At 48.2% G+C, this 57671-nt stretch carries 48 protein-coding genes, 2 tRNA genes and 1 pseudogene (2 of these 51 cut by a window edge); 34 read left to right on the top strand and 17 right to left on the bottom strand.

Features of this window, described 5'->3' with window-relative positions; genetic code table 11:
* The 3 genes in view from dnaG to AWM72_RS09330 are tightly spaced (at most 27 nt apart) and all read left to right on the top strand, a layout consistent with a single transcriptional unit that may run on beyond the window.
* Window positions 1-665, top strand: partial view of a DNA primase gene (gene dnaG / locus AWM72_RS00570; protein WP_067971649.1) — the final stretch only. Its footprint begins 1210 nt before the window's first position; the window shows 665 of its 1875 coding nt (coding positions 1211-1875); its start codon lies beyond the left edge, outside the window; its stop codon occupies window positions 663-665.
* A gap of 18 nt (window positions 666-683) precedes the next feature.
* Window positions 684-1913 carry an RNA polymerase sigma factor RpoD gene (gene rpoD / locus AWM72_RS00565; RefSeq protein WP_067976472.1) on the top strand — a complete coding sequence of 410 codons (1230 nt, stop codon included), beginning with the start codon at window positions 684-686 and terminating at the stop codon, window positions 1911-1913.
* 27 nt (window positions 1914-1940) lie between these two features.
* On the top strand, window positions 1941-2090 hold the full coding sequence (locus AWM72_RS09330) for a hypothetical protein (protein WP_158444707.1): 150 nt from the start codon (window positions 1941-1943) through the stop codon (window positions 2088-2090).
* 227 nt (window positions 2091-2317) lie between these two features.
* On the opposite strand, the gene AWM72_RS00560 is transcribed toward AWM72_RS09330, so the two are convergent.
* Window positions 2318-2566: a hypothetical protein gene (locus AWM72_RS00560; RefSeq protein WP_067971647.1), complete on the bottom strand. Its 249-nt coding sequence runs from the start codon at window positions 2564-2566 to the stop codon at window positions 2318-2320.
* Window positions 2567-2717: 151 nt separating this feature from the next.
* Between AWM72_RS00560 and AWM72_RS00555 the strand changes: the two genes are divergently transcribed.
* The 3 genes from AWM72_RS00555 (at window position 2718) to AWM72_RS00545 (ending at window position 5136) form a co-directional block, all read left to right on the top strand.
* The gene (locus tag AWM72_RS00555) at window positions 2718-3593 is read left to right on the top strand and encodes a DegV family protein (RefSeq protein WP_067971644.1); all 876 of its coding nucleotides are present in this window, start codon (window positions 2718-2720) and stop codon (window positions 3591-3593) included.
* Window positions 3594-3662: 69 nt separating this feature from the next.
* A complete protein-coding gene (locus AWM72_RS00550; protein WP_067971641.1) occupies window positions 3663-4871 on the top strand; it encodes a beta-ketoacyl-[acyl-carrier-protein] synthase family protein in 1209 nt (402 codons plus the stop codon).
* A gap of 191 nt (window positions 4872-5062) precedes the next feature.
* Window positions 5063-5136: transfer RNA gene (locus AWM72_RS00545), tRNA-Arg, on the top strand.
* A 180-nt stretch (window positions 5137-5316) separates the two neighbouring features.
* Here the strand turns inward: AWM72_RS00545 and AWM72_RS00540 are convergent.
* On the bottom strand, window positions 5317-6501 hold the full coding sequence (locus AWM72_RS00540) for an oxidoreductase (RefSeq protein ID WP_101603474.1): 1185 nt from the start codon (window positions 6499-6501) through the stop codon (window positions 5317-5319).
* A 252-nt stretch (window positions 6502-6753) separates the two neighbouring features.
* Between AWM72_RS00540 and AWM72_RS00535 the strand changes: the two genes are divergently transcribed.
* The 5 genes from AWM72_RS00535 (at window position 6754) to AWM72_RS00515 (ending at window position 10950) form a co-directional block, all read left to right on the top strand.
* Window positions 6754-7569, top strand: a complete 816-nt coding sequence (locus tag AWM72_RS00535; RefSeq protein ID WP_067971636.1) for a MetQ/NlpA family ABC transporter substrate-binding protein — start codon at window positions 6754-6756, stop codon at window positions 7567-7569.
* Window positions 7570-7679: 110 nt separating this feature from the next.
* Complete coding sequence (locus AWM72_RS00530; protein WP_067971634.1) at window positions 7680-8243, top strand: hypothetical protein; 564 nt, start codon at window positions 7680-7682, stop codon at window positions 8241-8243.
* A 91-nt stretch (window positions 8244-8334) separates the two neighbouring features.
* Window positions 8335-9321: a YihY/virulence factor BrkB family protein gene (locus AWM72_RS00525; RefSeq protein ID WP_070486562.1), complete on the top strand. Its 987-nt coding sequence runs from the start codon at window positions 8335-8337 to the stop codon at window positions 9319-9321.
* A complete protein-coding gene (locus AWM72_RS00520) occupies window positions 9321-10625 on the top strand; it encodes an FtsW/RodA/SpoVE family cell cycle protein (RefSeq protein ID WP_306345458.1) in 1305 nt (434 codons plus the stop codon). Before AWM72_RS00525 ends, AWM72_RS00520 begins: the two co-directional genes overlap by 1 nt.
* Complete coding sequence (locus AWM72_RS00515) at window positions 10588-10950, top strand: ArsC/Spx/MgsR family protein (protein WP_070486539.1); 363 nt, start codon at window positions 10588-10590, stop codon at window positions 10948-10950. Before AWM72_RS00520 ends, AWM72_RS00515 begins: the two co-directional genes overlap by 38 nt.
* 84 nt (window positions 10951-11034) lie before the next feature.
* Here the strand turns inward: AWM72_RS00515 and AWM72_RS00510 are convergent, their stop codons facing one another.
* The 4 genes from AWM72_RS00510 to AWM72_RS00495 are packed head-to-tail and all read right to left on the bottom strand — an operon-like array spanning window position 11035 to window position 17032.
* Complete coding sequence (locus AWM72_RS00510; protein WP_067971628.1) at window positions 11035-11964, bottom strand: NAD(P)H-dependent flavin oxidoreductase; 930 nt, start codon at window positions 11962-11964, stop codon at window positions 11035-11037.
* 12 nt (window positions 11965-11976) lie between these two features.
* Window positions 11977-13146, bottom strand: coding sequence for a thiolase family protein (locus AWM72_RS00505; RefSeq protein WP_067971625.1), 1170 nt, complete (start codon window positions 13144-13146; stop codon window positions 11977-11979).
* 12 nt (window positions 13147-13158) lie between these two features.
* On the bottom strand, window positions 13159-15402 hold the full coding sequence (locus AWM72_RS00500; protein WP_067971622.1) for a 3-hydroxyacyl-CoA dehydrogenase/enoyl-CoA hydratase family protein: 2244 nt from the start codon (window positions 15400-15402) through the stop codon (window positions 13159-13161).
* Window positions 15392-17032, bottom strand: coding sequence for a class I adenylate-forming enzyme family protein (locus tag AWM72_RS00495; RefSeq protein ID WP_067971620.1), 1641 nt, complete (start codon window positions 17030-17032; stop codon window positions 15392-15394). The genes AWM72_RS00500 and AWM72_RS00495 overlap by 11 nt, the downstream gene beginning before the upstream one ends.
* 222 nt (window positions 17033-17254) lie before the next feature.
* On the opposite strand from AWM72_RS00495, the gene sufC reads away from it, so the two are divergent.
* Genes sufC through sufB form a run of 5 tightly spaced genes read left to right on the top strand, consistent with a single transcriptional unit; the run spans window position 17255 to window position 22431 of the window.
* Window positions 17255-18022: a Fe-S cluster assembly ATPase SufC gene (gene sufC, locus AWM72_RS00490; protein WP_067971615.1), complete on the top strand. Its 768-nt coding sequence runs from the start codon at window positions 17255-17257 to the stop codon at window positions 18020-18022.
* Between the two features lie 18 nt (window positions 18023-18040).
* Window positions 18041-19336: a Fe-S cluster assembly protein SufD gene (sufD, locus tag AWM72_RS00485; RefSeq protein WP_067971608.1), complete on the top strand. Its 1296-nt coding sequence runs from the start codon at window positions 18041-18043 to the stop codon at window positions 19334-19336.
* Window positions 19329-20558: an aminotransferase class V-fold PLP-dependent enzyme gene (locus tag AWM72_RS00480; RefSeq protein ID WP_067971605.1), complete on the top strand. Its 1230-nt coding sequence runs from the start codon at window positions 19329-19331 to the stop codon at window positions 20556-20558. Before sufD ends, AWM72_RS00480 begins: the two co-directional genes overlap by 8 nt.
* Entirely contained in the window at window positions 20545-21030 is a 486-nt protein-coding gene (sufU, locus tag AWM72_RS09450; RefSeq protein WP_067971603.1) for a Fe-S cluster assembly sulfur transfer protein SufU, read from the top strand. The genes AWM72_RS00480 and sufU overlap by 14 nt, the downstream gene beginning before the upstream one ends.
* Entirely contained in the window at window positions 21031-22431 is a 1401-nt protein-coding gene (gene sufB / locus AWM72_RS00470) for a Fe-S cluster assembly protein SufB (RefSeq protein WP_067971600.1), read from the top strand.
* 468 nt (window positions 22432-22899) lie between these two features.
* Here the strand turns inward: sufB and AWM72_RS09605 are convergent, their stop codons facing one another.
* Both AWM72_RS09605 and AWM72_RS00460 read right to left on the bottom strand, forming a co-directional pair.
* Window positions 22900-23034, bottom strand: a complete 135-nt coding sequence (locus AWM72_RS09605; protein ID WP_257721373.1) for a hypothetical protein — start codon at window positions 23032-23034, stop codon at window positions 22900-22902.
* 261 nt (window positions 23035-23295) lie between these two features.
* Window positions 23296-23868, bottom strand: coding sequence for a DUF4352 domain-containing protein (locus tag AWM72_RS00460; RefSeq protein WP_067971596.1), 573 nt, complete (start codon window positions 23866-23868; stop codon window positions 23296-23298).
* 498 nt (window positions 23869-24366) lie between these two features.
* Between AWM72_RS00460 and fsa the strand changes: the two genes are divergently transcribed.
* On the top strand, window positions 24367-25014 hold the full coding sequence (fsa, locus tag AWM72_RS00455; protein ID WP_067971595.1) for a fructose-6-phosphate aldolase: 648 nt from the start codon (window positions 24367-24369) through the stop codon (window positions 25012-25014).
* Window positions 25015-25755: 741 nt separating this feature from the next.
* Here fsa and AWM72_RS00450 read toward each other — a convergent pair.
* On the bottom strand, window positions 25756-26055 hold the full coding sequence (locus AWM72_RS00450; RefSeq protein ID WP_067971593.1) for a helix-turn-helix transcriptional regulator: 300 nt from the start codon (window positions 26053-26055) through the stop codon (window positions 25756-25758).
* A 180-nt stretch (window positions 26056-26235) separates the two neighbouring features.
* On the opposite strand from AWM72_RS00450, the gene AWM72_RS00445 reads away from it, so the two are divergent.
* A complete protein-coding gene (locus tag AWM72_RS00445; protein WP_067971590.1) occupies window positions 26236-26436 on the top strand; it encodes a helix-turn-helix domain-containing protein in 201 nt (66 codons plus the stop codon).
* Between the two features lie 41 nt (window positions 26437-26477).
* Here the strand turns inward: AWM72_RS00445 and AWM72_RS00440 are convergent, their stop codons facing one another.
* On the bottom strand, window positions 26478-26765 hold the full coding sequence (locus AWM72_RS00440) for a hypothetical protein (RefSeq protein ID WP_067971588.1): 288 nt from the start codon (window positions 26763-26765) through the stop codon (window positions 26478-26480).
* Window positions 26766-27004: 239 nt separating this feature from the next.
* Between AWM72_RS00440 and AWM72_RS00435 the strand changes: the two genes are divergently transcribed.
* Together AWM72_RS00435 and argS are read left to right on the top strand one after the other, a co-directional pair.
* Window positions 27005-28903, top strand: coding sequence for a M13 family metallopeptidase (locus AWM72_RS00435; protein ID WP_067971586.1), 1899 nt, complete (start codon window positions 27005-27007; stop codon window positions 28901-28903).
* Between the two features lie 88 nt (window positions 28904-28991).
* Complete coding sequence (gene argS, locus AWM72_RS00430) at window positions 28992-30683, top strand: arginine--tRNA ligase (RefSeq protein ID WP_067971584.1); 1692 nt, start codon at window positions 28992-28994, stop codon at window positions 30681-30683.
* A gap of 87 nt (window positions 30684-30770) precedes the next feature.
* Here argS and AWM72_RS00425 read toward each other — a convergent pair whose 3' ends face one another.
* Complete coding sequence (locus AWM72_RS00425) at window positions 30771-31967, bottom strand: O-antigen ligase family protein (RefSeq protein WP_067971581.1); 1197 nt, start codon at window positions 31965-31967, stop codon at window positions 30771-30773.
* 247 nt (window positions 31968-32214) lie between these two features.
* On the opposite strand from AWM72_RS00425, the gene AWM72_RS00420 reads away from it, so the two are divergent.
* Window positions 32215-32901 (top strand): hypothetical protein, encoded by a 687-nt coding sequence (locus AWM72_RS00420; RefSeq protein WP_067971578.1) that lies wholly within the window; start codon window positions 32215-32217, stop codon window positions 32899-32901.
* 88 nt (window positions 32902-32989) lie between these two features.
* Here AWM72_RS00420 and AWM72_RS00415 read toward each other — a convergent pair whose 3' ends face one another.
* On the bottom strand, window positions 32990-35659 hold the full coding sequence (locus AWM72_RS00415) for a cation-translocating P-type ATPase (RefSeq protein ID WP_067976465.1): 2670 nt from the start codon (window positions 35657-35659) through the stop codon (window positions 32990-32992).
* Between the two features lie 376 nt (window positions 35660-36035).
* Between AWM72_RS00415 and AWM72_RS00410 the strand changes: the two genes are divergently transcribed.
* The 9 genes and pseudogenes from AWM72_RS00410 (at window position 36036) to glgA (ending at window position 46668) form a co-directional block, all read left to right on the top strand.
* Window positions 36036-38183 (top strand): Tex family protein, encoded by a 2148-nt coding sequence (locus AWM72_RS00410; protein WP_067971576.1) that lies wholly within the window; start codon window positions 36036-36038, stop codon window positions 38181-38183.
* Window positions 38173-38661, top strand: coding sequence for a SprT family protein (locus AWM72_RS00405; RefSeq protein WP_070486547.1), 489 nt, complete (start codon window positions 38173-38175; stop codon window positions 38659-38661). The genes AWM72_RS00410 and AWM72_RS00405 overlap by 11 nt, the downstream gene beginning before the upstream one ends.
* 163 nt (window positions 38662-38824) lie before the next feature.
* The gene (locus AWM72_RS00400; RefSeq protein WP_067971574.1) at window positions 38825-39625 is read left to right on the top strand and encodes a zinc ribbon domain-containing protein; all 801 of its coding nucleotides are present in this window, start codon (window positions 38825-38827) and stop codon (window positions 39623-39625) included.
* Between the two features lie 65 nt (window positions 39626-39690).
* A tRNA-Leu gene (locus AWM72_RS00395) sits at window positions 39691-39775 on the top strand.
* 547 nt (window positions 39776-40322) lie between these two features.
* Window positions 40323-40709 (top strand): lactoylglutathione lyase, encoded by a 387-nt coding sequence (gene gloA / locus AWM72_RS00390; RefSeq protein WP_067971571.1) that lies wholly within the window; start codon window positions 40323-40325, stop codon window positions 40707-40709.
* A 243-nt stretch (window positions 40710-40952) separates the two neighbouring features.
* The gene (gene glgB, locus AWM72_RS00385; RefSeq protein ID WP_067971569.1) at window positions 40953-42911 is read left to right on the top strand and encodes a 1,4-alpha-glucan branching protein GlgB; all 1959 of its coding nucleotides are present in this window, start codon (window positions 40953-40955) and stop codon (window positions 42909-42911) included.
* 21 nt (window positions 42912-42932) lie between these two features.
* Window positions 42933-44066 (top strand): annotated as a pseudogene (locus tag AWM72_RS00380) (glucose-1-phosphate adenylyltransferase); the annotation flags it as partial.
* Entirely contained in the window at window positions 44053-45198 is a 1146-nt protein-coding gene (glgD, locus tag AWM72_RS00375) for a glucose-1-phosphate adenylyltransferase subunit GlgD (RefSeq protein ID WP_067971565.1), read from the top strand. The pseudogene AWM72_RS00380 and the gene glgD, both read left to right, overlap by 14 nt.
* A gap of 24 nt (window positions 45199-45222) precedes the next feature.
* The gene (gene glgA / locus AWM72_RS00370; RefSeq protein WP_067971560.1) at window positions 45223-46668 is read left to right on the top strand and encodes a glycogen synthase GlgA; all 1446 of its coding nucleotides are present in this window, start codon (window positions 45223-45225) and stop codon (window positions 46666-46668) included.
* 55 nt (window positions 46669-46723) lie between these two features.
* Here the strand turns inward: glgA and AWM72_RS00365 are convergent, their stop codons facing one another.
* The gene (locus AWM72_RS00365) at window positions 46724-48037 is read right to left on the bottom strand and encodes an amidohydrolase (RefSeq protein WP_067971551.1); all 1314 of its coding nucleotides are present in this window, start codon (window positions 48035-48037) and stop codon (window positions 46724-46726) included.
* A gap of 172 nt (window positions 48038-48209) precedes the next feature.
* Here AWM72_RS00365 and AWM72_RS00360 point away from each other — a divergent pair, with 172 nt between their 5' ends.
* On the top strand, window positions 48210-49571 hold the full coding sequence (locus tag AWM72_RS00360; RefSeq protein WP_067976461.1) for an aspartate kinase: 1362 nt from the start codon (window positions 48210-48212) through the stop codon (window positions 49569-49571).
* 435 nt (window positions 49572-50006) lie between these two features.
* Here the strand turns inward: AWM72_RS00360 and AWM72_RS00355 are convergent, their stop codons facing one another.
* Both AWM72_RS00355 and AWM72_RS00350 read right to left on the bottom strand, forming a co-directional pair.
* Window positions 50007-50834, bottom strand: coding sequence for an undecaprenyl-diphosphate phosphatase (locus tag AWM72_RS00355; protein WP_067971548.1), 828 nt, complete (start codon window positions 50832-50834; stop codon window positions 50007-50009).
* A gap of 109 nt (window positions 50835-50943) precedes the next feature.
* On the bottom strand, window positions 50944-51972 hold the full coding sequence (locus tag AWM72_RS00350) for a lactonase family protein (RefSeq protein WP_067971545.1): 1029 nt from the start codon (window positions 51970-51972) through the stop codon (window positions 50944-50946).
* Window positions 51973-52089: 117 nt separating this feature from the next.
* On the opposite strand from AWM72_RS00350, the gene AWM72_RS00345 reads away from it, so the two are divergent.
* Window positions 52090-53304, top strand: coding sequence for an AI-2E family transporter (locus tag AWM72_RS00345; protein ID WP_067971542.1), 1215 nt, complete (start codon window positions 52090-52092; stop codon window positions 53302-53304).
* Between the two features lie 724 nt (window positions 53305-54028).
* Here AWM72_RS00345 and AWM72_RS00340 read toward each other — a convergent pair.
* Both AWM72_RS00340 and AWM72_RS00335 read right to left on the bottom strand, forming a co-directional pair.
* Entirely contained in the window at window positions 54029-54670 is a 642-nt protein-coding gene (locus AWM72_RS00340) for a type 1 glutamine amidotransferase (RefSeq protein ID WP_067971539.1), read from the bottom strand.
* A complete protein-coding gene (locus tag AWM72_RS00335) occupies window positions 54667-56025 on the bottom strand; it encodes a Mur ligase family protein (RefSeq protein ID WP_067971537.1) in 1359 nt (452 codons plus the stop codon). The genes AWM72_RS00340 and AWM72_RS00335 overlap by 4 nt, the downstream gene beginning before the upstream one ends.
* A 402-nt stretch (window positions 56026-56427) precedes the next feature.
* On the opposite strand from AWM72_RS00335, the gene AWM72_RS00330 reads away from it, so the two are divergent.
* Both AWM72_RS00330 and prfA read left to right on the top strand, forming a co-directional pair.
* On the top strand, window positions 56428-57030 hold the full coding sequence (locus AWM72_RS00330; RefSeq protein ID WP_067971533.1) for a thymidine kinase: 603 nt from the start codon (window positions 56428-56430) through the stop codon (window positions 57028-57030).
* 23 nt (window positions 57031-57053) lie between these two features.
* A protein-coding gene (gene prfA, locus AWM72_RS00325; RefSeq protein WP_067971531.1) for a peptide chain release factor 1 crosses the window boundary here: on the top strand, window positions 57054-57671 show its 5' portion. 465 nt of this gene lie beyond the right edge of the window; the window shows 618 of its 1083 coding nt (coding positions 1-618); its start codon is at window positions 57054-57056; the stop codon falls past the right edge of the window.

The following is a 57671-nucleotide window of genomic DNA, read 5'->3' as shown; positions in this document are numbered from 1 at the left end:
AAGCCATTATTCAACGGATTGCCCGCCTGGATACAGCCGTGGAGCAGGAACTCTACCTCAAGGAGCTGAGCCAAGAGACCCAGCTGGCCGTAGATAGTCTCAAAGAACAACTTCTCCAAGTTCAGCGCGACCTGGCTCAGCAAGGAGCTTCTCGTCAGGACAATTCACCGCTTAGAGAAGGGGCAGATACTTCCTGGCAAAGCCTGTCTCGCCAGCCGGCTCAAGAGGCTTATAGTCCCTTAGAGATTAATGAAATGCACTTATTCAATCGTTTATTGAAGCAAGAGGATGCCTGGGTCATGCTCAAGGTAAAGTATCCAGATTTTCAGTTCCAGTCGGTTAAAATGCAGACACTGTTCACTTTGTTGGAAGCCTACCGCCAGGACCAGGGGGATAATTATTCCCCTCAGGCCTTCTACAACCGCTTATTAGACCAGGCAGACCAGGCTTTACTGGTAGATATTTATTGTTTGGACACACCAGAAGAAGTGACAGATATGGAAATTGAGGACTTGGTCTTTAATATCACGACTAAGACGGATCTGAAATCCCAGTTAGCAGCCCTCAAAGACGAAATGGAGCAGGCTAAGCTGACCAATGACCAAGCGCGGATTGGCGACTTAAACCTTAGACGGATTCAAATATTGAGACAGATGAAAAGATAGTAAATGGGGGAGATTTATTTGGCTAAAGCAGACGATAAAAAACCGAGTTTAAAGCAAGCAAGCAAAGCTTTAATTAATGAAAAACGCATCTTTGGTTCCATTCGCTATGATGAATTAAGCGACACCATTGCCCAACCTTACGGCCTAGATGACAAGCAAATCGATGACCTGATTGAACAATTTGAAGAAGCCGGGGTAGCCGTAGTGGATAACGACGGTGGCCCAACCAACCGCCAACTCCAGCGGACCGCTGAAAAATCAGACGAGATCAAAGAAGAAGAAATTGATGACGAGACCATCGATGAAATTGTTGATAAGGATAAGAAGACCAATAAGAAAGCGGACAGCAAGAACACCAAGGACAAAAAAGCTAAGGACAAGGAAGAAGAGGACGAAACCAGTATTCCAGCTAATGTCAAGATGAATGACCCTGTCCGCATGTACCTCAAAGAAATCGGTCGGGTTTCCCTACTGACAGCTGATGAAGAAGTGGCCTTGGCCAAACGGATTGAAGAAGGAGATCCGATTGCCAAGCAAGAACTGGCAGAAGCCAACTTGCGTTTGGTAGTCTCTATTGCCAAGCGCTATGTAGGCCGGGGTATGTCTTTCCTTGATTTGATCCAAGAAGGAAATATGGGCTTGATGAAGGCCGTTGAAAAATTTGACTATACCAAGGGCTTCAAGTTCTCAACTTATGCGACTTGGTGGATCCGCCAAGCCATTACCCGGTCTATTGCTGACCAGGCCCGGACCATCCGGATCCCTGTCCACATGGTAGAAACCATTAACAAACTCGTCCGTATCCAACGGCAACTCCTCCAAGACTTGGGGCGCGAACCCACGCCAGAGGAAATTGGTGCCGAAATGGACCTGCCAACGGAAAAAGTCCGCAATATCATGAAGATTTCTCAAGAGACTGTTTCGCTTGAAACCCCAATTGGGGAAGAAGATGACTCCCACTTGGGCGACTTCATCGAAGATAATGAAGCGATGAGCCCAGAAGAATTCACTTCCCAAGAAATGCTGAAAGAACAGCTCAATGAAGTTTTAGATACCCTAACCGACCGGGAAGAAAATGTCTTGCGTTTACGCTTCGGTCTAGAAGATGGTCAATCTAAGACTTTAGAGCAAGTTGGTAAGCAGTTCGGTGTGACCCGGGAACGGATCCGTCAGATCGAAGCCAAGGCTCTGCGGAAGTTGCGCCATCCTTCTCGCTCTAAGCAATTGAAAGACTTCATGGAAGAATAAAGCAAAGTATTTAAGAGAGGTCTGGCCTTGGCCGACCTCTCTTTTTTAGCGGATAAGGTCTTGGATGCGGGGGTTGAGGGCCTGGCTGATGTAGCTGTGGCCAGCAGGGCTGAAGTGGATGTGGTCGCTCACAAAGTATTTGTGGGGAGCTTGTTCAAAGACTTCAGCAAAGCTTAGCAGTTTAGCTTGGGCCTGGACATTTTCTCTAAAAACTTGTCGAAAGCTGCGGAGGCGTTCTCGTAAGCGGGGGGTCTTCGAAGCCGGCGCTCACATCTAAACAGAGCATAAATTGGGGATTAAATTGCTTGCTTAAGTGCTCACATAAGCGGTTAAAAATCTCCGGCCAATTTTCGAGATAAGCCTGCCAGTCGGCCTGACTTATTTGCCGGTGAAAATAAACGTCATTAATACCAGCCCCCCAGGACCAGTCCATCGACACTTCCAATTTGCTCTAAATTTCGACTGAGGTCGGTCCACACATCTTTGACTTGGGCTCCCTTGTAGGCCTTGTTAATGGCCTGAAGGGGGAGCTGTTGGCTTTGCCAGACTTGGTCAAGTTGGGCGACAAAACCTGAACCGAGGTCTTTTGAGCTTTTGGCTTGGTTGCGGCCCCCAGCCACTTGACTGTCACCGATAAATAGAATCTTATGCATATCATGCACCTCCATAGCTTTATTTTACCCTAAAATGCTCGCTTGGCAATTTTAGTATTTATTTTGAGCGGAATAAAAAATTGTATTTATAAAAATCGTATGTTAAAATTAAAAGGAATGACAGTTTCCGATGAGAAAGGGGAGAAAGTACATGTCAAAGATCGCAATTCTCTGCGATAGTTTAGCCTACCTGGATCCGGCTTTTAAAGAAGAACATGATATTTTTGTGGTTCCACTGTCTGTAACGTTTTCGGATGGGACTTACCGCGATATGGTAGAAATTGATGATAAAAGCTTCTATGCGAAGGTGGAAGCTAGCGGGGAATTTCCGAAGTCATCCCAACCGAGTCCCGGCGCTTTTATGGAAGCCTTTGATGAGATCCAAGCCAAGGGGTATGACCAGGTCCTCGCTATTATGGTGACTCCTCGTGCGTCAGGAACTTTTGAAACCCTGAAGATGGCAGCTGCCCAAGAGGAAGATTTGGAGGTTTATCCTTTTAACTCTCAAATCGGACTTCAAGCCCAGGGCTATTATATTGAAGCAGCCGTTAAGGAGCGCGACCAAGGCCGGTCAGTTGAAGAAATTATCGCTAATCTCGATAAATTGTCCCCTTATAGTAAGCTCTATGTGATCTTAGACGATGTACGCTATGTGCTCAAGGGGGGACGTTTGGGCTCAGCGGCGACAGCCCTCGTGAACTTCCTCAAGATTAAACCGATTGTCAAGGTCGGCCAGGATCGTTTGGAACTATCTGCTCGTACCCGGAGTCTGAAGAAGGCTATTCAGCGGGTTGTTGAGAGCTTAGAAGAGGATGCGGCTAAGGGCTTGCCCCTGCGTGCGACTATTTCAGGACGCAAGGACTTTGAACCTTACCAATCACTCAAAGCCATCGTCCAAGAGAAATTCCCCGACATGCGTTTAGATGAGGGCATTATTGGCCCCACGGTCGGTGTCCACAGCGGCCCCAATGCTTTTGCTTTGATGTGGAGCATTGATACCGATAAATTATCTTTAGATGACTTATAAAAGGCTGAAGGCTTGGTCGTTATGAGCCGGGCCTTTTTTGTTGAATGAATAAATGAGGAGAGGTGACACATGACGCAAGGTGTTGTAGTAACAGGCATGGCTGCCATCAGCCCATTAGGTGAGAGCGTGGAAGAGAATTGGCAGCGGGTGCGTGCGGGACAGCATGGGCTGAAAACACTGGAAGCGGCTGGTATGACTTGTCCAGATTTGGGTGTCAAGGTCTGTGGCCCCCTTCCAGATCCTAGTCTCTATGCATCAGCAAGTGGCGAGGAAGCCTATGCGATTTTGGCCCGGGCTGCGGCCAAGTCTTGCTATCAGATGAGTGGCTTGGAGGCTGGAGACTTTGATCCTTACCGGGCCGGTTGTTATTTGGGTAATGGGCTTGGCTGCTTGACTGCTATTGAAGCGGCCCTTAAAGGTCAAAGCAAAAGCCAAATCTTTCTTCAGAATCTGGCCGGACAGACCGCTATGAAATTAGCCCAAGACCTATCCTTTAGGGGGCCAGCCCAAGCCATTGCGACGGCCTTTGCTTCTTCGAATTCAGCGCTTGGTGAAGCCTTCCGTGCTATCAAAAGTGGCCACTTAGACTTAGCTATGGCCGGAGGGAGTGAGGCCTGCCTGAACCCTGCTGGCCTGACTTTCTTTGATAATTTAACAGCTCTTAGCCACCGGTCAGACCCTGACCGGGCATCGATACCCTTTGACCGGGACCGGGATGGCTTTGTGATGGGGGAGGGCGCAGCCTTCCTGCTCTTAGAATCCTTAGAATCAGCCCAAGCTCGCCAAGCTCCTATCTATGGTGAAATTGTAGGCTATGGGGCGACCAGTGATGCCCATCATTTAACGGCTCCCGCTCCCCATGCCCAAGGGCTCGGCCAAGCTATGGCCCAAGCCTTAGCCGAGGCCCAAATCGATCCCACAGCGATAGACTATATCAATGCCCATGGGACCTCAACCCCAGCCAATGACGCGAGTGAAACTGAAGCGATTAAGCAAGTATTTGGTGACCATGCCCAAGAATTGGCCGTTTCCTCCACTAAGTCCTTTACTGGTCATTTGTTAGGGGCAGCGGGTGCTATCGAGGCGATTTTTACCTTGTGTGCCTTATCTGACCAATTCTTACCGCCTACCCTAGGCTTGGAAAATCCAGACCAAGGCTTAGACCTTGACTATGTGCCTAAGCAGGGGCGGCCTGCTAACTTGCGCTATGCGCTAAGCAATAGTGCCGGCTTTGGGGGCCACAATGCGGTCCTTTGCTTTAAGAGAAATCGATCTTAAAGGTGGGTAAAACTTCTTGGCTGAGTTCGATTCTCACACGTTCCCGCCAAAGACTATTAGCCCAGCTTAGTTCAAGGTTGTATGTGATCTGACTAAGCTGGTTTTTTTGAAAGAAAGTACGTACCGGCTATTTCACTAGGATGATACTTGACAGTTATCCCTTGGACGCGGTACAATATATCTTGTGAGTTCTCGGGGTAGCTCAGCTGGATAGAGCACCGGTCTTCTAAACCGTAGGTCGCGAGTTCGAATCTCGCTCTCGAGGTAGCATAAAAGCAGCAATTGTAGGCTTTAGGCCGCAATTGCTGCTTTTTCTTTTTGCTGATTATTATGAAAAGTAAGCAAAATTGTAGACAAGATTTAAGGGATCCCGTATTTAGTAAATTTGTCTACTCCTTCTTAATCATAGCTAAGCCTAGCTTGTTGACTAGCTCTCTTGTATTTTTTAATAACCTTCCCGATAGTAGTCACTATCTTGACCGTGGAGGGAAAAGATTGATTCCCGGCCAGCTAATTGGAGGGGCATTTGGGGATCAGAGAAGAGGGTGATTAGGGCGGGTGGTAGTTTAGAGATTTTCACTTGTTCGGGTGAAATTTCCGTTACGATATCTTGACCGCGGCCTTCCATAATTTTCTTGCCAAATTGTGGGTCGATCAGGGTGCCGCGTCCGACAGCTGCTAGGTCGGCGTAGTTGAGGGCGTCAGCCGCTTTTTCTTCATTAGTAATACCGCCAACGACAATCAGCTTGACCTCTTCGGGAAGGACTTGGCGGTAGAGCTGGGCATAGGTCAGGTCTTGACCTTCAGGCTTGTGCTTATAGTCCAGGTGGGAGACATGGATATAGTCGAAGTCATAATCTTTGCCTAGGTCTGCGACGAGGCGGGTAGAATCTTCATAGGTGTAGCCCACATTGTTTCCGTGGATTTCTTCTGGGCTGATCCGGTAGCCGACAATGAAGTCTGCAGGAGCTTCCTGACGAACCACCTCGAAGACCTTGTCGTTGACTGCACGGATAAAGCGTGTTCGATTCTCGTAAGAGCCGCCCCATTGGTCTGTTCGCTGGTTGGACCACTTGGAGAAGAATTGTTGGTGGAGGTAGTGGTTGGCCCCGTGGATTTCTACACCGTCGAAGCCAGCTTGGATGGCCCGGCGTGTGGCGTCTCCAAAGGCTTCGATGACTTGGTAGATTTCTTCTTCCGTAATTTCTTCGACGGGGTAATCTAAGAAGGAGAAGTCAATAGCGCTAGGGGCGAGAGCGCGTCCGCCGTGGCGAGCAGGGAAGTTGGACTCCCGGCCAGAGTGGTTAATTTGGACCATGGCCTTGTTGCCCTTGGCCTTCAAAGCTTTAGCGATTTGGCTTAAACCTTCAATGTGAGCATCAGATTGGATGCCGAGCTGTTCTTTGTTGGCGGCCCAGGTGTGGGAAGGCCCGCCGTCTTTGATGACATAGCAATATTCGACGATGACAAGGCCCGCAGATTCTGAGCGAGCTTGGTAGTAGTCGAGGGTGTCTTGGCTAACGAAGCCCTGGCTGAGGCCGCTATTAGTGAGCATAGGGGGTTGGACAATCCGTCCTTTAATTTCAGCGCCGTGGCGGAATTTGACGGTATCAGTAAGTTTTTTAGTCAAGCTGATCATCCTTTCATTTGTCTTGCAAGGACTAGTCTACCATTAATTAAAGTTTTTGAGGATAGAAATAAATAATAATAGCTATCCCTGCTAACTATTGCAGGGACTGATCGGATGAAACGTCCATCATCTATCAATAAATCCTATAGATAGATTTTTGCTATTCGCTAAGAATCTTTATATAATGATAGGAGGTTATCCTGCCTCTTTTAGCATGGTCAGGATGAATAAAATAACAAGGAGTGGCAGACGATGCGAAAGAAAGTATTTTTATTAGTGGCGGTTTTCGCCTTATTTCTAACGGCATGCGGGAGTTCTTCTAAGGAAACAACCCATGTTAAGTTAGGGGTAGTGGGCGATAAGAACGACCAATGGGAATATATCCAAAAAGAATTGAAGGACAAGGAAAATATCGATTTAGAATTGGTGAAATTTACCGATTATCGGGGCCCTATTGTGGCTTTGGAAGACGGTTCGATTGACCTGCACGCAGCCTTGACGGAAATTTTTATGGAAGAGGTCAATAAAGAAGGGGGCTACAGCAATACCACGATTGCTTATACGACCCTAAATCCCATGGGCGTCTTCTCAGAAAAAATTGATTCCCTTGATGACTTGCGAGATGGGGCAGTCGTTGCCTTGCCAAATGATGTGTCCAATGAAAGTCGGGCCCTCTTGCTCTTGCAGACAGCGGGTTTAATTAAGTTGGATCCGGATAAGGGACTCCTCCCTTCCATCAGTGACATTACCGAAAATCCTAAAAATCTAAACTTTAAATCTATGGCAGCCAATCAAACGGCTCGCTCGCTGGGGGATGCGGACATTGCGCTAATCAATAACGATATGGCCTCGGATGCGGGCTTCGTGCCAACCCAAGACAGCATCTACTTAGAACCTGTGGCCGAATCTTCTAAGCCCTACTACAATGTGATTGCAGCCCGCCAAAATGAGAAGGATAAGGACGTCTACCAAACCATCGTGAAATATTATCAAACAGATGAGGTGGCCAAGATCATCGACGAGATGACTAACGGCTCCAGCATTCCAGTATGGGACAAGGATCAATAGCCCCATCTGATCTATTAAACTTCGCTTAAGAAAGCTCTGAAAAGGCTTTTTAAAGCGGAGTTTTGTGCTAAAATATAGGCAGAAAAAATTAGATGGGACGGTAAAATCAGATGTGGAAAAAATTAGTGACTAGCTTAGGCCTCTTCAGTCTGACCTTCTTCTTATTTGCTTGTGGGCGCTCCGACCAGTCATTGACCTTCTCTGGTGACCAGGCCAAGGCCTCCTCACAAACGATCAGTCAGCAAAGATCCAGTAAGCAGGCGGCTGACCAAGAAGAGTCAGCAACCAGTGCTGAAGAGGGGGAAGCAGGCTCAGACCAGAGCTCAGCAGAAGATAAGTTGCAAGCAGCTAGTGCTGAGGACAAGCCGGCAGCGACCAGCCAGGACCAAGCCCTAGCTTCGAATACAGAATCAAACTTGGATTCGTCCAAGGACCTCTTGCCCAAGGTCTCAAGCCTGATCCACCAAGCCTCAGGGAATATCTATAACAATGAAGACTATTACTTCATGCCTAGCCTCTTAGAGGATGGGACTTTCCAAGTAGAAGTTCGCCGGCAGGCTCCTGAGAACATGCAGCAGTCTAACCTGGTAACTATCTACCGTTACCAACCCGATACAGGCCAGTTATTGCAACAAGATATTTTAAATAACACTTGGAATGATGTTACCCCATAAGTGTGTTAAAATATAACTTGCACACGGAGTCCTGCACTTCTTCGATAGGTGCAGGATTTTTTATATGATTAATGAAAAGGGAGGCAAGCTGATGTTTGCAAAGTTCCAGCAGAAGTATTTGCCAGTCATTCAACGCAGCGTACAAGATGCTTATGTAGGAGGAAGTGCTGCAGAAATGTCCTACTATACCTTACTCGCCTTAATCCCTTTGCTCATCTTACTAGCAAATGTGATTCCAATTATTCCCATGGATACTGGCCAGGTGATCCAACTGATTACGGATTTCCTGCCTGACCAAGTGGCGCCTTTTATTATTCCGGTCCTCAAGCAATACCTGGGCAATGTAAATATGGGGGTAATTTCTCTGTCCTCGATCGCCATTATTTGGTCGGGATCGACAGGTTTTACGAGTTTGCAGCGGGTACTTAAACGGGTTTATGGGATCGACCACAAAAATAATATGATCTTTACCCGACTGATTTCCTTCTTTCTGGCTTTTGCCTTGGTCTTAGTGGTGGCTGTCTTTAGTCTCCTCTATATGTTTGGCGAAGCCTTCTTCCAACTCCTGGAGGCCCATATCAGCCTGCCTGAGCAATTAGTCCAGATCATTAGCGGCTTGCTCTCGGTCCAGGATCTCTGGTTGGTGCTGGCCCTCTTCTTATTTAATAGCTACCTCTACCAAGTGGTCCCTATGCCCGGCTGGCATATTAAGTATTCGCTGATTGGGGCCTCGGTATCGACTTTGATGATGTATTTGATCAGTACTTTATTTAGCTATTATGTGGATTATTTTGTCGGCCAATCTTTGACCTCCTCGACCATTGGCGTCTTTGTGGTTTTGATGATCTATATCTACCTCTTCTGTATATCGATTGTATCAGGGGCTCTGATCAATATTCTCTACTACCGCTTTGACCACCTCTCTGATTATTTAAGAGAGCAGCCAGCCTATATTAATCGCCGGTCAAGCACTTGGGAGGCAGCTGAAGAGGAAGAGATCGCTTATGGCAACCTCAAACGAATGGACGCGCCGATTCGTTTCGAAGATAATTATTTTAGTGAAGTTGGTGATGAATAATGGATATGAAACGAAGCAAGTACCAGCGAGTCAAAAATCTGACCCAGACCCGCTATGATTTTCCTTTGCTTTTAACTCTTTTGGCCCTCATGGTTTATTCCATGATTACGGTCTTTTCGACGACCTACCTCCAATATGAGGAGGCCTCCCTCCTACCGACCCTGATGCATGGGGCTTGGTTCTTGGTCGGTTTGGTCTTGGTTTATCTGATGATGCAATTAGACCGGAAAACCCTCTTTCGTTTAGCGCCCCTGGCTTATTTTTTTGGCCTCTTCCTCCTGATCTTGGTCTTGATCTTCTATGACCGCGGCCTGGCCCAGGCGAGTGGGGCCAGGTCCTGGTTCTCGATTGGGGGATTGACCTTCCAGCCCTCCGAATTGATGAAACTCTTCTACATTATAATGATGGGGCGCTTGGTGGATGATTATACCCGGGATTGTAACCGGATCGGCTATGATGAGATGGCGGTCCGCGACCAGGTAGGCTTAGACTGGCGCTTTCTTTTAAAACTCTTCGCTTGGTCTCTGCCGCCTATGCTCCTAGTGGTCTTGCAGAATGACTTCGGGACCATGCTCGTCTTTATGATGATTTTAGTCGGCATTATTTTTGTATCCGGGATTTCCTGGCATATTATCTTGCCAACCTTCCTGGTCATTACGCTTCTCTTCTTGATCTTACTCTTTTTAGTGGTTTACGATAGGGACCTGCTCTTGAATTTAGGCTTCCAGGATTACCAATTCTCCCGGATTGATTCCTGGCTCGCGCCCTTTGAGAATACGGCTTCTGAATCCTACCAGCTCAGTCAGTCGATCAAGGCTGTTGGATCAGGGAAGATGTTCGGTAAGGGCCTAGGTAATTTTGAAGTCTATGTACCGGTACGAGAATCTGATATGATCTTTTCTTCTATTGCTGAGAACTTTGGCTTTATCGGTAGTTCACTCTTGATCCTGCTCTACTTTATCTTGATCTATTGCATGATCTCTGCTGCCTTTAAGACAAATGATAGCTTCTATGTGGCCATGGTAGCAGGGATTGTCACCCTCTTCGCCTTCCACATTATCGAAAATATCGGGATGACGATAGGGCTCTTACCGCTGACAGGGATTCCCTTGCCCTTCATATCCCAAGGGGGCTCGGCCCTGATTACCAATATGATGTGTGTGGGCCTGGTTGCCTCGATTCGCTACAATGAACGTCAAACAGAAAAAGACCACCAGCAGAATCTTGTCATTCGGCTGGCACGCAAATTAACAAAGGAGGCCAATCTTGAACGCTTTAGATTTATACGGACTGAAGAAGTGTAGTACCTGCCAAAAAGTCAGCAAGCAATTAGAAGCAGCTGGCTACGATATTAATTGGATCGATATCCGCCAGACGCCACCCCAAGCCGAACTCATCCGAGCGGCGGTCGACCAAGTCTGGCCCGATGTCAAAAAACTCTTTAACAGCTCAGGCCAAGCCTACCGCCAGTCGGGGCTTAAGGATAAAATACCTGATATGTCTAAGGAAGATATCGTGACGACCCTGGCCGAAGATGGCATGTTAATCAAGCGCCCCTTCTTAAGTGATGGAGACCATGTTTCAGTGGGTAGCCGTGAGCAAGCTCTTGCTCAATGGTTGGACCAGTAAATAAAATAATAGAACCAGGAAAGAAAAACCTCCCAGTCAAGTTTGATGTGTGAACTGACTGGGAGGCTTTTTGCTGTTATTTGTCTAGTCTTGACAGAGCTGCTGGCGGGCTGTTTGAGCTTCTTCTATGATTTGGTCGATAATTTCTTGAACGGGGCGGATATCATGGATGGCGCCGGCACTTTCCCCAGCCATGGGACTGCCTTGGTCGAAGCTGTCGTCATTGAGCGTCTTTTGATAGGACTGCTTGAGAGCAGCTTGGATCTTGGCGGGGTCTTGACCCTTGAGTTCCGCCGCTAGGATATCTTCTAGGAAGGGCGTTTTGAGGCTACGGACAGCTTGTCCCCAGCTTTGCCCCGTGACAATCGTGCCCTGGTCGTCAGCCGCTAGAATAGCAGCCTTATAAGCATCTGGTATGGGACATTCTTCAGAGGCTAGGAAGCGAGTTCCCATTTGGATGCCGCATGCACCCAGGGCCTGGGCCGCAAGAAGGCTGGCCCCAGTCGCAAAGCCTCCTGCAGCAATGAGGGGGACTTGGGTCACTTGGCGAACCGCTTGAAGTAAGGGCAGAGTCGAGCTCTGTCCGATATGACCACCGGCTTCTCGGCCTTCAACAATGAGGGCATCGACGCCCAGCTTACCCATTTTTTGAGCGTGCTTAACCGAGGCAATGACGGGAACAAGCCGGGTTCCTGAAGCGCGCAAGTCTTCCGCAAAGGCCTTGGGCGTCCCTGCTCCTGTTGTGACGACCGCAATATCCTCTTGGTAGAGGATGGGGAGGAGGTCCGAAATATTATCCTGCTGGAGCATGAGATTGACACCGAAGGGCCGGTCGGTCTGCTGGCGGATTTCATCCAAGGAAGTTTTTAGCTCATCTGCCGATAGACCGTAACTGGATAAGATACCGAGGCCACCCGCTTGGCTCACGGCTGCCACTAATTGAGACTTGGAAATGCGGGCCATAGCCCCTTGAATAATCGGATAATTGACACCTATTTCTTGAAAAAATGTCATGCAATCACCTTCCTAATATAAAGATTCAAAGAGAGCTGCAGCCCCCATGCCCCCTCCGATGCACATGGAGACGAGGCCGTAGCGGGACTCAGACTGTCTCGCCATTTCGTTTAACAATTTACAGCTGAGGACGGCTCCTGTTGCGCCATTGGCATGCCCCAGGGCGATAGCCCCGCCATTGGGGTTGACCTTATCGATATCTAAATCGAGGGCCTTGATCACAGCCAGGGCTTGGGCTGCAAAGGCTTCGTTGAGTTCGATGAGGTCGACTTGGTCCATGCTAATCTCTTGGCGGTTGAGTAATTTTTGGATGGCTGGGACGGGTCCGATGCCCATGACAGCGGGGTCGACGCCAGCTACCTGGTAGCCCTTAAAGATAGCTAGGGGCTTGAGCTGGAGCTGGTCTAACATTGATTTGGAAACAAGGGCTAAAAAGCTGGCCCCATCGGAAATCTGGGAGGAGGAAGCAGCGGTAACGGTCCCTCCTCGTTTGAAAATCGGCTTGAGTCGGCTGACCTGGTCCAGATTGGTATCGGGACGGATGCCATCGTCAGCCTGGACAAGCTGAGTCTGATGGGCCTGGGCTGTGTGGGCTTTGACGGGAATAATTTCATCGTCAAACTTGCCAGCAGCCTGGGCACGGTGGGCCTTGTGGTGGCTGTCAACGGAAAATTGGTCTTGGGCCTCGCGACTAATCTGATAGTCCTCTGCAACACGTTCAGCTGTCAAGCCCATCCAATCGCTCAGATGGCAGTCTTGACTTTCTAGGGCATAGTTATTGTGGGCTTCTAGACTCGCGTAGGGGGTGGTGGATTGGAATTCTAGGCCACCCGCGATAATCAAGTCCGCCTGGCCGGCCTGGATCGCTTGGCTAGCATGGGCGATGGCCTGCAGAGAAGAGGCGCAGAAGCGGTTAATGGTTTCGGCGGGGACTTCAAAGGGGAGGCCCGCGCGTAGGCCAAGCTTACGGGCAATGTTTCCCCCTTGGCGGTTTTCTGGCATGGAGCAGCCAACGATCAGGTCATCGATCAGCTGGAGATCGAAGTGGGGACCTAATTTCTGGATCAGGCCCTGGAGCACTTGGGCAGCAATGTCCTCTGCCGGATCAAAGGCAAATTGACCAGTGGGCTTGCCTTTGACCACAGCTGACCGGGCAAAGGCGACAATATAAGCTTCAGACATAGTTTCCTCCTTCTAATTACGCAAGATGGTCTTGTGCTTGACAAAATGTTGGATACGGTCCTGGGTCTTTTGGCTAGTTAACAGCTGGGTAAAGACGGTCTTTTCGACTTCTAATAAGTCCTCGCGGGAGACTTGGATCTCCATGGCGAGCTCTCCACCAGCTAAGACCTGACCAATAGCATCGGCTAGGGACTTGTCATGGTCGCTAATAAAGAGACCTTGCCGCCAATTCTGGGTGGTCCCCATGACCAGGGCCATGAATTCCTTGCCCAAAACAGGATAAGATTGTGGAAATTGAGGGCGGAAGCTCTGGTAGCGGCCCTGGTAAGTGAGCCAGTCGATAGCGGCTTCGAGGAGGTAGTCTTCGTTGGGCACAACGACATCTTCCTTGGTGAGATAGCCTAGCTCTCGGGCTTCTTTAGCGTGAGCCGAAATCTTCCCATAGGCGACTGTTTCGAAACAAGCGAGCAGGCGGTTCTTGCGCTCCATCCGGGTCATATCTGCTGTATAAATGCGTTCCGCTAGCTCGACCAGGCCCCCTGCTCCAGGAATGAGGCCTAAGTTGGCTTCAGGCAGGCCCATCTTAACTTGGGGGCTGACAAAAATCCGGCTGGAGTGGAGGGCAAGTTCGGCTCCCCCACCCAGGCAGTAGCCCCGGCAGGCCACAGCGATCGGCTTCTGACTATATTTCATCCGCTGTATAATGCGATGGCCGAGATCAAAAGAAATCTGGCAATCTTCAACGACGCGGTCCTGGGCAATGCTGGCTTCAAAGGCCTTGACATCATAGCCTCGAGAAAAATGCTCCTGGGGACTGTAAATAACCAGACCAATAGCCGGTGAGTCTTCCAGGCGGTCCAGGGCTTGGTCCAAGCCCTTTAACAAATCTAAATTAATGACGCTGTTCTTGGCTTCAAGGCTAAAGACCAAAGTCTGATTGGGCCCCTGGTAGAGCCTATAATCCGCCCCCAGGTCGAGGATCAGGTCTTTGTCATAAGCTGCCAAGGACTGGTGGCGGGCCAGGCAGTGACTATCGGGATAGAAGGGGCCTTGGAAGTTTTCCAGCCAGTCAGGTAGCGTGTCCTGGCGCTTGGCTAGAAGGTCCTTCACCCGGTCAAAGCCGATCAAGTCCCAGATCTGGAAGGGGCCGTATGTCCATTGGTAGCCCCAAACCATAGCCCGGTCAATATCCCGGTAGTCCTGGCAGGCGATACCTACATTTTGAGCGGCAAAGGCGAGCAGGTTGACCAGGCTCTGGGCCATAAATTGGCCATAGGGATCTTCAACATCTAGGATAGCTTGGAAACGGTCCCTAGTGTCTAGCTGGTCTAAGTCATCCATAATGTCAAAGCGGGGGAAGCTGGTGGCTTCGTAGGCTTGCATTTGGAAGTTATAGTGGTAACGTTTGCCCTGGTCTTTTTTGTAGTAGCCTTGGCCGACCTTATCCCCATAGTAGCCGGCTTCTAGGAGAGGGCGATGGGCTGAGCGGGGAGGGAAGAAGTCCTGGCAGGTCGGATCCTCCTGGTAGTTGGCCAGGGCCTGTTCGAAAAGGTCCAAGCCTGTATAGTCGACCAGCCGGTAGGGGCCCATCTTGGTCCGGCCCAGGTACTTACCGGACAGGGCATCGGTCTGACTAGGCAGCCAGTCTTCAGTTTCTGCCCGGTACATGATGTCATAGTTGCTGTAGAAGGCGATCCGATTGGCGACAAAGCCTGTGACATCCTGGGCGATAATATATTTTTTGCCCACCCGGTCACTGAGCCATTGGCAGAGCTTCTGTAGCTTGTCTTTGGGAAAGTCGGAGTGGGGAACGATTTCCACCAGGGGATTGCTGGTCACCGGGGCGAAGAAATGGAGGCCGAGAAAGCGCTCTTGGACACTGGCGTCTAAGTCTGCCGAAAGGGCCTGGATGGACAGGCTGGAAGTATTGCTGGCTAAGATCACTTCAGGACCGATAAACTGGCTCAGGTCTGCCAATAAGGCTTTCTTTGCTCCTAGGTCTTCAATAATGGATTCGATCACTAGGCCGCTATCCTGTCCTTCTTGGCGGTAGTCTTGATAGCTAATGACGCTGAGAGCTCCATTGTCTTCCTTATGGTGGATTAATTTTTGGCAGGTGGTCTGGATCTGGGCCATGTCCTCCTCGCTCGCCTTGCCATACTTGACCAGACAGACTGCGAGGCCGGCATTGGCGAAGGAGGCAGCAATTTGCTTGCCCATAAAGCCGCTACCGATAATGGTAATTTTATTCTTCATTTTCTTTACTCCTTATCCAAGATTTGAGGGAGGCTTTTTTAACTTTACCCCCGATCGATTCGTCTAAGTGGGGCTTAAAATAAATGCGTTTGGGGCATTCAAAGCCAGCCAGCTGGTCGTGGCAAAAACCAATCAAGCGCTTCTCATCGGCTGGGCTGAGTGTGTCGGAAGCGACCACGGCCGTGACAGCTTCACCCCAATAAGAATCAGGCATTCCCACCACGGCGGCTTGTTTGATCTCAGGATGGCGGAGGAGGATAGTTTCTACACGAGCAGAGGAGACGTTCTCGCCGCCCGTCTTAATCACATCCTTCTTCCGGTCGACCATGATGGCTCGGTCAGCTGCTTCTAGCTTTAGCAGGTCACCGGAACAGAACCAGTCATCCTGGATAGCTTCTTCTGTAGCTTTGGGATTGCGATAGTAACCCGAAAAGGCTGCTGGAGACCGGTAGGCGACCTCGCCAGTCGTCGCTTGGTCTGGGCTGACCAGTTTTTGTTGGAGCCGGGCATCGGCCGTCCCAATCACATTCTCGCCTGGATGGTCGGCTAAGAGGGCTTCATTGCCTGCATGGTAGAGCCTAAAGCCGGCAAGAACTTCGGTCTGGGAGAAAGAATTGATGACTTGGACCTGGGGCGAGCAGTGGGCTTGGATCTTTTGATAAAGTTCAGTCTCTAAGTGAGAATAGGCGTAGAGCAGACAGCTAAGGCTCGTCAGGTCTAGGTCTTCTTGGTCAGCTGCCGCAAAGACTGCTTCCATGATATCAATCCGCCCCGTCCAGAGCGCCGTGGCCTGGCTCTGGGCCAGGACTTGGGCCATTTCTTGAGCGTGTTGCCGGCGTCCAAAAATTAAAGTGCCGCCATAGAGCATGGCGGAAATAGCCAGGGTGAGGTCGGCACAGTGGTAGATGAGGGGGAGGAAGGAGGCCACGCGGTAGTGGTGGATTTGGTCCACGCCTCGGCTCATGTGCATGCCGTAGATAGAGGCCGCATGGTAGCTGTAATGGTGGCTAATCATGACGCCCTTGGGCCAGGAGGTCGTTCCTGAAGTAAAGAGGATCTCCCAAATGTCATCGCCATGGAGGGGGTAGCGGTCCGGTTGCTGGCTGGGCTGGTCGGCTAAATAAGCGTTAAAGTCCTGGTAGGAAGCGGCGACTTGTCCACCGATTGGGATGGCGAGCTTAACTTGGAAGCTGCAGTCCGCTAGTAGCTTATCGAATTTATGGATAAATTCGGCATCGATGACGAGGACAGAGGGCTGGGTCAGGTCAATCACATAGGCCATGACATCCTCTGAGAAGTTGGGATTAGCGGGTACCGAGACCATGCCGGCTTTGGCCGTTCCAAACTTAGCAATCAGGGCCTCCGTCGAATTTTCACAGATAAAGAGAATACGACTGGCTCGTTTAAGGCCGAGCTGGTCGAGCCCCTGGGCAAATTGGTTAGCCTTGCGATTATAAGTCCCATAGTTCAACGCTCGGTGGTCGGGGAGACTATAGGCGCCCGGTCCAGCGACGAGGGCGGTGTCATCGGGACGGTTATGGCCGAGATTTTCTAAGAGGTCGCCAACAAGTGTCCGATTGAAGGGGCTATCGTTACGGCGGTTATATAGAGATTCAACATCAATAGGCATTACGCTTTTCCTTTCTATCAATCACTACTAGTCATTATAACTAAAAAATGGCGAAGTTAAAACGCTTTCCGCTGCGCGAATCGATCCCTTAAGGCTAGAATTAATTTAGAATGGTTCGAGTCAATGACGAGTCAGACAGTCTTCTGGTTCACATATTTGAAAAGTATTATCAAATAGACTAGAATAAGAAGAGACTAACGATTGTTTTATAAGGAGGGCATTATGTCGACATTAGAAATTAAAGACTTACATGTTTCAGTAGAAGAGAATGAAATTTTAAAAGGGGTTAACTTAACCATCAACACGGGGGAAGTCCATGCCATCATGGGGCCTAACGGGACAGGAAAATCTACCCTATCTGCAGCCATCATGGGCCACCCAGCCTTTGAAGTCACTTCAGGTGAAATCTTATTAGATGGCGAGAATATCCTGGAAATGGAAACCGACGAACGGGCCCTAGCTGGTTTATTCTTAGCTATGCAGTATCCTTCTGAAATTCCAGGGATTACTAATGCGGAATTTATGCGTGCAGCCATCAATGCCAGACGACCAGAAGACGATAAAATTTCCGTCATGGACTTTATCAAAAAGCTCGATGAGAAGATGGAAGTCTTAGAAATGCCTGAAGAAATGGCAGAACGTTACCTCAATGAAGGCTTCTCAGGAGGGGAAAAGAAACGCAATGAAATCCTACAGATGCTGATGATTGAACCGACCTTTGCTATCTTAGATGAGATTGATTCTGGATTAGATATTGATGCCTTACAGGTTGTTGCCAATGGGGTGAACTCCATGCGTGGTGATAAGTTTGGCTCTCTCATCATTACCCACTACCAACGTCTTTTAGACTATATCGTGCCTGACTATGTCCACGTGATGATGGACGGCCGGGTAGTCAAATCTGGTGATGCTGAGCTGGCTAAAAAACTAGAAGCGGAAGGCTACAAGGGCCTTGCACAAGAGCTTAACATCGAATTGGATGAAGACTAGCTGATAAGGGAGGATTCTATGTCAGAACAAATGAGCCAGAAAGACTGGCAAGCCATACAAGCCTTCTCCCAAGCTAAAAAGGAACCTGCATTTTTACTTGCCTTGAGAGAGAAAGCTTTTCAAAATATTGATCACTTAGACTTACCTGATACCCCTAAGATGGATGTCAAACGCTGGCCTCTTTATGGAGCCAAGATCCAGGGGGAAGGGACCACAGACTTTGAATTGGATGAGCGCTACCAACACCATGGCCAAGAAGCCCTCATGAACCAATTCGGCGACCAGACCCTGAGCTTGGACTTGAGCCAGAACTTGAAGGACCAAGGGGTTATCTTGATGGATATCTTCGAAGCCATGCAAGCCTATCCAGACTTCTTCAAGGACTATTATATGACCAAGGCCGCTAAACCAGGCGACAACAAGATTACCGCTTACCATACGGCCTATATGAATAGTGGGGTCTTCCTCTATGTTCCTGAAAATGTGCAGGTTGAAGAACCGATTGTGGTTAACGCCTTCCAAGATGCCAGCCAAGACTTGGCTTATAACCACCATGTCTTGATTGTGGCAGAAGCCCATGCCAAGTTCAGCTTTGTGGAACGCTTCCAAACGCATGGCGACCAAGCCAATTCGGCTAATATCTTGACCGAAATCATTGCGGCTGACCATGCGGAAGTCCACTATGCTGCCTTGGACGAACTCGGCGAAAATACGACGGGCTTTATCACACGCCGCGGTCACTGTGGCCCTGAAGCGCGGATTGATTGGGCCGTCGGTATGCTTAACGATGGTAATGTGGTCGCTGACTACAATGCTGAATTGATCGGAGATGGCTCGGTCAGCTATGTGAATGTGGTCGGCATCTCGGATGGCAAGCAAACGCAAGGGGTCAACTCCCGAGTTTCTAACTATGGCCGCCATAGCGTCGGTCATATCTACCAAAAAGGGGTCATCCTCGACCGCTCACGCTTGGCCTTTAATGGGATTGGCCACATCTACCGCGGGGCAGTCGGCGCTGACGCCCAACAAGAAGAACGGATCCTGATGTTCTCTGACCGGGCGCGGGGCGATGTCAACCCTATCTTATTGATCGACGAAAATGATGTGACGGCAGGCCACGCCGCTTCCATGGGCCGGGTCGACCAGGAAGAACTCTACTATCTGATGAGCCGGGGGATTTCCGGCAAAGAAGCCCAACGCTTAGTAATTCGTGGCTTCTTAGGTAGTGTGATTGTAGCGATTCCTTTACAAGAAATGCGTGAAGAATTAATTGAAATTATAGATAAGAAGTTGATGGCTATTGACAATGACTAATATTTATCAGGATTTCCCCATTCTCAATCAACGAGTGAATGATGAAGACCTGGTCTACTTGGATAATGCAGCAACCACTCAGAAACCTCAGGCAGTGATTGATGCCCTAGAAGCTTATTATCTCCACGACAATGCCAATATCCACCGCGGGGTCCATACCCTAGCCAACCGGGCAACCGAGGCCTATGAAAGGACTCGCGACAAGGTGCAGGCCTTTATCAATGCCGCTCAAAGAGAAGAAATTATCTTCACCAAGGGCACGACTCAGGGACTCAACTGGATTGCCCGCAGCTTTGCGGACAAGGTGCTTGAAGCGGGCGATGAAATTTTAATCTCGCCTATTGAGCACCATTCCAACCTTATCCCTTGGCAAGAGGCGGCTAAGCGTAACCAGGCTAAGTTGCGCTATCTGGAGATGAACCAGGAGGGGGTCTGGACAGCCGAAGATCTGAAGGAAGCGATAAGCGACCGGACCAAGATCCTGGCTATCTCCCATGTCTCCAATGTGCTCGGGTCTGCCCAAGATATCCAAGCCCTGGCTCAAGTAATCCATGATAACCAGGGCTATATCGTAGTGGACGGGGCCCAGGGAGCGGCCCACTTACCCGTTGATGTCCAGGCCCTGGACTGCGACTTCTATTGCTTCAGTGCCCACAAAGTCTACGGACCGACCGGGGTTGGCGTCCTCTATGGCAAGCGCGAGCTTCTCGAAGACATGGAACCCTTGGAATACGGGGGCGAGATGATTACCCTGGTTCAACGCGAGTCAAGTACCTGGGCAGAGCTCCCTTACAAATTCGAAGGCGGAACGCAAAATATAGCCGGTGTGGTTGCCTTTTCGGCGGCTCTCGATTGGATTGAGAGCGTCGGTGGGATGGCGGCCATTGCTGACCACGAAAAAGAACTCACCCGCTATGCTATGGCCGCCCTAGCTGATTATGAGGCGGTGGCTATATACGGCTCTGCTGATCCGGACCACCACCATGGCGTGATTAGCTTCAACCTGGCAGGGGTCCACCCCCATGATCTGGCAACTGGTCTTGACCAACTGGGCGTTGCTGTCCGGGCCGGCCACCACTGCGCCCAGGTATTGATGCGGGAACTCTGTCAAGGGGCAACTGCCCGGGCGAGTTTCGCTTACTATAACACGAAAGCTGATGTTGACCGCTTAGTCAGCGCCTTAAAAGAAGTGGAGGAATTTTTCACCGATGGCTTTATCTAAAATGGAAAATCTATACCGCGCCGTCATCGTGGACCACTACCAAAACCCCCACCACCATGGGGCTTTGGATCAGGCCACTCAGACCATTGAAATGCTCAATCCAACTTGCGGTGACGTCATCTTCCTAGACTTGAAGATCGAAGATGACAAGATCACTGACCTCGCCTTCCATGGCCAAGGTTGTGCTATCTCTACGGCAAGTACTAGTATGATGACGGACTTAATTAAGGGCAAGACTGTGGAAGAAGCCCTTAGCTTAGCTCAGAATTTTAATGAAATGATTACCTTGCCTGAATTGGATGAGGACACTGACTACCATGACCAACTCGGCGAAGCTTCCCTCCTATCTGGAGTCCGCAAGTTTCCGGCCCGGGTCAAGTGTGCCACTTTAGGTTGGCAGGCCCTCCAAGAAGGTATTCATAGTGACGAAGAAACAGTTGAAGAAGATGTAGAAGAGGGGGAAGACGAATAAATGAGTGAACTTCCAGTAATTGATGATTATAAATATGGTTTTCACGACGATGTGGATTCCAAAGTTGAAATTGGGATTGATACCGGCCTAACCGAGGAAGTCATCCGTGAAATATCCGCCCAAAAAGAAGAACCTGAGTGGATGTTAGACTTCCGACTCAAAAGCCTTAAACGCTTTCAAAACAGTCACATTCCGGACTGGAACCCAGATATCTCCGACTTAAACTTAAATGACATTACCCTGTATAAGAAGAAGTCAGATACGAACTCCAGAACCTGGGATGATGTCCCTGAAAAGATTAAAGAAACCTTTGAACGGATTGGTATTCCTCAAGCTGAACGGGATAGCCTAGCCGGGGTCGTGGCCCAGTATGAATCTGAAGCCGTTTACCACAACACCAAGGCGATTTATGAAGACCAAGGGGTTATTTTCACCGATACCGATACGGCCTTGAAAGAATATCCTGAACTCTTCAAAAAATATTTCGCCACTTTAGTGCCCCCATCGGATAACTTCCAAGCGGCGCTCAACTCCAGTGTCTGGTCAGGGGGGACCTTTATCTATGTGCCTAAGGGCGTTAAGGTTGACATCCCACTCCAAACTTACTTCCGGATGAACGACGAAAGTATGGGGCAGTTCGAACGGACCTTAATTATTGTTGACGAAGGGGCCTCTGTGGAATACATCGAAGGTTGTACCGCCCCAACTTATTCGGCCAACAGCCTGCACGCCGCTATTGTTGAGATTTTCGTTGAAGAAGGCGGTTACTGCCGCTATTCCACCATCCAAAACTGGTCGGACAATGTTTACAACCTGGTTACCAAACGGTCCAAGGTTGGTAAAAATGCGACCATGGAATGGGTAGACGGCAACCTTGGCGCCAAGCTTACCCAAAAATACCCATCTTGCTACTTGGATGGCGAAGGAGCCCGGGGAACCATGTTGTCTGTCGCCTTTGCGAATTCAGGCCAGCACCAACATACTGGGGCCAAGATGATCCACAATGCCCCTCATACCTCATCTTCCATTATCTCCAAGTCGATCGCCAAGGGGTCAGGAATCACCGACTACCTAGGGGATGTTAAATTTGGTAAAAATTCTAAGGGTTCTAAGTCCCACATTGAATGCGATACTATCCTGATCGACAAGGACTCCAAGTCAGATACTATTCCGATGAATGAGATCCATAACTCCCAAGTTGACCTGGAACACGAGGCCAAGGTCTCCAAAATTTCAGAAGAACAGCTCTACTATCTCATGAGCCGGGGCCTTACCGAAGCCCAAGCGACTGAGATGATCATCATGGGCTTTGTAGAACCCTTCTCCAAGGAACTTCCATTGGAATATGCGGTTGAATTGAACCGGCTGATTTCCTATGAAATGGAAGGGTCTGTCGGCTAGAACTTGATAGGATGCTGATGGACAGGCCTTTCTTAGCTCTGTCCTCGCTAATCTCTTCAAATCTTGCCCCTTAGATTGTCCCAAGAAAAAATCTGTGCGGCAATTTTTATAAAATAGCTAGAGATGTCCAGTGTTGTCGTGGTGGTCCATCCATCAGACGACCCTGGACTTTTTTTATTTAGCTGGGAATTTATAGGGTGCCTGTAAATACAAAAAAGCACACTTTTCTGGTGTGCTGGAACTGGAGATTTAGTCTTTGGATAGCTGAGGGGAAGTTGAACTTTTTATTCACACTTGGCTCGAGATAATTTTCGTCATTTAATACCAATCACTTTAATGATTGGAACTGCTTACTTATCCTTTAAGCGAATAAATACATCCTGATGTTGTTTAATTTGCTTTTTTATTAATTTTACTTGTCTCTCTTGAATTTTTTTCGTTTTTTACTTCAGACATTCTTCTGCCTCCTTAAGCTTCGCTCTGTAATTTCTTAGCATAGGCAGTCAGTTTAATAGCGTTATCTAAAGACATTTTCCCGATTGGAGTCACTTTATTGGCGTAGTTGGACAGCGTATTCTGACTAATGCCTAGCTCTTTAGACATACGGTACCTGCTTTCAGTAGTGATGAGCTCATAAAGTTGTTCTTTGGATAGAATATCCATTGCCTATCGTCTCCTTTTGCTACAATAAAGAGAAAGAAAATAAATTTTCTCATTTGCTGCAGAATGATTGCTACTACTCCTACTTATATTAACATAGTCAATCTAAAGGAAGCTAGTAATGAAAAGCTATAAGCTATATTGAATGTTTGTTGTTTATTAAAAAATACCCACTTCCAATCATATAAGGAAGTGGGTTTGTATTTATTCGCTCAATTTCCAGATAGCTTTATCCTTCGTGCTGAACATCGGCTGCCATTCTAGTTCGATATCTTGGCCATCTACACCATAGTAAACGGAACTGTCTACAGTTCGTCCAGCTGATACAGACCCAAAACCAATGTCTCCATCTATGCCTCCTAGAGGGTAGGTATTCGCTTTTTTACCATCAACATAGAGTTGGGTATCGATACCAAATGCGTAATCCTCGTCCTGACCATTTTCAAGAGTATAATTAATTTTGATGACGCGTTCAGGATTAGATTCTGCAAATTGATTTCGTTCATCTGTAAATTCAACACTATTAACAGTGAATTTAATATTATCAATTTCTGCGCTATCACCAACTGCTAATGATTTTTTCCCCTCTTTAACTGATTGATTTTGAGAGGTCTGATTGTCTCCTGAATCTGCAATATCTAAATTATTTTCTCCATTGCTAAAAATAGCCCCAAGAATAATAAGAACAATAATGACTATTATACCTATACCAATCCATTTAAGACAGCCACCGCGTTTCACTTCATTTCCATTTTCATCGTAATATTTTTTTGCCATAAAATACTCCTTTAACTTAACTTTTCTTTATATCTCGCAACATCTCAAGAACCCCAAAAATCACTCCTTATCGAATAGCAACCGTCTCCTTTACTGCTAAATATAGATTCAGCTAATCATTGTTCATATAGAAAAAATTAATACTTTCTACATAAGCAAAATTATACGGAATAACTGTTGATATGTAAAGAAATCTTGTAAAAATAGAGGCAAACTCAGTTTTAAAATATTGGAGTAAAGGTTTAAGCAAAAGCAAGAAGCTAAAGATATATCAATTCTTGTATATTTATTGCTCAATCACTATCTTATTATTTTCTCATTCTACCTAGCAAGCTTGCGACTATGCTCAGCTTTTATAGGAAGACACTTGAAATCCCTGCCAACATTTATATTTCAATTGCCTAAAACTTTTTAACTGGGATATGGCTTGTTAGGTCTTGGCAGGGTGTGGTAGAATGAGGATATAAAATTAGAAAATGATTATAAGGGGGAGATCAGGTGAAATTTTTCCTAGATACAGCCAATGTGGATGAAATTAAACGCATCGCTGCTTTGGGCTTGGTGGATGGGGTAACAACTAATCCCAGCATCATCGCGCGTGAGGGACGGCCTTTTGAGGAAGTGATTAAGGAAATTTGTTCCGTTGTCGATGGGCCTGTTAGCGCGGAAGTGGTGAGTTTAGATACAGAAGGTATGGTCAAAGAGGCACGTGAATTGGCTAAGTGGGCAGATAATGTAGTCGTTAAAATCCCCATGACCGAAGCTGGCCTGGCTGCCGTCCACCAATTGGCAGGAGAAGGCATCAAGACCAATGTAACCCTGGTCTTTACCCTCAGCCAAGCGGTCATGGCTGCCAAGGCTGGAGCTAGCTATGTGAGTCCTTTTGTCGGTCGTTTAGAAGATATAGGGACAGACGCTTATGCCCTGATTTCTGATATTCGAGACATGCTGGACTTCTATGGCTATGATACGGAAATTATTGCCGCCAGCATCCGGACCCTGCCTCACTTTGAAGAAGTCGTTCGACGCGGCGCTCACATCGCTACCATCCCAGGCAAATTATTCCCTAAATTATGGAAACATCCCCTAACCGACTCCGGAATCGAAGGCTTCCTCAAAGACTGGGAAAACTTCTCTAATAAATAAGGGTGAGAGGGCTGGCGGTTAACTTTCGTTCACTGAAGCAAGTCACCAGAGCAGTCTGTAAGACTGCGGCGGAGACTTGTGAAGTGACACGAAAGTTGCCAGCCCGAACCCGACTAAATAAGGGTGTGAGCAGTTGCGATCAGACTTGAATGACTGGAGCCCAAACGGAAAAGAGCGGCTTTAGCCGATCGTTCCGATTGGGTGAAGTCACTGCAAGTCTGCAACTGCGAACCCGACTACACAGGGTGTGAAGGCTAGCGGGAGAAATAGACCTCTTCACCAAAAGCCAGAGAAGTCTAAAAGACTTCGGCGGCTTTTGATGAAGAGGAGCTATTTCTGCTAGCCTGAACCCGACTAGACAAGGGTGTGAGAGCGCACGGGTAGAAGTGGACCTCTGGAGCAAAAGACTAGAGAAGGCTGGAAGCCTTCGAAAGACTTTTGTGAAGAGAAGCCACTTCTGTGCGCTCGAACCCGACTACAGGGTGTGAGGGAGCGCGGGTAGCTTCCTTTCACTGAAGCAAGTCACCAGAGCAGTCTGCAAGACTGCGGCGGAGACTTGTGAACTGACAAGGAAGCTGCGCGACCGAACCCGACTATAGGGTGTGAGACTTGTCGGTTAGGCTTGGATGATTAGAGCAAGTTAGCAGGCCATCCTGGAAGTCTTATTGCGCCCCTAATAAAATTGAACACAATAAAAGAGAATCTACACGTCACTAGTTGCTAGTGGGTAGATTCTCTTTTTTATTCCTTTAAGTCTTGGGCATAGTGAAGCAGCTGAGCTTGTTTATCGGTATCTAGGGATTCATAAATTTCTATGAGTTGGTCGCTAGGACTCTGGTATTTTTCTCGTAAATCTTCTTTCAAGAGCTCGTCAATGCCGACATGGTATATGGCGGCTAATTCTTCGACCAGGGATGGGGTATACTTACCATTTTCCCAGTCCGAAATTGTTGAATTTGTTTTACGGTTGAGCTTTTTGGCGATATCCTTTTGGTAGTAATTATTTTTTTCGCGCAAAAATTTTAAATTTTCTGCTAACACAGGCAACCCTCCTTAGTATTTATATTAATCATAGCACGTTCATATGAATAATGAAACTAAATTCATGAAATTTATTTCGTTTCTACTTATTAGAATTATAATTCGATATTTTAGAATTTTAGGCATATAAATTTGACTTACATATACCCTAACTATATAATTCATATGAGGAGGCTTGCTATGAAAAGAAAATATTTAGGAGATTGGCGCAAGAGTAGGGGAATGACCCAGGAACAATTGGCTCAGGCTGTGCATATTACGACCAGGACCATTGCCAATTATGAGAAAGACCCCAATAATCTCTACCATGCCTCTTATGCTAATGTATTAAAAATAGCAGAGGTTTTAAATATTCATCCGGACCAATTAGAAATCAAATAAAAAAGCAGCAAAGTTTAGTGGGAGACTTTGCTGCTTTTTGCTTAATTAAAATTGGGCAGGATGGCTTCATAGACGTCTGAATTTTCCTTTAATTTGAGGGAATAATTGGTTCGGTAGAGTGAGCCTTCTTGGTTCTGCTCCATGTACATAACGAAATCGCGGGTCTCGTTAATCGGATAGATGGTTAACAATTTAGTGAAGACATCATCCTGGTCAATAATGACATTGCGAATTAAATAATCCTCAGTAAAGGAATAATCAAATTGGAAATATTGGCCGGGCTGGACCCGGTACTCGTATTCTAAGAAAGTGATCAGTTCTTTGGACATGTAAATTTCCTCCTAGCTCTACAGTGACTTTCCTTTATTAATTGTACCTATAAATGTATGCGTTTACAAGTATTTGTAAATAAATTCACAGGTTGAAGTGGATAATATTTTTATCATAGGCACTAGTTACTAGCTAGCAAAAGTGAGTAAAACTGCTTTTTAGTAAACTTTAAAAGGTCAGGGGCCGAGTCCGTATGTTAAAATAGAGGGTACAGACTATATGGAGAGGGAGAGCGATAATGACTATCGATTACGATTCGATTAAAGATGACCTTTACCTAGCAGTTAATGGAGACTGGCTAGCCCAAGCGGAGATTCCTGCTGATAAGCCAGCTACAGGCGGTTTTACCAGTTTAAGAGACCGGATGGAAGACCTCTTATTAGAAGAAAGCCAAGCCATGCGCGAGGGCAAGATAGCCTTGGACCAGCCAGAATTGGAAGAATTCGTGGCCTATTACAATAAGGCCCTCGATTTCGAGGGGCGCGAAGCTCAAGGGAGTCAGCCCTTAGAAGAAGAAATTGACCAAGTCAAAGCCTTGGAGAACTTGGCTGACTTACAGACCTTTGCAAAAGACTGGACCCTTAAGAATAATGACCTGCCCTTTGCGATCAGTGTGGAAGCGGATATGAAGGATACCGACCACTATACCCTCTACCTGGATACTCCTGGCTTGGTCTTGCCAGACACGACCTATTATGAAGAAGGAAACGAAGCGGGCCAAAGCTTACTAGCTGTCTATGCCAAGCAGTCCGAGGAATTATTGAGCTATTGTGGGATCGGTCAAGCGGACCAAGTCACCGCTCGTGCCTTGGCCTTTGACCGCTCCTTGGCCCAGTATATGAAGAGCAATGAGGAATTAGCGGACTATCCTAAGCTCTATAACCCACGAACGATGGACCAGGTGCAAGCTTATTCGGCTAGCTTTGATTTTAAAGCTTACTTTGAAGCCCTCTTAGGTCAAGTGCCGGACCAGGTGATTGTGACCCAGCCAGTCTTCTTTGAGCATTTTGATGAGCTTGTTAATGCCGATTCCTTCGACCAAATGAAAGCTTGGCTGCTCGTCCAAGTGGTCAATGCGGCGTCGAATTGCCTCAGTGAAGAAATGCGCCAGATCGGCAGCCAGTACAGCCTGGCCCTGTCCGGTAATCCTGAGACCCTATCCAAGGAGAAACAAGCCTTCTATGCAAGTACAGCCATGTTTGACCAAGTCATCGGGCTCTATTACGGGAAGAAGCATTTTGGTTCCCAAGCCCGTGAAGATGTCCGCCAAATGGTTGTGGAAATGATTGAAGTTTACAAGAAACGCTTAGAAGCTAACGATTGGTTGAGCCCTGAAACCATTGACAAGGCCATTGTCAAGCTCGACGCCATCGATATCTTGGTCGGCTATCCGGATACTTATCCTGACATCTACAGCAAATTCAAGGTAGACCCTGAGCTCAGCTTCTACGGCAACCTCCAAGTCTTCAGCCGGATAAAGATTGCTGACCGATTGGGACGTTATGGCCAAGAGGTTGACCGGACCGAGTGGGGGATGTCACCAGCGACGGTCAATGCCTACTACAATCCAAGTTTCAACCATATCTGCTTCCCTGCGGCTATCTTACAGGCGCCCTTCTATGCCATTGACCAGAGCCGGAGCCAGAACTATGGGGGGATTGGAGCCGTGATTGCCCATGAAATATCCCACGCCTTCGACAACAATGGGGCCCAATTCGATGAAAAAGGGAATATGACCAATTGGTGGCAAGAGCAAGATTATGAGGTCTTTTCTGCTAAAGCGGAAGAAATGGTCGACCAATTCGACGGCTTGCCTTTTGCTGGAGGACAAGTGAATGGGCGGATGACGGTTTCTGAAAATATTGCCGATGCCGGCGGTCTCCAAGCGGCTCTTGAGGCCTGCCAGCACGAGAAAGATTATGACTTAGAAGCCTTCTTCATTAATTGGGCAAGGATCTGGTGCCAAAAAGCTCGGGACCAATACAAGCAATTGCTGCTCAATATGGACGTCCATGCCCCAAGTCCACTGAGAGCTAATGTCCAAGTCAAGAATATCGACGCTTTCCATACTTGCTTTGGCATCCAGGAGGGCGATCCCATGTACCTAGCTAAAGAAAATCGTGTGGTGGTTTGGTAGGTGCTATAAGTATAGAAGATTCTATGCTAAAATAGTTAAGATGAAAGAGGTGCTCAAATCCGCACCCAAAAAGACAAGGAGTTGTGTTATGGATTTAAAACATCATGTTGCCGAAGTGATTTATGAGTCAGTTTCTGACCACTTGGATGTGGATCAGATCGAAGCTGCCCTCGAAACTCCTAAGCATAGTGACCACGGCGATATTGCCTTTCCCTGCTTCCTCTTAGCCAAGGCCTTGCGCAAGGCACCCCAAGCCATTGCTCAAGAACTCGCAGCTGAGATAAATGATCCTGCTTTAGACAAGGTTGAAGCAGTGGGTCCTTACTTGAATTTCTTCCTCAAGCCGGACCAAGTGTCTAAGCAAGTCTTAAAAGAAATTCTCAGCCAGGGGTCAGATTACGGCCAACAGGACTTAGGCCACGGCGGCAATGTCACCATCGATATGTCTAGCCCGAATATTGCAAAACCCATGTCCATGGGCCACCTGCGTTCTACGGTGATTGGGAATGCGATTGGGAATATTTTGGCCAAGGTCGGCTTTAACCCCATTCGGATCAACCACCTGGGCGACTGGGGGACGCAGTTCGGGAAATTAATCGTTGCCTATCGCTTATGGGGAACAGAAGAAGAAGTCCGGGCGAATCCAATCCAAGAACTTTTACGCCTCTACGTGAAGTTCCACGAAGAAGCCGAGAAAGATGAGAGCTTAAACGACAAGGGCCGCCAAGCTTTCAAGGCCTTGGAAGAAGGTTCGGAAGAAGAATTAGCCCTCTGGCGTTGGTTTAGAAGCGAGTCCCTCAAAGAATTCAACCGCATCTATGCCATGTTAGGCATTGAATTCGATTCCGACAAGGGCGAAGCCTTCTACAATGACAAGATGGACCGGGTCATCGACCTCTTGGAAGAAAAGGACCTGCTCAAGGTCGATAATGGGGCGACGATTGTTGACTTAGACAAGTATGACCTGATCCCTGCCTTAGTCAAAAAGTCAGATGGAGCGACCCTCTATATGACCCGCGACCTGGCCGCTGCCCTCTACCGCAAGGATCACTATGACTTTGCTCAGTCCCTCTATGTGGTGGGTAATGAGCAAAGCATCCACTTCAAGCAATTGAAGGCGGTCCTCAAAGAAATGGGTTACGACTGGTACGATGACATCCACCATATTCCGTTCGGTCTGGTGACCAAGGATGGGAAGAAGCTCTCCACCCGTAAAGGTAAAGTTGTCCTTCTCGAGGAGGCCCTCAATGAAGCCATCCGCCTAGCGGAAGCACAAATTGAAGAAAAGAATCCAGACTTAGCCAATAAAGACCAGGTTGCCCACCAAGTTGGGGTCGGTGCTGTCATCTTCCACGACCTGAAGAATGACCGGATGAATAACTTTGACTTCAAACTCAGTGAAATTGTCCAGTTTGAAGGGGAGACCGGGCCTTATGTCCAATACGCCAATGCTCGGGCGCATTCCATCTTGCGCAAGTCAGGTCGCGAGCTTGACCTGGCGGCTGACTATAGCTTGGAAGACCCAGAAGCCTATACCATTATCAAGGCCTTAAATGACTTCCCAGAAACCATTGAAAAGGCCTACCGTCACTATGAGCCAAGCGTGATTGCTAAGTATGCGATCAACCTCGCTCAGAACTTTAACCGCTACTATGCCCACAACCGTATCCTTGAAGAGGATGAAGGCTTAGAGTCACGTTTAGCCCTCGTTAAAGCAACGACGGTTGTTTTAGAAGCCGCCTTGAACCTGCTCGGTGTCGCTGCACCGCATGAAATGTAGGACAGGGCTAATAACTTGAGCAATCAATGATCATATTAAAAGAAGCCTTGACCAATCAGTTGGACTGAAAGGGTCAAGGCTTCTTTTTTATTTTTCGGGATAGAGTCCGGCTTCGGCTTCTTGAATCATATTCTTAATCGGTAGGACAATGATAAGGAAGAGGAAGCTGGTCTGGATCCAAAAGATCGTCAGGTCCAGGAGACCGTGGAGGAGGACAATGGAAATAAAAGAACAGATCAGGGCCAAGCGCAAGCGAAGAGCAGGATACTTTCTCATGGTATTAATCAAGCTAGCAAAGCGGTAGAAGGGGAGAAAGAGGATGCTGCAGCCGACAATCCCATAGCTGAGGAGGGGGTCCAGGTAGATGCTGTGGGAATGGATGGTTGATTTTCCCCCCGGATATTCGTTCCAGACCTGCAAGTAGGTCAAGGGTCCCTGACCAAAGAGATAGTTGTGGCGGAGCGCTCGCAAGGCTGTCTGCCAGATATGGATCCGGTCCCCCAAGGCCCAAGATAGGGAGTCCATGCGGGGGAAGAGGTCGGTCACCATTAGACCGAGAACGCCTAGCCCCATCAGCCCTAAGCTGACCAGGGCCTGTTTGTGGTAGCCGTAAACATAGTAGAAGACGACGATTGATCCGATAACGACCATAAAGCTAGTCCTAGCTCCAGTAAAGAAGATAGCGGACAGATTACAGAGGGTAATGAAGGCGAAGGCTAATTTCTTTCGCAATTTCTTGGTCCGCGTCAACTTGTAGAGGCCAATAATGATGAAGAATTCAAGCATCATAGCATAGTAATTCGGATTAAAAAAAGTCGCTTCGACCCGGTCTGCATGCTGCTTGCCCATAGCCTCGGAAATAAAGGTATAGTCCCATTCCTGGATGAACTGAAAGTGCTCGAGCAGGGCAAAAATAAAAAGAATAAAACTAGCGATAAGGCTGATATTGATCAAGTCTTCCACAAAATAAGGCTTGATGGCATCAAAATAATACTTGAAAAAGATTAAGTAGATAGCGAAGCCAAAAGATATGAGGACACCCAACCAGTTTTGATAGACGAGGGAAATGCTAATATTGTAAGCGATAAATATCCAAAAGGCTGCCATCACCCCACTATTATCCGTAAAGCTGGGGCGGAAAAGCCCGCAGACCCCTAAAATAATAAAGATGACCGTCATCACGGTGACCGTAATATAGAAGGGGAAGAAGTTGCTGATTAATAAGATCATTAAGAGCAGGGCTTGCAGGTCCCAGGGTAAACGATCGCTTGAGAGGGTCTTCATGCGAATCACCTCCTCCTTTATAACTTATCATTAGTTATTATGATACCACGTTATAGCTAGAGAAGTACAAAGAATTTCTAAAATCAAGCGAGTGTGACAAAAGTCATTCAGGCCTGACTTTTGAAAAAGTTTTGTTGGTTAAAAAGAGGCTGGAGATTTTGTTCCAGCCTCCAATCCTCATCTTCTGACAAAGGCAAGTAAGAATGGTAGAATAGGGATATGATATTCGCAATATGGAGGGAAATGAATGGTTGAACAATGGCAGGGTCTGCCAGCAGACCGCTTTGCAAAATATAGAAGTTGGATTAACCGCGAGGAGCCTGGAATCTGTGGGTCCTATGTCACTGCTGCCTTAGTCCATGACCGTGTCCTGGCTGATACGGGACGGGCCTTGGATCCTGGCCGCTTACTCGGGGCCAGCCAAGAGTTAGTCGATGACAAGCACTTACACAAGGGCACCTTTATTTGGAATATTTATTCGGGCTTAGACAGTCTCTTGGGACCCCAGGGCTACCGGGTCAAGGTCGGCCTCTTTTCAGAAGTTAAAGTCCCTGACTTAATGGCTGCAGGTTATGGACCCTTTATTGTGGGAACAGCAGGTCTCCTAGGGTCTCCCTATGGTAACCACTGGCTTCTGGCCTACGCCTATCGCTATAATGACCAGGGGGACTTGGAATTTCGCTGCTATGACAACCATGGTCAGTCCCAAGCCGTCCTTCCGGCTAAGTATTGTTTCTCCTATGCCTATTTAGAAAGATTGCCAGAGACAGCAGATAAGCAGCCAGCGAAAGAAGAAGAGAGAACTCATGAAGACCAGACCATCCACTTCCATAGCAATGGCTACCGCCAAGAGGCCCTTCAGCAGGCCGAAGCAGAGGAAGGGAAGACCATCTTTGGAAAGTCTCTGGCCGATATTTTGGATCTCTTTATTTAATTGATCTCTACAACACAAAAACAGAGCTTCCCGTCTTTTGGACAGGAGGCTCTGTTTTTTGCTTAAGCCAATTCAAAGGCTTTGCTTCTTATTTATGATCTTCTGACTTGGCTGCATAGCCGGATTGACGTAGGAAGAATTTGATAATCTCTACGTAAGGAATGATAGACAGGGCAGCAACAATGATAACTGTCCACATTTGACCGGCATTTGGATCATTAACCAAGTGGATGGTACCGAAGGCATCGTTTAAGCCTGGCACAAAGACGGTAATGATCAGCATGGCAGCAGAGACCAGGATGGCCAAGTTGAAGGCCTTGTTGTTAAATGGATTACCTGAGAAGAGTGACCGGTAAACAGACTTACAGTTGAAGGCGTGGGCGAGCTGGATAAAGGCCAAGGTTAGGAAGGCCATCGCTTCCGCATCGACATGTTCAACTTGCATCTTGTTGATAGCATACCAGTAAACGAAGAGGGTAATACCACCTTCGTAGATCCCTTGGTAGATGATCCCTTCCAGAACCCCACCTGATAGGAGGTTGGTTCGGCGGCCACGCGGTCTGTGTTCCATCACGTCAGGTTCCGCTTCTTCCAGACCAAGTGCAATGGCTGGGAAGGTGTCGGTTACCAAGTTAATCCAAAGAATGTGGATCGGCTCCAGGATAGTCCAGTTAGCAAAGGTTGCAATAAAGAGGGTCATAACTTCACCCAGGTTAGCTGATAAGAGGTATTGAACCGCCTTTTGGATGTTAGCGAAGACTTTACGTCCTTCTTCAACCGCATGGACAATGGTGGCGAAGTTGTCGTCAGCCAGTACCATGTCGGAAGCACCCTTAGACACTTCTGTCCCAGTGATCCCCATACCAATCCCGATGTCGGCTTGTTTGAGGGATGGGGCATCGTTGACCCCGTCACCGGTCATGGCAACAACCTTGTTATGGGTCTTAGATTGCCAAGCGCGAACAATTCTTACCTTATGTTCAGGAGCAACCCGAGCATAAACAGAGTATTGTTCAACTTCTTGTTCTAATTGATTATCATCGATGGTATCGAGGTAGGCCCCAGTGGTTACTGCAGATTCATCGTGTTCTTCAGTAATGATACCTAAACGTTCTGCAATGGCAGCAGCTGTTGTTTGGTGGTCACCCGTGATCATAACGGTCCGGATACCAGCCGCCTTAGCGGTAGCGATCGCGTCCTTAGCTTCTGGACGTTCAGGGTCGATTTCACCGACCATACCAGCATATACCAAATGACGTTCGTGTTCTTCACTCGTATACTCGTCGGCTTCTTGGTCGATATACTTGAAGGCCATAGCGAGGACACGCAGGGCTTCAACAGCCATATCGTGGTTAGCAGTTAAGAGCTTGTCACGGTAGGCTTCGGTCATTTCGTGGATCTGACCATTTTCATAGTAGTAGTCACAGTTGTCAATAATAACGTCAGGCGCACCCTTGGTCATGACAACGAATTGGCCTTGAGCCTTGTCTGAGCTTGGATGAACAGTAGTTGACATCTTACGTTCAGAGTCGAATGGGATTTCACCAATCCGAGGTTGGGCTTGGAGCGCTTCATCGAGTTGGAAGCCCTTGTCGATCCCGAATTGAACCATGGCTGTCTCGGTTGGGTCCCCAGCTAGGCTCTTGTCAGCTGAAACCGTGGTGTCGTTCGCCATGTTCATGATCTTGAAGACAGGTTCTTCGAAGTCAATATCTTCACTAGCATCATGGATTTGGCCATTGTAGTAGACCTTTTCAATGGTCATCTTATTTTGGGTGAGGGTACCGGTCTTGTCGGAACAAATAACTTCAGTCCCACCCAGGGTTTCAACGGCTGGTAATTTACGAACTAGGGCATTGCGGTCGGCCATCTTTTGTGTCCCCAGGGCGAGGATAATGGTTGAGATGGCTGGCAGACCTTCAGGAAGGGCAGCAACGGCGATTGAAATCGCAGTTAGGAGCATGTCCACCCAGTAGCGGCCTTGGACTAAACCAACCACAAAGATAATAACAGCGATAACAATGATTGCCACGGTAAGGAATTTAGATAATTTATCTTGGTCTTCCTGGAGTGGCGTCTTCTTAGTTTCGGCATTATCTAGCATGGTCGCGATATGGCCGACTTCTGTGTTCATACCGGTTCCAGTAACGATCCCGGCGCCGCGACCATAAGTGACGTTAGTGGAGGAGAAGGCCATATTTTTACGGTCCCCGATAGCTGCTGTGTCGTCCACCAATTCTAAGTTCTTAGTAACAGGTACAGATTCCCCGGTAAGGGCCGCTTCTTCAATCTGCAAGGAATTGCTTTCGATCAAGCGCATATCGGCTGGCACGACATTCCCTGCTTCTAGTAAAACAACGTCGCCAGGCACAATTTCGCGCGAATCAATGGCGCGAATTTCACCGTCACGGCGGACATTGGCTTGGGGCGAAGACATTTCCTTCAATGAATTAATAGCGTCTTCAGCCTTGTTCTCTTGGATAACCCCAAGAATGGCATTAATAATAACAACGGCAAGAATAATGATCGCGTCGACCATCCCCTCATAGCCTTCCAGGACAACGGAAAGCACGGCTGCAATAAGCAGGATAATGATCATGAGGTCCTTGAACTGATCAATAAACTTTTGGAAAGTAGACTTACTTTCACCTTCTTGGATTTCGTTGGGGCCGTATTGGTCCAGACGTTCTTTGGCTTGGGCATCGGTCAAGCCTGTCGTTGACGTTTGGAATTCATTTTCAACGGCGGGAACATCCATGGTGAAATACTTCTTCCCTGACTCTTGTTGGTCCAATTATAAACACTCCTTCTTCGCTCAACTGAGCAGTTTATTATATAATAGTGTAAAAAAAGACTCATACTACTGTCGTCCCCCAGTAGCATAAGTCTCACCAAATTAAGGTAATACCAGCAATACAATTGACTGCGCCTGTTGATATTACCGCAGACATGCTGCAGGTTACTCCCTTATGATTTGTACACTAATATGTATAGTTAGTATAGAGGATAAAAGACGAAAATGCAATTTTTAACTCGTATTCTTGCTAATTATTTTAAGGTGTGCAAGTAGGAGAAGAATGCTATAATAAGAACTTATAAGGGAATTTTTAAAGGAAGTTAGGTGTCAAATATTCATGAATGAAGATTATTTGAAGTTAGTGCATCAAGAGATGCCGACTTATTCGAAGAAACAAATCCAAAGTGTCCTCAGCTTGTTGGAGGAGGGCAATACGGTTCCTTTTATCGCCCGCTACCGGAAGGAACAGACGGGATCCTTCGATGAAGTGGAAATTCGTAAGATCCAAAAATCTTATGATTATATTGAAAATCTGGAGAAACGCCGGGAAACGATCCTCGACACCATTGAAGCCGCAGGTAAGCTAAAACCCAAGCTGAAAAAAGAAATCCTGAAGGCGGATAAGCTCCAAGAATTAGAAGACCTCTATGAACCCTACAAACCCAAGCGTCGGACCAAGGCGACCATTGCTAAGGACCAGGGCTTGGAAGGCTTGGCTGAATGGCTCTATGCCAGTCCTAAAACGGGGGACCCCAAAGAGGAAGCGGCCAAGTATGTCACTGAAGAAGCCCCTAGCCTAGAAGATGCCCTAGCTGGAGCCCATGAAATCCTCTGTGAATGGATCAGCGAAACGGCTCGCTACCGGCAATGGCTGCGCCGCTATGTCAAAGAAGAAGGGCGCCTAGTGAGTGAGAAGGCCAAGGGAGCGGAAGATAATAAGCAGGTCTACAAGGTCTACTATGACTTCTCTCAAGCTCTCGGCAAGCTCAAACCCTATCAAGTCCTGGCCTTGAACCGCGGCGAGAAAGAAAAAATCCTGCGCTTGAACTTTGAATTTGATGAATTTCCAGTCTTAGAGTACTTAGTTAACCAGGTGATCGATGGTCACCCTGTCAGCTTGAAGGAACTCCAGGCAGCGATCCAGGACGCCATGCAGCGCTTCCTCCTGCCGGCAGTGGAAAGGGAAATCCGCTCCGAATTGACCGAGGAGGCCGAAGCCCATGCCATTGAAAGCTTCTCTGACAACCTCTACCACTTGCTCATGCAGGCGCCGCTCAAGGGCCGGGTTGTTTTAGGCTTAGATCCTGCCTTCCGGACCGGCTGTAAGTTAGCGGTCGTGGATGAAACAGGGAAGTTTCTCGACAAGGCAATTATCTATCCAACCCACCCCGTCAATAAAGTCGAAGAAGCCGCTAAGATTTTCGGCCAACTAGTTGAAAAATATGGGGTAGAAATGGTGGCCATTGGGAATGGGACCGCGAGCCGAGAATCGGAGCAATTCGTGGCCGACCAAATCCAAAACCGGTTTCCAAATCTCAAATACATGATTGTTAATGAGAGTGGGGCCTCGGTCTATTCCGCTAGCAAAGTGGCCCGGGCAGAGTTTCCAGACTTTAATGTCGAGGAACGGTCAGCCGTCAGCATTGCCCGCCGCCTCCAAGACCCGCTGGCAGAATTGGTGAAGATTGATCCAAAATCCATTGGCGTCGGCCAATACCAACATGATGTTTCCCAGAAAGAACTCTCCGACTCTCTTGACTTTACCGTCGAAACCGTGGTGAACCGGGTAGGGGTGAACTTGAATACGGCCAGTCCTTCCTTGCTGGTCCATGTGTCAGGTGTCAACAAGTCGGTGGCCAAGAATATTGTAGCCTACCGCAATGACAATGGACTCTTTAAGAACCGTCAAGAACTCAAGGATGTTTCCCGCTTAGGGCCTAAAGCCTTCGAACAATGTGCCGGCTTCTTGCGTATCCTCAACGGGGAAGAAGTCCTCGATGCGACGGCTATCCACCCGGAAAGTTATAAACTCACTAATAAAATTCTAGCTGACCAGGGTATTGACCTGGCCGACATCCATGAAGATGCCGTCCGTCAGCAGATTAAAGACTGGAATATTCCAAGTCTTGCAGCTGCTTACCAGATCGGGGAAGAGAGCCTCAAGGACATCCAAGAGTCCCTCCTGGCACCCGGACGCGACCCGCGGGATGACTTGGATGCGCCGATCTTGCGCTCGGATGTCTTGAAACTGAGCGACCTCAAAGAAGGCATGGCCTTACAAGGAACCGTCCGCAATGTGGTCGATTTTGGGGCCTTTGTCGACGTTGGTGTCAAGCAGGATGGCCTGGTCCATATCTCCAAGCTCAGCAAGAAATTTGTTAAACACCCGAGTGATGTCGTGGCCGTGGGTGAAATTGTTAATGTGTGGGTGGAATCGGTGGATACCCAAACAGGGCGAATTGGGCTGACGATGATTGAAGACTAAAAAGACTTATTCAGATGCTGCCTTACAGGCTCTAGTGGAGAAGGTGTCTCTTGAAGACTTCGGGCGACCTTTTTGCCACCAGGCGGTATGGAATCGGCGCTTGCGGACAACCGGCGGGCGCTTCCATTCCCCGTCCTGCAAATTGGATTTTAATCCTAGAATTCTTGACCGCTACGACCAAGACCTGCTCGTTAAAGTAATCCGCCATGAGCTTTGCCACTACCACCTTTACCGACAAGGCTCCGGCTACCGGCATGGCAACTCGCAATTCAAGGAGCTTTTAGAAGCAGTTGGGGGGATCGACTATGTGCCCGACTTGCTTGATCCCTCCGAGCGGAAGCTCTATTACTACCGCTGTCAAGGCTGCCATGAGCTTTATGAGCGCGAGCGCCGCATCAACCCTCGCGCCATGTGCGGCCATTGCTTGGGGGTCTTAGTACAAGTCGAGGGGCCTGAAGATGACCTTGGTGGGAGTTAAGGGGTCGCCTTTGCTCGCACTCTTAGTTGGGTTCGAGGATGCAAAAAGGGCTCCTCTTCATAAAAGTCCGTCGAAGGCCTTCAGCCTTCTCTGGCCTTTTACTCCAGAGGTCCCTTTTTCCCGCATCCTCTCACACCCTTACATTAATAGAAAGGAGTCTGCTGTGATTAAAAGATGTCAAAATTGTGATTGCCAACTTGCAGAAGATGACCTGGTTTGTCCTAAGTGTGGACAGGTTATCCAGTCTGAGCAAGATTTTTACTTGCAAGAAGCGGGCAGTCAGACTGAAGAAGAAACAGATAAGAAGACCAAAAAAATGAGCCGGAAAAAACGGGCTGACCAGGAAAAGTGGACCGCCTATGCCAAAGACTTCTTCCGTTGTTTCTTGGCCTTTTTGAAGAATCCAATCAAGAATATCCAAAATCCTAGTTATATCAATTCCTACTATGGGGTGGCTATGCTGGTGATCCTCACCCTGACCAATACGGTGACTTTAACAGCCATGGCAAATTTTGCTTTCTCTAATTATGCCTGGCTATCCAGCATCTCGATCTTACCCAACATTGATTACTACTTTAATCCTTGGCTGTTCTTTATCCAGGCCTTGGTCTATTTCTTTGTCATGTTCTGGCTAATCGCCGCGATCAGCCAGGCCACCATGCGCTTGATTTTTAAGCTGGACCAGAGCAACTTGGAATGGTTGACGCGCTTTATGGGGATGAACAGCCTGACTGTGGTCCTCGCTATTTTAGCCATGCTCTGTAGTTTGATTGCACCCTTGCTCTTCTCCATCCTGGTTCTCTTCTTAATGCTCTTGGAGTTCATCGTCTTCCTGATTTCGATCCCGCTCCTCTATTACCTCTATGAGTCGCGAGTGTCCTGGATCAACCGCTACTATGCAGCATTAATCGCTATTGCTTGCTTTGTCTTGCTCAATATTTTCTTAGTGAACATTATTTTCTAAAAAATTAGGAAAAATGGTTGACAGCTTAACCGATATGCGGTAAGATATATCTTGTGTTAAGCAACGCGGGTATGGCGGAATAGGCAGACGCGCTACCTTGAGGGGGTAGTGGGAGTAACTCCCGTGCAGGTTCAAGTCCTGTTACCCGCATTCATAAAAAGCTCAAGAAGCTTACTGAATGTGCGAAAAGGCTAGAAAGTATTGTAGAAGCAATGCTTTCTAGCCTTTTTCTTTTTGTTAAAAGTTTGAGCTTGCAGGAGAAGTGCAAAGATTTAAAAATATTTTTGCACGTATTTTGCACCCGAAATCGTTTGCGCTTGTCTAAAAATGCTTGCCACGAAGAAGGTCCTTTTTTTACAATCAGGCAGGCAAAAGTCTCCGCTTCATGATAGAATGAACTTATGACCTATCATGAAAGGAGGGGCAGGCTGTCAGGGCCTGGTGATGATGTTAACAACGAATCTGATCTTAGCCATTTTGTGGCTGCTATTGTTTACTTTGAGGAAAGTTTTGAGTAGAGTTTTAGGGAAGAAAGCTTGCTAGGATAAGTTTTTCATTTTGAAGAAGAGAAAACTATCAGTGTGCTAGGCTATGGGCTTTAAAGATTTTCTTTGATAAACTTATCATTTTTTTATCATATTTCTTTAAAAAAGGATGAAAGTTAGGTAGAATAGACATAAGGAAAGGTGATGATTGAATGCCAGTTGTGGATCATACATGTGTACGCGTTAAAAATTTAGAAGCGTCCATTACGTTTTACCAAGATGCCTTTGGTTTTGAAGAGGTGGAGCGTCGGGATTTCCCAGATAATGAATTTACGCTTTGCTACCTTTCTTTACCAGGCCAAGACTACAAATTAGAATTAACTTATAACTATGACCATGAAGCCTATGATTTAGGAAATGGTTATGGGCATATTGCGATTGTAACCGCAGATGCCGAAGGACTCCACCAAGCTCATAAGGAAGCTGGTTATCCTGTAACAGACTATGTAGGTTTACCTGGGACTGAGCCATTCTACTACTTTGTGACTGACCCAGATGGCTACAAGATTGAAGTTATTGACGAAGAGGCTTGGAAATAACTTGCCTTTTTAGTGGAAACTGTGCTATACTTATCTCGCGATGAGCTGAGTACACTTAACTGTGTATTGAGAATATAGAGAGCACACGTTGCTTAGCAACACTACAGGAAGTAGGTGCTCGGATAAAGTTGCTGTGAACGGCTTTATCCCTTGTCTAGGAGAAAGCGAGAACAATTAACTTTGTTCTCGCTTTTTTTTTAGAAAGAAATGCAAGCGTTTTTATAAAAAGGAAGGAGGGGGAATATGCCGCAATTGACCAAAGACCAACTGGCAACAGAAATGTATTACTTCAATTTAGGCAATCATTTTTCCGCTTATCATTTTCTGGGTGCCAAAGCTTGTCGAGATCAAGCGGGTCAGGAGGGTTATCGTTTTACAGTCTGGGCACCCCGGGCCAAGGCCGTTGCTATTATTGGAAGTTTTAACCAGTGGCAGGAAGAGGCCCTTGAAGCAGTGGGGGAAACCGGAGCTTGGACCATCTTTAAGGCTGAGGCTAAGGAATGGGACCTCTATAAATTTGTGGTCACGGACCAGGCAGGGCAAAAAAAGGAAAAGCAAGACCCCTTCGCCTTTGCGAGTGAGGTCCCACCCAAGACGGCTTCGGTGATCCAAAACTTGCCCCAGTATGACTGGCAGGATGCCGATTGGCTGGCCGAACGTCGGAAAGCTAAACGCTATGACCGGCCTTTAAACATCTACGAGGTCCACATGTCCTCCTGGCGCCGTCATCCGGATGGGTCGGCTTATAGTTTCGATGACTTGAGGAAGGAACTCATCCCTTATGTCAAAGAAATGGGCTATACCCATATTGAATTTATGCCTTTGATGGAGCACCCCTTGGAGGCTTCTTGGGGCTATCAGATTTCGGGTTATTATTCGATTGCTGGTCGCTTCGGTCACGACTTTGAACCATTTATGCGTTTTGTGGATGCCTGCCACCAGGCGGAGATTGGGGTCTTAGTGGATTGGGTGCCCGGCCACTTTGTCCGCAATGATGATGCTCTGGCCTATTACGACGGGACCCCGTGCTTTGAATTTCAAGATCCCCAGCGTGCGGTCAATAACCGTGGGGGGACCTATAATTTTGACCTAGGCAGGAGCCAAGTCCACAGCTTCTTGATTTCGAATGCTGTCTTTTGGCTAGAGGAATTCCATGTCGATGGTTTGAGGGTGGATGCCGTCTCTAATATGCTCTACTTGGACTATGATATTGGGGACTGGCAGCCTAACCGCTATGGCAATAATGTCAACTTAGAGGGGGTAGACTTCCTCCGCCGTTTAAACCAGGAGATCTTCTTGCGGGATGATTCCTATCTCATGATTGCGGAAGAATCCACAGCTTGGGATGGGGTGACACGGCCCACTTCCGAAGGGGGCTTGGGCTTTAACTTCAAGTGGAACATGGGTTGGATGAACGATACCCTGAAATTCTTTAGCTTGGACCCTATCCACCGGTCCCACCACTATAAGCTGGTGAACTTTACCTTCATGTATATGTTCCATGAGAACTTTATCTTGCCCTTTTCCCACGATGAAGTGGTCCACGGCAAGGAGTCCCTCTTAGGGCGGATGCCGGGACAGACGCGTTATGATGAGTTCTCGAACTTGCGAACACTGGAGGGTTACCGGATGTGTTATCCAGGTAAGAAATTATCCTTCATGGGTAACGAAATTGGCCAATTCTTAGAGTGGCGCTTCTACAGCCAGCTAGAATGGGAGGACTTGGACCGGCCCTATAACCGGGAATACCAGCACTACATCCAGTGCTTGAACCAGCTCTACCAGGATCAACCAGCCCTCCACCAATTGGACCTGAGCCCAGAAGGCATCCGTTTCCTGGAAGCGGATGATGATTTAGAGACCACGGCGGCCTTTATTCGGAGGAGCCAGGACCCAGAAGATTTTATTGTGTGTGCTTATAACTTTACCCCCGTGGAACGTCACAATTACCGCTTGGGGGTACCGTATCCAGGAACTTATCGTGTCCTCTTGAACAGTGAAATGCAGGAATTTGGAGGCAATTGGGAATACCAGCAGGAAACTTATACGGCAGAGCAAGTGCCCCACCAAGGCTTTGATTATTCGCTATCTGTCGTATTGCCCTCCCTGTCGACCTTCCTATTGAAGCCCGATCAGCTTTTGACGGAGAGGCCAGAACTATTAAAGAAAGAAGATTTAGTTGAAGGAGGGGAAAGAGAGTAATCTCGATCATTATGAAAAAAACAATTATTAGCTATGATACTTGCTGGGGGTAAGGGGACCCGCCTCGGTAAATTAACCAAAGAAATTGCCAAACCAGCTGTTCCTTTTGGAGGCAAATACCGTATTATTGATTTTCCTTTGAGTAACTGTGCCAATTCCGGCATCAAAAAAGTGGGCGTCATGACCCAGTATGAACCCTTAGTCCTCAATGACCATATTGGGGTAGGAGTGCCTTGGGACCTAGATTCTAACGAAGGGGGCGCCTATGTCCTCCAACCTTACTCTTCCACGGAAGATGGGGAAAAATGGTTTAAAGGGACAGCCAATGCCATCTACCAAAACATTAGCTTTATCGATAGCCAGAAGCCGGAATATGTCTTAGTCCTGTCAGGTGACCATATCTATAAGATGGACTATGAACGCATGTTGGAAGACCATGTGGCCAACGAAGCAGACTGTACGGTTGCGGTAATCCCGGTGCCTATGGAAGAGGCATCACGCTTTGGGATTATGAATACTGATGACGATGATAAGATTGTTGAGTTTGAAGAGAAACCTGAACATCCTAAGTCTAACCTAGCTTCCATGGGGATCTATATCTTTACTTGGGATAAGCTGCGGAGCTATCTCACTTCAGACCCTGAAAAAATGGAAGACTTCGGGAAAGATGTGATTCCAGCTTATCTGGCCAATGACGAAGCTCTTTATGCCTACTCCTTCGATGGCTATTGGAAGGACGTGGGGACTATCGAAAGTCTCTGGGAAGCCAATATGGAATTCCTGGATCCTGACCACCCTCTCAATATTCGCTCGAATGACTGGCCCATCTATAGTAAGAACATCGTGTCACCCCCTCAATTATTAACGGAAGAGGCGAATGTGACGGAATCCATGGTTTGCGACGGTGCCTTCATTCGTGGTCAGGTCAACCGCTCAGTTATTTCACAAGACGTGAAGATCGGCAAAGACAGCCAAGTGGAGAAATCAGTCCTGATGACTGGGGCGCGCGTGGGGCAAAAGGCTGTGATTAAGTATGCTATTCTCGGGGGAGGCGCCCAGATTGCGGACAATGCCCAAGTGATTGGGACCCCAGAAGAAATTAAAGTCGTCGGCTATGAAGAAGTAGTGGGAGGTAGCGACAATGAAGAAGAATAAATTAAGTGCCATTATTAATATGACCGAAGATGATAGCAAGCTAGCTCCATTGACGGATAGTCGGCCAATTGGTGCCCTGCCTTTTGCCTGCCGCTACCGGCTCTTAGACTTTACCCTGTCGAGCTTATCACACGCCGATGTGCGCTCAGCAGCTATCTTCATCAATGAAACCGGCCGGTCCGTCTACGACCATATCCGCAGCGGCCAGGCCTGGGACTTGGATACGAATTCAGGTGGGATCTTCACCTATTCGCAGATGAAGCACAAGAAGGCCCTCTATGAAGCGGCTAGCCGGATTGGTGACTTCTATGAAGACCACAAAATCTTTATCGAACGGGCCAATAGCGAGTATGTCTTTATTTCAGGTTCTAAGATCCTAGCTAGCGTCAACTTGGTGGACATGCTGGATACCTTCGAAGCGGGAAGCGCCGAAGTGATGCGGATGTATGCTAAGAAGGAAAAAAGCTTCGTTGAATACCACCCCGATGAGAATTTATTGACCATCGATGACAAGGGCTATGTGACTGACTTGGCTAAGGAAGGCGTTACGCCTATTGAAGGCGAAGTGGTTAACTTCGATATGAACATGACCATCATGCCTGCCAATATCTTGCTTGAAATTATTGACAAGGCCAATGCGGAGAACCTCAATGATAACCTCGACCAAATTATTGAGAAATACCTCCTGGACTATACCGTCCAAGCTTATGAACACAAGGGCTTCGTAGCCAATATTGATTCTGTCAAGGCCTACTATGATACCAGCCTCTCTATGCTCGAAGGGGAAGCCTTCACCAGCCTCTTCCATACCGAGTTGCCAATTATTACCCGGACCCACAATGGAGCACCAACTTATTATGGTAAAAAAGCTGAAGTCCACAATGCCCAGATCGCGACCCATACGGATATGCAAGGTAAGGTTTCCCACTCGCAAATTTCGCGTAAGGTTGAGGTTCATGAGGGGGCAGAAGTCGAGAATTCTATCCTCTTCCAAGGTTGTATCATTGAAGAGGGCGCCCGGGTCAAACATGCCATCCTGGATAAGCGGGTCTATGTTGAGGCCGGGGCAGTGGTCGAAGGAACGGCCGAAGAACCCCTAGTGGTTGCTAAGAATACGCGGATTAAAGCCTAGTGCAATAGTTTAAAGGAGACAAAAATGAAGATTTTATTTGCTTCAGCTGAAGCAGCCCCCTTTTTTAAAACAGGGGGCTTGGGCGATGTATCCTATGTCCTGCCTAAGGCTCTAAAAGCCCAGGGCATTGATGTCCGGGTAGTCCTTCCTTATTACACCCTCATGCCTGAGGAGTACAAGGAAGCCTGTGAAGACCTTTTGAACTTCCAAGTGGAGACGGGCTACCAGCGGCAAGCTTATGTAGGGATCAAACGCCTGGTCTTAGACGATTTAACCTATTACTTTGTGGATAATTTGGATTATTTCAATCGACCTTCCTTGTATGGTTATGAGGATGATTGTGAACGCTTTGCCTTCTTTGACTTGGCAGTGATTGAAATGATGGAGAAAGTAGACTTTATTCCAAACATCATCCATGTCAATGACTGGCAGACGGCCATGATTCCTGCCCTCCTCGTGGACAAGTACCATTGGGTGGAAGCTTACCGCGATATCCGTAAGGTGCTGACCATCCACAACATCCAATTCCAGGGTTGGACGGACAAGGAAGCTCTCTACTCTTATTTCAATACAACGGATGCCACCTTCCATGACAAGGGCTGTGAGCACTATGGAGCGGTCAACTATCTCAAAGGGGGCATTAACTTCTCTGATATTGTGACAACGGTGAGTCCCCGTTATGCTGGTGAGATCCAGACGCCAGAATTCGGTGAGGGACTAGATGCCTGCTTGCGTGACAACCACTTTAAGATTCGCGGCATTATTAACGGCATTGACTATGACTTAAATAATCCGAAAACTGACCCGAATTTAGCGGTAAACTATGACGCTCAGACTGTCCAGTCCGCTAAGCTTAAGAATAAGATCAAGCTCCAGGAGCGAGTTGGACTGGTTAAAGATCCAGATGCAGCACTACTGGGCGTGGTTTCACGGCTGACGCCGCAGAAGGGCATGCAGTTGCTCCAAGAGAAGGCGGAAGAGCTCTTGAATACGCGCCGGGTCCAGGTTTTGGTTTTGGGGACGGGGGACGATGAATTTGAACACTCCTTCCGTTACTTTGAGCACAAGTATCCAGGCCGCTTTTGCGCCTATATTGACTTTGATGTCCACTTGGCCCAAGAGATCTATGCGGGGTCTGACCTCTTCTTGATGCCGAGTGCCTTTGAACCCTGTGGCCTGTCCCAGATGATTGCGATGCGCTATGGAACCCTGCCCTTAGTCCATGAAGTGGGGGGCTTGGCCGATACAGTTGAACCCTACAACCACTTTACAGGCGAGGGAACGGGCTTTAGCTTCAACCAATTCAATGGCCGCGACTTCTTGAAGATTGTTAACTATGCGGTTGATGTTTATGAACATGATAAGAAGGCCTGGCAAGGTTTGATCCAAGAGGCCATGAGCCGCGATTTCAGCTGGCAAGGACCGGCTGAAGACTATATCCAAGTCTACCAATCCTTATTGGAAGCTTAGAATAAAAGGCCCTGCACCCAGTTAAGTTCTGGGGCAGGGCCTTTGTGTTGGATGATTAACGGTGGTTGGTCTGGTAGAGGGTGGAGAGGAAGGCTTTGGCGCCGGCTTTGAGGCAGGCTTCGTCGAAGTCGAAGGCGTCGTTGTGGTTGCCGGCAGCTAGGGGGCAGGCGAGGACAGCGTATGTGGCCTGGCCGCCCTGGTCTTGGACCGCTTGCATCATATAGGCGAAGTCATCGGTCGCTCCGCGGTTGGCATAGTGGCGGTAGGAATGGTCGAAGTCGGGGACTGCTTGGCTAGCCTGGTAGACCTTTTCGGCGAATTCGGGGCTGGCCTGGGCATTGATGGAGCCGCCGACGATCTCCAGCTCATACTGGCAGTCATAGATCTCACAGGCTGCTCGAATGGAGGTCACCGCCTTGTCATAGAGGTGCTGGTTGACTTCTCGGCTGGGCCCCCGGGTCTCGGCTTCAAAGTAACAGAAGTCGGGAATGACATTGCGCCCGGTCCCACCGTTAATGGTCCCGATATTGAGCCGGCCGTTGCCATGGGAATCCTGGAAAAACATGTTCATATTGGCGATGGCTGAGGTGGCTGCGAGAATGGCATTGTGACCAGATTCTGGGGCTAGGCCAGCATGGGCCGACCGACCGTGGATAGTGACATTGAATTTACTGGTGGCGTAGAGGCCGGACCAGTCGCTATAGAAGGCCAGTTCATTCTCGGGGCTCTTCAGGATATGGCAGGCCAGGAGGTAGTCAACACCTTCTAAGACGCCTGCCTCGACCATGGCCCGGGCTCCGCGGACGCCTTCTTCGGCAATTTGAAAGATAAAGCTAATTTTCCCGCAAAAATCTTCCTGGTAGCGGTGGACCAGTTTGGCGAGCACGAGGCCGATAGCTGTATGGCCGTCATGACCACAGCCGTGCATGGCGTCCGGATTTTTTGACCGGAAGCCGGCTTGGTTAGGGAAGTGGTCGGCTTTCAGGGTTTCATGGAGGTCATTGGCATCGATATCGAAGCGGAAGGCCAGGTGGGGACCGGGCCGCCCCGTATCAATTTGGGCGATTGCTCCAGGAAAGCCAGCCATCTGCCGGATAATCTGAGGATCAGCCCCTTGGTCGATGGCGCGGTCCATGGCTGCCTGGCGACTGGCATAGTCAGGGCGCCCCCAGGCAAAGTCGCGATTGACCAGGTCAGGACCGAAGTGGACTGGAATCCCGGCTTCTTCTAGGTAAGTGATGATTTGTGAAGTCGTTCGAAATTCCAACCAGGCTGTCTCAGGATACTGGTGGAAGCCCCGCCTCAGCTGGACCAGGTCCTCCTCCATGACATCCACTGCCCTAAATAAAGCCTCTAAGTCCCCGTTCATTGTTAGTCTCCCTTTCTCCTAGCGTTCAAAATATAATACCTCTACCATAGCCTAAAGTAGGTTGAAAAACAATACTTTCCTGAAAAAGCCAATGAAAGATTCTTGTCTAGCAGGAACAGGTATGATATATTATAGAGAAATGAGAAAATTAAACATGAATGAGGTTATGCTGATGAAAGTGATTAAATTTGGTGGAAGCTCGGTGGCTAGTGCTGAGCAGATAAAAAAAATTAAAGATATCATTGTAAGTGACGCTGACCGACGTATCGTGGTCGTTTCGGCTCCTGGTAAACGTTTTCCAGAAGATACCAAGGTGACCGACCTCTTAATCGACTTAGCTTCTCAGGTGCTTAATGGGAATAAGGGCGTCTCTCATGTCTTTAATCAAATTGTCAACCGTTACAAAGAAATTGCGACGGACCTGGCCATTGATGAGGACATCGTGAGTGAGATTTCCCACAGCCTGCAAGAGCTGATCGAAGGGGACACGACAGAAGAATCTTATTTTATGGATGCCCTGAAAGCCAGTGGGGAAGACAATAGTGCCAAACTCATTGCTGCCTACCTGCGCTCAGAAGGCATTCCTGCCCGCTATATTAGCCCTAAGGAAGCGGGCCTCTACTTATCCGACGAGCCGGGCAATGCCCAAATCCTGCCCGAATCCTATCAGAATCTCTTTGCCTTGAGAGACTATGACGAGATTATTATCTTCCCAGGCTTCTTCGGCTTTACCAAGACCGGTAAGCTGGTGACCTTCTCACGCGGGGGCAGCGATGTGACCGGGGCTATTCTAGCTAATGGGGTCAAGGCAACCTTGTATGAAAACTTTACCGATGTGGACTGTATCTATTCAGCCAGCCCAAGTATTATCGAGAAGCCAGTGCCGATTGAAGACTTAACCTATACCGAAATGCGGGAGCTCTCTTATTCTGGTTTCTCCGTCGTCCATGATGAAGCCCTCTATCCTGCCTTTGCAGAAGGCATTCCCGTTGTGGTAAAGAATACGAATAATCCAACAGCGCCAGGGACTAAGATCACCCGGACGCGGTCTGAATCTGAATACCCCCTCGCTGGCGTTGCTAGTAAGTCTGGCTTTGCTTCCATCTATATCAGCAAGTACATGATGAACCGAGAAGTTGGCTTCATTAACCGGGTCTTGGATGTCTTGGAAGACTATAATATCAGCTTGGAACACATTGTTTCAGGGATTGACGACATTGATATTGTCTTCAAGGAAGAAATGATTACCGCTAAGCAATTCCAAGACCTCTTAGTAGAGATCAAGGTCAAGACGGCGGCCGACGTGGTGGAAAAACGGGACAATCTTTGCTTAGTTATGCTGGTGGGGCAAAATATGCGACATAAGATTGGACTGATGGCTCGAGCAACCAAGGCCCTAGGCGAAGCTCAGGTGAATATCGACATGATCAACCAAGGTTCATCCGAGAATTCCATTATGTTTGGCATCAACGAAAATGAAGAAGAACGCGCTGTTGCCGCTATCTATAAGGAATTTTTCGAATCTGATAAATAAATAAAGAATTAACTAGGGAAGCTGAGACTTCCCTTTTTTAATTTAAACTTAATAGTACATATGAGCATCCGTTGCGCTTTTGAATTTGATCGTTATAGAGCCATGGCACCGGTTCGGGCCAAGGTCCCTCACCTAGCGAGCTTCAAACGTCTAGTACGGCTAACGCCTACTATACGTAATTCACATCGCTTGCTTGTTCATGGCTAACGATCAAATTCAAAGCTCCACTACTGCTCATAATTAATCAAAACTCCTTATCAAATACTAAAAAGAATGGTAGCTTGTATTATTTAAATTCATTGAAATCTATAAAAATATCCCTTTAGAGTAGATTCTGCTTGTAGCATATTTACTCTAAAGGGAAAATTTAATTTCGATCGTTTGATCAATCGAATGAAATAACTTTGCTTATGTTTCAGGAAACCCAAACTCTGCTTATCGGATCCAAGCGAAGTAGATGATAACGACTAAGCCCAGGGCAATCCGGTACCATCCGAAAGGCTTGAAGTCGTTGCTTTGGATGTAGCGGAGGAGGAGCTTGATGGTGATGACGGAGACCAGGAAGGCAACGACCATGCCGACTGCGAGATAGCCGAGCTCTAAGCCGGTGAAGCGGAAACCTTCGAGGAAGCCTTTGACCAGTTTCAGGAAGCTGGCGCCGAACATGATGGGGATACTCATAAAGAAAGAGAAGTCAGCGGCAACGGGACGGGAGGTGCCCATGATGGTGGCCCCGAGGATGGAAGAGCCGGAACGGGATGTGCCGGGCACCAGGGACAGGCACTGGAAGAGGCCAATCGTAAAGGCCCGCCGGTAGGAGAGTTCGCTCATGCTGTTGACTTGGCTGGTCCGGGTCTTGTTGTAATTTTCTACCAAGATAAAAGCGATCCCGTAGATAATTAGAGCCAGGGCCACGACTAACCAGTTCATCAGGTGGGCTTCCATCCAGTCATCGATCAAGAGACCGAGAATCGCGGCAGGGATACAGCCGACTGCCACCTTAAACCAAGTTTCCCAGGTTTCCCGTTTTTCTTCCTTGGTCTTTTGCGGGGAGAAGGGGTTGAGTCGGTTAAAGTAAATCCAGATGACTGCCAAGATAGCGCCGAGCTGGATGACAACGATGAAGATGTCCCAGAATTCGGGGCGGACTTGGAGTTGGACGAATTCCTCCACGAGGATCATATGGCCGGTACTCGAAATGGGCAGCCATTCGGTGATGCCCTCAATCAGGCCGATTAAGATAATTTTTAAGAGTTCAAGCATAGACAGCTTTTCCTTTCTGTGAGTTACTTCTTAGCGCTTAAATAAGCAGCTTCCAATATAACAAAGTTTCGCCTTTACCACGGGCTTCTGACCTAAAATTGAAGAAAATTTAAGAAATACTTTGGACACAGACGACCTGGTCGAGCTGGTAGTCGAAGTCCTTAGCTGTTAGAAGGCCAGTTTCGGGATCGCGATCGAAGAGGCGCAAGTGTCCATCGTTTTGGTGGGCCACGAGGAGATAGGATTCATCGGGGGATAGGTTGAAGTCCCGGGGAAAGTCACCCTGGCTGGCAATGATTTGGATGCGGTCTAGGCGTCGACCATCTTTACTCAGGGCAAAGACTGTCAAAGTGTTTTCTCCTCGGTTGGAGCAGTAAAGAAAGCGGCCATCCGAAGAGATACGGATAGCGGCGCTGGAGTTGAAGCCTTGGGGGGCTTGGGGCAGGGTCTGGTAGCGACCGACTGCCTCTAAGTGGCCGGATAGGTCGTCGACTTGAACGACTTCGACCGTATAAGAGAGTTCGCTCAGAACATAGACATAGGGGAGCGTGGGATGGGCGACCAGGTGGCGGGGGCCTGAGCCAGCTGGGATAGCCAGACTATCGACTAGCTGGAGCTTGTCTTCTTGGATGCGGTAGCTGAGGACTTCATCCGTCCCCAAGTCGCAGGCCAGGAAGAAGGGGCTGTCCCGGTATTGTTTGAAGTAGTGGCAGTGGGGTTGGTCCTGGTTGGGATGGGGCCCCGAGCCGGTGCGCTGGACAATGTCCGCTAGCTCGAGTTTGCCATTTGCCTGGACTTTGATTAAGATAAGACTAGCTTGCCGGTAGGAGGCGCAGAGAACGTAACGCTCATCTGCGCTCAGGCTCACATAGCAGGCTGGTTCTTCGAGAAAAGCTAAGCGGTCCACGAGCTGGAAGTCCTCACCCGTCCAACGGTAGTGGCTGACACCCGGCTCTGACCCTGGATTGGACAGAGTGAAGAGTGACTTCTGGTCGGCCGACAGACAGAAGTAGCAGGGATCGGCCTCTTCTATGAGACGATCGACTTTAAGCGGCTGGTCTAAGTTAGGGTCCACGCTCAGGCTGTGGATGCCCGTATTGGAGCCGTCGGTATAGGCTCCGAGATAAAATTGATCCATGGTTAATCCACCTTTCATATTAATTTTACTATAAGTTCACGACCTGGGTTAGGCCAAAAACAAAATATATTGTATACTTAAGCAATAAAAGTAAATTATTCCTAGAGGGGGAGTTCGATGACTGATAAGCGAAACCCAAATGACAAAATGAACCAGTACTGGCAAGACCGGAGCGACCAATTGCAGAAGATTAACTACCATTCTTTCCGGTCTTTCTTGAGCAATCGCTGGCTTCAATTGTTGCTTGTACTCATCCTAATTGCCTTATTTCTATTGATCTTTAGTCGGATTGCTCACCTATTCCACCCCGTCTTGGATTTCGTGAGCGTGATTGCCTTGCCCATTATCTTGGCTGCAATCCTCTATTATCTCACCGTGCCCATCGTCAACCGCCTGGAAAAGCGGGGCGTCAAGCGGCAGTGGGGGGCTATCCTGGTCCTGGTCTTGATGGGGATAGCGGTCTTGATCCTGACCTATCTGACGCCGGTCTTCTTTGCCCAATCTCAGTCTCTAGTGTCCAACTGGGATGAGCTGATCTCAAGCTATGATAAGCCCCTGCAGCGTTTCTACCACAATCCCTTGTTTGAAGAGGGAGTCAATCTCTTGAACGACTGGGGGCTCAACTTCATCCAGGGCAATTCCATTAATTGGTCGACGATTTTTAACTCGGCTATTGATTCGATCGGCTCTATTGTGGGCGTCCTGTCTAACTTCATCCTGGCCATTGTAACGGCGCCCTTTATTCTCTTCTATATGTTAAAGGACGGGCCCAAGTTGAAACAAAATCTGGCCTTGGTGGTGCCTAATCCGATCCGCTCGTCGACCATGCAGCTGCTTTTTGAGATGAACCAACAAGTCTCTGCCTATGTGCGTGGCCAGATTATGGTCGGCATCTCGGTAGCTATTATGTTTATGCTGGGCTATTCGATTATTGGCCTCCAGTATGGGATTATTCTCGGTGGCTTGGCGGGCTTCCTAAACTTGATTCCTTACCTGGGTTCTTTCTTAGCCATGATCCCCGCGGTTATTATTGCTATCGTCCAAGGGCCCATCATGGTAGTCAAGGTCCTTGTCGTCTTCATGATCGAGCAGACCATCGAAGGCCGGGTCATTTCGCCCCACATTTTGGGTTCCAACTTGGACATCCATCCCGTTACCATTATGCTGCTCTTGATCGCTGGGGGGAAACTCTTCGGCATTATTGGGATTATTATTATCATTCCAAGTTATGCCATCCTCAAGCTGATCTTTACCTACTTCTTCAAGTGGTACCGCAAAGTTTCAGGGCTTTATGAGGAAGACTTGCTAGCTGAATGGGATTCAGATGAATAAGTGAGCTAAAAATAACAAGTTCTTAATTGAATTGTGCTGGTGAGCCTACGTTCCGTCTTGAAAGTGATCGTTATAGAGCCATGGCATCGGCTCGAGCCAAGGTCTCTCGCCTAGCGAGATTCAAAGTTAGAGTGTGACAAAAGTCGGGAGCTCTGAATCACTGGAGCAAAGGCTGGCAGAGCCTTGTTAGAGGCTCGGACAGCCTTTGTGAAGTGGAGTCAGAGCTGACTTTTGGAGCAGGTTTTGGCTAGTACGGCTAGCACCTACTATCCCTAATTCACATCTAGTCGGGTTCGCAAGAGCAGCTTTGGCGTGCTTTCGCAAGTCGGAAACGTGCAAGCCTTGCTTGCCCTTATCCCGACTTACTCCAAGCATCCAAAGCTAACCGCTCTTGCTCTCACCCTTGAACTTGCTTATTCATGGCTAACGATCACTTTCAAGTTCCGCTCCTGCTCACGAAATGTATACTAATAAATTCGTTAATCGCAGTTGAAATGAAAAGGCTGAAATTAATTATGCTCAGTTAATGATTAGTCAGTGATGTTAAAAAGTAGAGAATAATATAAAGGAGGCTGGACAATAATCCAGCCTCTTTTTTAGCGGGTTTGTATTTGAGCATGCGTTTCGCTTTAAGTGATGAAACTTCTGCTAATCTGTGTTAATTTGAAGAGTCGATTCAAAAACGGAAGGGATGCTCTAAAACACAATTTCAAAATCCTCAGCTTTAATCCGCTTTCCGTGCCAGGTCGATGATGATTTCGGCTAGCTTAGGGTTGCGGACGAGGAGGGGGCCGTGGAAGTAGGAGCAGAAGGTGTTCTTGTAGAGGCAGCCTTCTGTTTGGTCCTGGCCGTTGTTGCCGAAGCCGTTTTTGACTTGGCCCAGGGCTTGGACGCCAGCTCCCAGATAGGTACGGCCGGCGTGGTTTTCGTAGCCTTTAAGGGTCAGGTCAAAGCGTTCGTTGTAGATCTCGATGTCGCCGATCAGTCGGTTGGCTTCGGTTTCGGTATAGTAGTCAATCGCCCCTAAGCCTTCCAAACGCTCGTGCTGGGCATTGATATAGTAATGGCCCAGAAGCTGGAAGCCGCCACAGATGCCCACAAGGACGCCGCCTGCTTCAATGTACTGGGTCAGGGGCGTTTTTTTTGTTTGGATGTCCTTAGCTACCAGGGATTGTTCATAGTCCTGGCCGCCGCCGAAGAAAACCAGGTCATAAGCTTCGGGGTCGAAAGGATCCTTGAGGGAGACCAGGTCGGTTTTGACTGTTTCTCCCTTCTCCTTGGCCATATATTGGAGCATGAGGAGGTTGCCGTTGTCGCCGTAGGTATTCATCAAGTTGCCGTAGAGATGGCAGATTCTAAGGGTCATGCTTGCATCCGCTCCTTCACATAGCCCTCCGCAGCCAAGGCCCGTCTGAGTTCGAGCATGGCGGTATAGGTGGCTAAGATATAAACTTTCTGTGACTGTGATTCTTTAATATATTTAATGAGACTGACCGCGTCTTCAACCGGGTCTAGCTGGTCCTTGTCAAAGCCAGCTACCACCAGGCGCTGCTTCAAGTCAGCGGCCCGCATGCCGGCATAGGCGGTGTCTTGGACCTTGTCGACCTGGGCTAGGTCCTCGAAGTTGCCGTCCCAGATCCAGGAAATATCTTGGCCATCAGCGGGCTGGTCGTTGAGGATGGTGATGAGGTCAAAGTCATCCTTTTCGAGCTTGATCAGTTCAATGATCTGGTTGAGGCCAACGGGGTTCTTGATTAGGTTGATCCGGACCTCTTTGCCTTCAATCTGGATGGTTTCCTGCCGGCCAAAGATGCGTTGGGCAGAGGCTAGACCGCGTTTAATTGTCAAGTGGTCGAGGCCAAAGTGCTTGGCAACCGAATAGGCGGCTAGGGCATTGTAGACATTGTAGAGCCCGGCTACAGGAATGGTGTAGTCCTCGCCGTCAATCGCGAAGCTGGCCTGGTCTGGGGTCAGGTCGTGAATGGCCGTCACCGCATGCTGGAGCTCGGGGCGTTGGAAGCCGCAATTCGGGCAGAAGAAGTCGCCCAGGTTGGAATAAGTAATCATATGGTAGTGGAGGATGTGCTCGCATTGGGGGCAGATCACCCCATCGGTATTGTAGTGGGCCAGGAAGTCTTCGTCCTTATTGACATTAGCAAAGCCGAAGTAGGCCCGTTCATTAGCCGTCTCTTTAGAAGAAAAAATAGGGGCGTCCCCGTTCAAGAGCAGGCGGGCTTGAGGCGTCTTAGCGGCCCCTTCTAAGATCAAGTCGTAAGTAGTATAGATCTCCCCATAGCGGTCCATCTGGTCGCGGAAAATATTGGTCGCAACAATTAGTTCAGGCGTCACTTGGGCGGTCACATGGCGCAGACTCGCCTCATCCACTTCGAGAATAGCAATTTTGTCTTGGCCTGACTTGGTCGAAGCCTGGCTCACGAAGGTCGACGTAATACCCTGGATCATATTGGACCCAGTGGGATTGGTCAAGACATGGGGATAGACTTGCTTGAGGATATTGACCGCTAAAGCAGTTGTCACCGTCTTGCCATTGGTTCCTGTAATCAGCACAATGCGGTAGTCCTTAGCCAGCTCCTGTAAGACATCCGGATCGACTTTTTTGGCAATCTTACCAGGCAAACTCGATCCCCCCTTGGTAAAGGTATGGAGCCCCCAGTAAGAAGCCCGGCCAGCCAAAGCCGCCAATTGAGTTTTCAAACGCATGCATGATTTCCTTTCTAATTTAAAGGGTGTGAGGGCGCACGGGTAGAAGTGGACCTCTGGAGCAAAAGATCGAAGAAGTCTAAGGACTTCAGCGAGATTTTGTGAAGAGGAGCCACTTCTGTGCGCCTGAACCCGACTAGAGGGCACAGCCTATGAAGTCCAAGCCGCACCATTTTTGTCACACTTTTATAGGGCACAAGGCCCTGTCTGCTCCCTATGATACCATAATTTGAAGGGCCCAAATGTATAAATTTATGCAAACATGTTATAATTTAAGCGTTCGAACTTCCCAACTTCTGCCAAGAACTTGGGGGCAAATATTGACTAAGTGCCGGCTGCCAAGTATGATTAATAAGGTATTTATCTGACTAAGTGAATAGTCGGGAAGGAATAGGTGGTATTTTGGCACAATTATATTTTCGCTATGGAGCGATGAACAGTGGGAAATCGATTGAAATTCTCAAGGTGGCCCACAATTATGAAGAACAGGCTAAGCGGGTGATCGTGATGACGAGCGCCGTGGATACTCGGTCCGGCCAGGGAATCATTGCGAGCCGGGTGGGTCATGAGCGGCCCGCTGTGGCGATTGACGCGTCCTTAAATATTTATGACTATGTCGCTCGTGAAAACCAGACAGAGCGTGTCTTCTGTGTCCTTATCGATGAGAGTCAGTTCTTGAGCGCTGACCATATCGACCAGTGCGCCCAGATTGTCGACGACTTGAATATCCCAGTCATGGCTTTTGGCTTGAAGAATGATTTCCAAAACCATCTCTTCACGGGGTCAGAACGGCTCTTGCTAGTGGCGGATAAGATTGAAGAAGTGAAGACTATCTGCTGGTTCTGCGAGAAGAAGGCGACCATGAATATGCGGGTCCACAATGAGGTGCCTTGCTATGATGGTGACCAGGTGCAAATTGGGGGAAATGAATCCTACTATCCCGTTTGCCGTAAACACTACAAGCAACCGCCCATGCAGGACGGTAAGATTGCTAAGCGAGCATAAAAGGAAAAGAGAGTGAAGATTGCATGCTATTAGACCAAATTGATACCTTTATCAACCGTTACCAGGAATTGGCCGAATTATTGAGTGACCCCGATGTCATCAATGATGCCAAGCGCTTCCGCGACCTGTCCAAGGAAGAGGCGGACCTCCGACCTAAAGTTGAGGCCTTCAGACACTATAAGGATGTCGTGGACCAAATTGAAGGGGCCGAAGAGATCCTGGCCGATGAATCGGATGAAGAACTATTGGAATTGGCCAAGGAAGAGCTCAAAGAATTGAAGGAAGAGCGCGACCAATTAGAAGAAGAAATCCGTGTTTTAATGTTGCCGAGCGACCCCAATGATGACAAGAACATCATCATGGAAATCCGCGGGGCAGCTGGTGGGGATGAGGCCCAGCTCTTTGCGGCCGACCTCTATGAAATGTACTCCCGCTATGCAGAAAGCCAGGGCTGGCGGATCTCTGTGGTGGAAGCCCACAGTAACGACATCGGTGGCTACAAGGAAATTATCCTCCAGATTTCTGGGGACAAAGTTTATTCCAAGCTCAAGTACGAGAGTGGGGCCCACCGTGTCCAACGGGTACCGAAGACTGAATCCCAGGGCCGGGTCCATACCTCAACGGCGACAGTCGGCGTGATG

It is taken from the genome of Aerococcus sanguinicola (assembly GCF_001543145.1).
In the GTDB taxonomy this organism is placed as follows: Bacteria; Bacillota; Bacilli; order Lactobacillales; family Aerococcaceae; genus Aerococcus; species Aerococcus sanguinicola.
This window is presented reverse-complemented; position numbering and strand designations above follow the sequence as displayed.

Excerpts from the sequence above, each read along its gene's own strand:
- AWM72_RS00560 (WP_067971647.1), bottom strand. The coding sequence starts at position 2,566 with ATGCATAAGATTCTATTTATCGGTGACAGTCAAGTGGCTGGGGGCCGC.
- AWM72_RS00555 (WP_067971644.1), top strand. The coding sequence starts at position 2,718 with ATGTCAAAGATCGCAATTCTCTGCGATAGTTTAGCCTACCTGGATCCG.
- AWM72_RS00550 (WP_067971641.1), top strand. The coding sequence starts at position 3,663 with ATGACGCAAGGTGTTGTAGTAACAGGCATGGCTGCCATCAGCCCATTA.
- AWM72_RS00535 (WP_067971636.1), top strand. The coding sequence starts at position 6,754 with ATGCGAAAGAAAGTATTTTTATTAGTGGCGGTTTTCGCCTTATTTCTA.
- AWM72_RS00530 (WP_067971634.1), top strand. The coding sequence starts at position 7,680 with ATGTGGAAAAAATTAGTGACTAGCTTAGGCCTCTTCAGTCTGACCTTC.
- AWM72_RS00525 (WP_070486562.1), top strand. The coding sequence starts at position 8,335 with ATGTTTGCAAAGTTCCAGCAGAAGTATTTGCCAGTCATTCAACGCAGC.
- AWM72_RS00520 (WP_306345458.1), top strand. The coding sequence starts at position 9,321 with ATGGATATGAAACGAAGCAAGTACCAGCGAGTCAAAAATCTGACCCAG.
- AWM72_RS00510 (WP_067971628.1), bottom strand. The coding sequence starts at position 11,964 with ATGACATTTTTTCAAGAAATAGGTGTCAATTATCCGATTATTCAAGGG.
- AWM72_RS00505 (WP_067971625.1), bottom strand. The coding sequence starts at position 13,146 with ATGTCTGAAGCTTATATTGTCGCCTTTGCCCGGTCAGCTGTGGTCAAA.
- AWM72_RS00500 (WP_067971622.1), bottom strand. The coding sequence starts at position 15,402 with ATGAAGAATAAAATTACCATTATCGGTAGCGGCTTTATGGGCAAGCAA.
- AWM72_RS00495 (WP_067971620.1), bottom strand. The coding sequence starts at position 17,032 with ATGCCTATTGATGTTGAATCTCTATATAACCGCCGTAACGATAGCCCC.
- sufC (WP_067971615.1), top strand. The coding sequence starts at position 17,255 with ATGTCGACATTAGAAATTAAAGACTTACATGTTTCAGTAGAAGAGAAT.
- sufD (WP_067971608.1), top strand. The coding sequence starts at position 18,041 with ATGTCAGAACAAATGAGCCAGAAAGACTGGCAAGCCATACAAGCCTTC.
- AWM72_RS00480 (WP_067971605.1), top strand. The coding sequence starts at position 19,329 with ATGACTAATATTTATCAGGATTTCCCCATTCTCAATCAACGAGTGAAT.
- sufU (WP_067971603.1), top strand. The coding sequence starts at position 20,545 with ATGGCTTTATCTAAAATGGAAAATCTATACCGCGCCGTCATCGTGGAC.
- sufB (WP_067971600.1), top strand. The coding sequence starts at position 21,031 with ATGAGTGAACTTCCAGTAATTGATGATTATAAATATGGTTTTCACGAC.
- AWM72_RS09605 (WP_257721373.1), bottom strand. The coding sequence starts at position 23,034 with ATGTCTAAAGAGCTAGGCATTAGTCAGAATACGCTGTCCAACTACGCC.
- AWM72_RS00460 (WP_067971596.1), bottom strand. The coding sequence starts at position 23,868 with ATGGCAAAAAAATATTACGATGAAAATGGAAATGAAGTGAAACGCGGT.
- AWM72_RS00445 (WP_067971590.1), top strand. The coding sequence starts at position 26,236 with ATGAAAAGAAAATATTTAGGAGATTGGCGCAAGAGTAGGGGAATGACC.
- AWM72_RS00440 (WP_067971588.1), bottom strand. The coding sequence starts at position 26,765 with ATGTCCAAAGAACTGATCACTTTCTTAGAATACGAGTACCGGGTCCAG.
- AWM72_RS00435 (WP_067971586.1), top strand. The coding sequence starts at position 27,005 with ATGACTATCGATTACGATTCGATTAAAGATGACCTTTACCTAGCAGTT.
- argS (WP_067971584.1), top strand. The coding sequence starts at position 28,992 with ATGGATTTAAAACATCATGTTGCCGAAGTGATTTATGAGTCAGTTTCT.
- AWM72_RS00425 (WP_067971581.1), bottom strand. The coding sequence starts at position 31,967 with ATGAAGACCCTCTCAAGCGATCGTTTACCCTGGGACCTGCAAGCCCTG.
- AWM72_RS00420 (WP_067971578.1), top strand. The coding sequence starts at position 32,215 with ATGGTTGAACAATGGCAGGGTCTGCCAGCAGACCGCTTTGCAAAATAT.
- AWM72_RS00415 (WP_067976465.1), bottom strand. The coding sequence starts at position 35,659 with ATGGATGTTCCCGCCGTTGAAAATGAATTCCAAACGTCAACGACAGGC.
- AWM72_RS00410 (WP_067971576.1), top strand. The coding sequence starts at position 36,036 with ATGAATGAAGATTATTTGAAGTTAGTGCATCAAGAGATGCCGACTTAT.
- gloA (WP_067971571.1), top strand. The coding sequence starts at position 40,323 with ATGCCAGTTGTGGATCATACATGTGTACGCGTTAAAAATTTAGAAGCG.
- glgB (WP_067971569.1), top strand. The coding sequence starts at position 40,953 with ATGCCGCAATTGACCAAAGACCAACTGGCAACAGAAATGTATTACTTC.
- glgD (WP_067971565.1), top strand. The coding sequence starts at position 44,053 with ATGAAGAAGAATAAATTAAGTGCCATTATTAATATGACCGAAGATGAT.
- glgA (WP_067971560.1), top strand. The coding sequence starts at position 45,223 with ATGAAGATTTTATTTGCTTCAGCTGAAGCAGCCCCCTTTTTTAAAACA.
- AWM72_RS00365 (WP_067971551.1), bottom strand. The coding sequence starts at position 48,037 with ATGAACGGGGACTTAGAGGCTTTATTTAGGGCAGTGGATGTCATGGAG.
- AWM72_RS00360 (WP_067976461.1), top strand. The coding sequence starts at position 48,210 with ATGAAAGTGATTAAATTTGGTGGAAGCTCGGTGGCTAGTGCTGAGCAG.
- AWM72_RS00355 (WP_067971548.1), bottom strand. The coding sequence starts at position 50,834 with ATGCTTGAACTCTTAAAAATTATCTTAATCGGCCTGATTGAGGGCATC.
- AWM72_RS00350 (WP_067971545.1), bottom strand. The coding sequence starts at position 51,972 with ATGGATCAATTTTATCTCGGAGCCTATACCGACGGCTCCAATACGGGC.
- AWM72_RS00345 (WP_067971542.1), top strand. The coding sequence starts at position 52,090 with ATGACTGATAAGCGAAACCCAAATGACAAAATGAACCAGTACTGGCAA.
- AWM72_RS00340 (WP_067971539.1), bottom strand. The coding sequence starts at position 54,670 with ATGACCCTTAGAATCTGCCATCTCTACGGCAACTTGATGAATACCTAC.
- AWM72_RS00335 (WP_067971537.1), bottom strand. The coding sequence starts at position 56,025 with ATGCGTTTGAAAACTCAATTGGCGGCTTTGGCTGGCCGGGCTTCTTAC.